The following is a 52,561-nucleotide window of genomic DNA, read 5'->3' as shown; positions in this document are numbered from 1 at the left end:
TTCCGCTGTCGTCCAGAACCCGGGAGACCCCGTCAAGCGTCGGATAGGGTGCGGTTTTCAGGGTCGTCGGGACGGGGAACCACAGGGTGGGCCGCCCCCCCGGTTGGGGGCGCCCCGGGCCGGGTGTCACGGGCCGAAGACCTGCTGGACCATGCTCTCGCCGTCACCGACGATCTTGCGGAACCGGCGGGCCAGCTCGATCGCCTCCTCCTTGGACCGGACCTCGACCAGCGCGAAGCCCGCCACCGACTCCTTGGCCTCGGCGAACGGCCCGTCCGTCACGGTGATCTCGCCGTCCGCGGAGGTCACCCGGACGCCACCGGGCTCGAGGCCGCCGGTGGCCAGCAGGATCCCGGCCGCGGTCAGCTCCTCGACGAACTTGCCCATCTCGGCGTACAGGCTCTCGTCGGGAGCGGCATCGGAGCCGGAAGCCTTGGTCATCATCAGATAGCGCACGGCGCTGTCCCCTTCCTTCGCTGAGCTGCCTTCCGCATCAGCGTCGGACGAGCTTATGCGACGGGGAACGGATGCATTCCCTGTCGCATCGCCGGTTCGACGTGTTGGCGAGAACCCGAGCACCACAACAGGAAGGACGAAGCCATGGCCAAGTTCGCCACCGTGCAGGAGTACACCGCCTCGCTCCCCGAGGCCCAGCGCGCGATCGCCGACGAGCTGCTTCCGCTCATCGACGAGGCGCTGCCCGGCGCGGGAGCGGTCTGGCACGGCCACCCGGTGTGGAGCCTCGGGCCGGCGCCCGGGAAGTCGCCGGTCTGCTTCATCAAGGCCTTCTCCGCCCACGTGTCCTTCGGCTTCTGGCGCGGCCAGGAGATCACCGACGCGTCCGGCCGTCTCGAACCCGGCTCACGCGCGATGGCGAGCGTCAAGCTCCGCACCCCGGCCGACATCGACGCCGGGCTGTTCACCGACTGGCTGCGCGCGACCCGCGACCTGGAGACCGCAACCGCCTGACGCGAACCAGGGTGAGCAGCGCCGACCGCCCGACGCTGCTCACCGGTGTGCCGGAGGAGCCGTTCGGGAACGTGGTCCGTGCGCCGTTTTCGCGCGAAAACGGCGTTCCCCACGCCTGCGGGGTGACGGTTTCGCGCGAAAACGGCGTCCCTGGAGGGTCGCGGCGTCGGTCAGCGCAGGGTGATCTGGGTGATCTTCCACTTCTCGCCCTGCTTCTCGGCGCTCACCGAGATCTGGGCCGGGCCGACGTTGCTCTCGCCGGTGTTGGCGCGCATCGCGTGCTGGTCGACGAACAGCAGGAGCTCGGCGCGGTCGCCCTGCAGCCTCGTCACCGCGCTGTTCTTCACCGTCGTGGTGACGATCAGCTGCTGCTGCGGGGCCTGCTCCCGGACCACCTTGAACAGGTCGTCGTACTTCTGCACCGCCGAGCCGACCAGCAGGTCCCGCGCGGCGGCCTCGGTCTTGCCCGTGTCGTTGAAGTCGTAGGAGAACACCTTCTCCACGGCATCGCTGATCTGGCCGTTGACCTCGCTGGTGGCCCCGGCCGAGACCAGCGCCTGGTTGGCCCCGGCCCCGGAGTACCGCGCGTCGAACGCCTTGATGCCGAGGAACACCGCCGCCCCGATGAACAGGACCGCGAGGATCCAGATCGTCCACGCCAGGCCCGTCAACGACGTCTTGCCGGACGCTGCCGCGCCGGCCGCGACACCGGGCTGCGCCCCGGTCCACGCCTGCTGCGCGTCGTACGGGGCCGCGGCTACGCCGCTGGACCCCTCCCGCTCCGCACCAGCCGCTTCGCTGCGCTCCGCGACCGGCTCCGCCGCAACGGCTTCGCCACGCTCCGCCGAGCCGCGCTCCGCCAAGCCGCGCTCCGCAGAAACGGCCCCGCCGCGCTCCGCCGAGCCGAGCTCCGCCACATCGGCTTCGCCGTCCTCGACGGCCGGCTGCACCGAACCGGCCGCCGGTGCGACGTCGCTGCGCTCCGGCGCGGCTTCGACGGAACCGCTGCGCGGGGTCTCGGCATCCGGCTCCCGCTTCGCGGTCCCGTTGGCAGCCCGCCGCTCCTCCGCGGTGCGCCGGGCTTCCCGGGCCTCCTCCTGGAGGGCGTCGCCGAGCAGGGTTTCGCGGTTGCGCAGGCCCGCCACCTTGGGACGGCGGGTGGGGGTCTTGCGGCGGTTGCTTGGCACTGACTGCACTCCTCGAATTGCTTGCGAGTGTCGCCGTTCAGCCGACCGGCACGGTGCCGAGCCCGCTGAGCTTCCAGGTCTCGCCTTCGCGGGTGAGCTCGGCCTGGTAGCGGTCCTGCTTGTTGGTCGGCTGCTGGCCCTCGATGGTGACCGTCACCTGCACGACGGCGATCATCCGGGCCTTGCCCGCGTTCTCGTCGAGCTCGACGATCCCGGCGTCGAGCACCCGGGCCGTGGTGCTGCTCTTGGCCTGGGTGATCTGGGTCGCGTAGTTCTGCCTGCCTTGCCGGATCTCGTCGCGCAGCGGGCCGGTCGAGTTGTCCTCCCAGCGCTTCAGGCCGCCGTCCACATCCCGGTGGTCGAGGCTGTTGAAGCTGATGATCGCGCTCGTCCCGTCGTGCAGCGCCGCATCCCGCACCTCCGCGCGGGCGACCGAGTCGCTGTTGCCGGCCAGCGCCCAGGTGACGCCGAAGAACAGGCTGGCCACCACGCCGATCGCGAGCAGCGCCAGGCCCGTGATCAGGCCCAGGACCGGGCGCTTCCGCTCAGCGGTTCCGGTGGTCATGTCGGCCTCCTCCCTACTGTCCCGGTGCATTCTGCGCGCCGCGGACCGACGTGTCACTGCCCCGGGGCTCCGCGCAGTGCGCGTTGGGGTTCATCGGCATCTCGCGGAAGTCGTCGCCGGCGCGGCGCTCGGTCGACTCGTAGCCCTTGGTGCAGGGCAGCGGGTCGAACACGTTGAGCACCAGGCCGAAGTGCGCGGTGCCGTCGCCGGGCACCACCGTGTTGCTGGCTGTGACGATCGCCGGGTACAGCGTCATGATCTGCTCGATGCCGTCGACGCGCTCGGCCATGACCCGCGAGGTGGTCGTCAGGTTCGCCAGCAGCGGTCCGAGCTGCTGGTTCTCCTGCAGGAGCGCGCTGACCTGGCGGGCCGCCGGCGGGGCGCGCTCGATCACCGCGCGCAGGTCGCCGTCGGAGTTCTTCACCGACTCCGACAGCAGCCGCAGGTCTTCGCCGAACGACCTGATCGCCGAGCCCTGCTCGTTCTGGGTGGCCAGGACCTCCTTGCCGTCCTGGAGCAGCTGCACCGTCTGCGGCAGGTGCTCCTGCGCGGCGGCGGTGAACTCGCGGCTGGTGTCCAGGATGGTCTGCAGGTGGCCGCCGTTGTCGCGGAACGCCGTGCCGAGCTCGCTGACCACGGTGCGCAGCGACTCCTCCGGCACCGAGTTCGCGAACGCGTCCAGGTTCGTCATCAGGCTTTCCACCGGCAGCGGCGTGGTCGCGGATTCCTGCGCGATCACCGAACCGTCCGCCAGGAACGGGCCGTCGTCGCTCTTGGGCCGCAGGTCGACGTACTGCTCGCCGACCGCGGACCGGTTGGTCACCACCGCCTGCACGTCGCGCGGGATCCGCGGCGCGCTGGACTCGATGTCCAGCGGCACCTCCACGCCGGTGCCGGTCAGCTTCAGGTCGCCGACCCGGCCGACCGGCACCCCGCGGTAGGTGACCTCGGCGTTGTTGAAGACGCCGCCGGTGTCGGCGAGTTGCAGCGTCACCACGTAGCCGCGCGGGCCGAACAGCCGGTCCAGGCCCGCGTAGCGGGCTCCGGCGTAGCTGACGCCGACCAGGGCGATCGCGACGAACGCGATGATCTGCAGGCGCACTCGACGGGTGAGCATCAGCGGCCACCTCCCAGCAACGAGCCCAGCAGGCCACCGGATTCCCGCTCCGGCTCGGCCGGCGGTTGGGCGGATTGCTCCGGCGGCGCCTGCGACGTCAGCGGCAGCGGGATGGACTTCAGGGCGTCCGGCAGCGGGATCAGCGGCTGCCGGCTGCGACCGAGGTTCTCCAGCACGTGGGTGAGGTTCAGGTCCACGTTGGCGTAGAGGTTGGTGAAGTCGCTGTTGCCGATGCCGTCGACCGCGTTGTCCGGGAACGGGAACGAGACGAGCACCTCCAGCGACTTCGGCAGGCTGTCACCCGCCGCGGCCAGCTGGTTCAGGGCCGGCGCGAGCTGGTCGAGGTTGTGCACCAGGTCGTCGCGGGACCTGTTGACCACGTCCGTGCCGACGCCGGAGAGCTCGTCGAGCGACTGCAGCATGGTGACCAGCTGGGTGCGCTGCTCGTTGAGCACCCGCAGCCCCGGTTCCAGGTCGCGCAGCGCGGTGTCGATGCTCCCGCGCTGCTCGTTGAGCCGGGCGCTGAGCCGGTTGATGCTGTCCAGCGCCCGCGTGATGTCGTCGCGCTGCGCGTCCAGCCCGGCGACCAGTTCGTCCAAATTGGACAACAGGCTGCGGACGTCGGACTCGCGGCCCTCCAGCGCGGCGTTGAGCTCCTTGGTGATGTTCTGCAGCTGCGCCACGCCACCGCCGTTGAGCAGCATGGACAGCGCGCCGAGCACCTCTTCCACCTCGGGGTTGCGGCCGGTGCGGTCGAGGCCGATCAGGGCGCCGTCGGCGAGGCGGCCGACGTCGGACTGCCCTTCCGGCGGACCGGCGAGCTCGACGTACTTCTCGCCGAGCAGGCTGGACTGCCGCAGCCGGGCGGTCGCGTTGGCCGGCAGCTTGACGTCGCCGTTGACCTGCACGATCACCTCGGCCTGCCAGGAGTCGGGGGCGAGGCCGATGGTCGACACCCGGCCGACCGGCACGTCGTTGACCCGCACCCCGGCGTTGGGCACCAGGTCCAGCACGTCGGCGAAGCGCACCTTGACCTCGTAGGGGGCGCTGCCGAGGTCGGCGCCGCCGGGCAGCGGCATGTCGTAGACGCCCTGCGAACTGCACCCGCCGAGCACGACCAACGCCGCGGTCACCGCGGCCCCGACCTTCGAACCGGTCCGCAATTTCCATTGAAATCGAAGGTTCGATTTCAATGGAAATTGCGGCAGACGGAGCCCGAGAAGCAGTCCCTTCACCGGTCACCTCCGGGGGACAGTGGAAGCGGAAGCGGCGGGAGCTTGCCGTTCTGGATGGAGTTGAGGGTTTCCGCCGGGGTGGGCAGCTTCACCACGCCGTCGAGGATCGGCTGCAGCGACTTGCACGCGTCGCTGACGTCCTTCGGCAGGTCCGCCGGGCTGTGCTGCTGCAGCATCTTGCACACCGCCACCACCGGCGGCTGGTTCAGCTCGTTGAAGTTCGCGCGGACGTCCAGCGTTCCCGCCGCGCCGTTGTAGGCGTTGTTGAGGTTGCTCAGCGCCAGCGGCGCGTTGTTCAGCGACTCGCTGAGCGCTTCCTTCTGCTCCACCAGCACGTTCGCCACCGCGTTCAGCTGGTCCACGTTGGACTTCACCAGGCCCCGGTTGTCCCGCACGAAGGACTCGACCTTGCCCAGCGCCACGGCCAGCTCCGCCAGCGCCGCGCTCATGTCCTCGCGCTCGCCCGCCAGCAGCGAGCTGACCTGCTGCATCTGCGTGTTGAACCGGCGCACCTGGTCGTCGTTCTCGGCCAGCATCGTGGTGAACCGCTGCACGTTGTCGACGGTGGCGAACAGCTGATCGCTGTTGCCGGACAACGTGGTGCCGACCTCGCCGAGGTTGCGGATGGTCTCCGACAGCGCCTTCCCGTTGCCGTCGAGGTTCGCCGCGCTGGTGTTGAGCAGGTCGGTCAGCGCACCGTCGGCGTTGGCGCCGTCGGGCCCCAGCGCGGTCGTGATGTCGTCGAGGCTGCGGTAGATCTGGTCCAGCTCCACCGGGGTCGCGGTGCGCTCCTTCGGGATCACCGCGCCGTCGGCCAGCTCCGGCCCGCCCCGGTAGACGGGGGCGAGCTGCACGTACCGGTCGCTGACCACGCTCGGCGCGACCGCCACCGCGCCCGCGTCGGCGGGCACCTTCACGTCGCGGTCCACGCTCATCACGACGCGCACCACCTGGCCCTGCGGCACGACCTCGTCGACGGTGCCCACCGGCACCCCGAGGATCCGCACGTCACCGCCCGGGTAGATGCCCACAGCCGCGTGGAAGTACGCGGTGACCTTCCGCTCCGCGGCGCCGAAGAACAGCCACCACCCCCCGACGGTCGCGGCGAGCACGACCACCACGGCGATCGACAGCGTCCTGGTCAGCGACGGGCGTGCGCTGGTCATGGCTGGCAGCCCTTCTGGTTGATCGGACCGATGGCGGGCGGCAGCAGGCCGCAGATGTAGGTGTCGAACCAGCGGCCGTTGCCCAGCACGTTGGAGAAGTACCTGGTGAACGGGGCGAACATCTCGAGGCTGCGGTTCAGGTTGTCCTGATTGCGCTGCAGCATCTTGGTGACCCGGTCCAGCTGCTGCAGCGCCGGGCCGATCTGCGCGTTGTTGTCGTCGACCAGCCCGCTGAGCTGCTGGGACAACGTGCGGGTGCCGTCCAGCAGGCCGCTGATCGAATCCCGCCGCGCCCGGATCTCCTGCAGCAGCAGGTTGCCGTCGGCCAGCAGCTTCTCGAAGTCGGCGTTGCGGTCGGCGATCGTCTTCGACACCTGCGAGGTGTTGTTCAGCAGGTGCTCCAGCTGCTCGTCGCGCGAGGAGATGGTCCGCGACAGCTGCGACAACCCGTCCAGCGCCCCGCCGACCTCCTCCGGCGTGCCCTTGAAGGTGTCGGAGAGCGTGCGGAAGCTCTCCGCGAGCTGCCCGGTGTCGATCTTGTCCACAGTGGACGAGAGGTCGCTGAAGGCCTCGATGACGTCGTAGGGCGACACGGTGCGCTGCAGCGGGATCGGCTCGGACGGCGACAGTTCCTGCCCGCCCTGCGGGTCCAGCGCCAAGTACTTCTGGCCGAGCAGCGTCTTGATCCGGATCGCGGCGGTGGTGTGGTCGCCCAGCCACGCGTCGCCGACCCGGAAGCTGACCAGCACGTGGTCGTCCTCGATCTCGACGTCCGAGACGGTGCCGACCTTCACCCCGGCGATGCGCACCTCGCTGTCCGGCCGCAGCCCCGCTGCCTCGGTGAACTGCGCGGTGTAGGTGGTGCCGCCGATGAACGGCAGGCGCTCGAAGTTCAGCGCGAGCAGGAACATCAGCACCAGCGCCAGGAGGCCGGCGATGCCGATCTTGAGCGGGTCGCGCTGGGAGAATGCGGTCATCGCTGGCACCTCGGCTGCGTCACCGGCATCAGCGGCAGCGGCAGGTTCAGGTCGCCGACGCCCACCGTGCCGCTCATCTTGCACGAGTAGAAGTTGAACCAGGAGCCGTGGCTGGCGGTCCGGCCGATCGTTTCGAGCTTGCCGGGCATGTTCTGCAGCACCCGCTCGGTCAGCTGCTCGTGGTCGTTGAGGTTCTTCGACAGCTCGCCGAGACCCGCGATGTCCTGCTGCAGCCCCGGTCGCGCCTCGGTCAGCAGGCCCGCGGTGCTGTTCGTCAGGCCGTCCATCGCGGTGATCGCGGAGCCGATCGAATCCCGGTCGGAGGACAGCCCGGACACCACCTGCTGCAGCTGGCCGATGAGCTCGGACAGCTGCTGGTCGCGGGCGTTGACGGTGTCCAGCACGCCGTTGAGGTTGTCGATGACCTGCCCGATCACCTGGTCGCGGGAGGCGATCGTGGAGGTCAGCGAGGCGGTGTGGGCCAGCAGGCTCTCCACCGTGCCGCCCTCGCCCTGCAGCACCTGGATGATCTCGTAGGACAGCTTGTTCACGTCCTCCGGAGAGAGCGCCTGGAACAGCGGCTTGAACCCGCCCAGCAGCACGGTCAGGTCCAGCGCCGGCTTGGTGCGCTCCAGCGGGATCTCGCCGCCCGGGGGCAGGACGCCGCTGGAATCGCCCGAGCCCTGCTCCAGCGCGATGTACCGCTGGCCCACCAGGTTCCGGTACTTGATGGTGGCGGTCACCGAGCTCGGCAGCCGCCGGTCCGACACGTTGAACCGCACCTCGGCGAGCCGCCGGTCGACCACCTCGATGCTCTCCACCTGGCCGACCTTCACCCCGGAGATGCGCACCTCGTCGCCCTCGTTGAGGTTGGTGACATCGGTGAACCGCGCCGTGTAGGACTCCGACGCGCGCAGGTCCCGGTTGGCGATGGTCAGCACCAGCAATCCGGTGGCCAGCACGGTGACCAGCACGAAGATCAGGAACTTCACCAGTGGCGCGACGATGCTGCGGCCGTTCACCGGTAGCTCACCTCCGCTCCGCGAAGCACGGGCCCGACCAGCAGCGAGCCCCAGTCCGGCACCTCACTCGCCGGGCGGCCCACCGCGGGCGCCAGCAGCACCGCCACCATGTCCCGCTCGGCCGGGGAGTTCACCCAGGTCGCGGACTGCGGCGAGGTGCTGGCGGGCAGGTAGCCCTGGCCCATCGACGGCGGGTTCAGGCCGCCGTCGGCCGGCCGGGAAGCTGGCGGCGGAACCGAGCCGTCCTTGAACGGCCCGTCCGGCGGGTACTCCGGCACCGGATCCGGCAGCGGCATGAAGTTGTAGCAGCGCGGACCGCGCTTGTCGGCGAACTCCGGCTCGTCCTGGTTCGGCCGGTACTTGCCGCGGGTCGCGACGACCTCCAGGGTGATGTGCAGGCCCGGCTCGGCGGACCCCTCGCCCAGCACCTGCCGCATCCGCGGCACGAACTCCGCCATCTCCTGCAGGAAGCACGGGTACTCGGGCGCGTACTTGGCCAGCACGTCCAGCGTCGGCCGCTGCGCCTCGCCGAGCTGGATGATGTTCTGCCGGTTGTCCCGCAGGAAGCCGGTCAGGTCACCGGAGCTGGTGGTCAGCTGCGAGGTGAGCGCGGTCAGGTTCTCCCGCTGCGCCACCAGGGTCCGGGCGGTGGTGCTGAAGTTGTCCAGCGCCTCCAGCACGTCCGGCGCGGCCTGCTCGTAGGTCTGCGCGACGCCGACCAGCTCCTGCAGGTTCTCCTTGAGGTCCGGCACCGACGGGTTGAGCCCGTCCAGGTAGGTGTTCAGCTGCGACAGCGTCTCGCCCAGCGGCTTGCCGCGCCCGGCCAACGCCTGGTCCAGCGCGTTCAGCGTCACGGCCAGGTCGTCCGGGTGGACCGCCTGCAGCACCGGCATCGTGTCGGAGAGCACCTGCTCCAGCTCGATGCCCGCGCTGGTGCGGTCCTGCTCGATCACGTCACCGGAGGCCAGCGTCGTGGTCGACGCCTGCTCCGGCAGCTCCAGCGACACGTACCGCTCGCCGAAGAGCGTCCGCGGCAGCAGCCGCGCCGACACGTTCGACGGCAGCTGCTCGGCCCGCTCGGGGTCCAGCGCCAGCCGCAGCTCCGCACCGTCCCCTGTGGACGTCACGCTCACCACCCGGCCGACGACCATGCCGCGCACCTTCACGTCCGACTCGGGCAGCAGCTGGTTCCCGGTCGACGGCGCCTTCAGCAGAACGTCCACGCTGGACGCGAAGGCCTTCTGGTAGATCGCCACGGTCAGCCCGATGAACAGCACCATGCTCATCAGCAACGCCAGGCCGAGGGTGCGGCGTCGCAGTGTTCTGCGGGCCACCCGCACCCGGTCGGCTTTCATGAGCGGGCGGCGAAGATTGTCGCTCATGACGCCTCCGGTGTCGTCAACGCGCTTCGCGTGCTCATCCCGTGATCCGAACCGTCGTCGTGGTGCCCCAGATCGCGAGGCTGAGGAAGAAGTCGAGCAGCGCGGTGGTCACGATCGCGGTCCGCACCGCGCGCCCCACCGCGATGCCGACACCGGCGGGGCCGCCGCTGGCGCGGTAGCCGTAGTAGCAGTGCGTCATGATCACCACCACGCTGAAGACGAGCACCTTCCCGAAGGACCACAACACGTCCTCGGGCGGCAGGAACAGGTTGAAGTAGTGGTCGTAGGTGCCCGCGGACTGGCCGTAGATGTAGATCGTGACCGCGCGGGCGGCGATGTACGACGTCAGCAGGCCCAGCACGTACAGCGGGATCACCGCGATGAACCCGGCGATCACGCGGGTCGTCACCAGGTACGGCAGGCTCGGCACGCCCATGACTTCCAGCGCGTCGATCTCGTCGGAGATCCGCATCGCGCCCAGCTGCGCGGTGAAGCCGGAGCCGACCGTCGCCGACAGCGCGAGCCCCGCGACCAGCGGCGCGATCTCGCGGGTGTTGAAGTACGCGGAGACGAAGCCGGCGAACGCCGAGGTGCCGAGCTGGTCCAGCGCCGCGAAGCCCTGCAGGCCGACCACGGTGCCGGTGAACAGCGTCAGGCCGATCATCACGCCGACCGTGCCGCCGATCACCGCCAACGCGCCGCTGCCGAAGCTCACCTCGGCCAGCAGCCGCAGCGTTTCCTTCGCGTAGCGGGCGATCGCCCGCGGAATCCACGCCAGCGAGCGCAGGTAGAACGACATCTGGTCGCCCAGATCGTCCAGCATCACCAGCGGCCGCCGGGCCGCGCGCTTCGCGCGCTGCGAGATGGTCACCATGTCCCCGTCACATTCCCTTTGGCGGGACCAGTTGCAGGTAGAGCGTCGTCAGGACGAAGTTCACGGCGAACAGGAGCAGGAAGGTGATCACCACCGACTGGTTCACCGCGTCCCCGACGCCCTTCGGTCCCGGCGGCGGGTGCAGGCCGCGGTAGGCGGCCACCACGCCGGCCAGGAACCCGAAGATCACCGCCTTCAGCTCGCCGATCCACAGGTCGGACAGCTGCGCCAGCGCGTTGAAGCTCGCCATGTACGCGCCGGGCGTGCCGCCCTGCATGATCACGTTGAACGTGTAGCCGCCGAGCACGCCGACCACGCTGACCATGCCGTTGAGCAGCAGCGCCACCAGCATCGCGGCCAGCACCCGCGGTACCACCAGCCGCTGGATCGGCGAGATCCCCAGGACCTCCATCGCGTCGATCTCGTCGCGGATCTTCCGGGAACCGATGTCCGCGCAGATCGCCGAACCGCCGGCCCCGGCGATCAGCAGCGCGGTCACGATCGGGCTGGCCTGCTGGATGATCGCCAGCACGCTCGCCGCGCCGGTGAACGACTGGGCACCGATCTGCCTGGTCAGCGAGCCGAGCTGGAGCGCGATCACCGCGCCGAACGGGATGGACACCAGCGCGGTCGGCAGGATCGTCACGCTGGCGATGAACCAGCACTGCTGGATGAACTCGCGGATCTGGAACGGTCGGCTGGGCATCGCCCGCACCACGTCGAGCGCCAACGCGAACATGCGGCCGGTCTCCCGAAGCCCGCCCGCACCCGGGAACCGCGCCTGGGACGGCGAACTCACGACTCACCCCGCTTGCGGCCGAACCAGCGGCGCCGCGACGACTCGGCAGGCTCTTCCGCATCCCACGACGTCGCCTCCGGCTGCCGGGGGTGGGGCGTCGGGCGCACCTGCTGCGGCGGCACGTCGGCGACCGCCGCCGGCGGCAGCCGGTCCGGGGCCGGCGCCTGCACCGGCTCGGTCTGCTGCGGCCACGCGCCGGTCGCGGGCGTGGAGAATCCGTAGAGCGCCAGCTCCTCCGAGGTCAGCGTCTTGAGGATCTCCTGCTGCGCCGACGGGTTCAGCGTCCGCAGCTGGCGCAGCACCCGGTCCTTGCGGCGGCGCACCGCGGTCCGCTCCGGCATCCCCGGCGAGACTTCCAGCTGCGCCATCATCGGCGGCACGGCGAGCTCGCTCAGCCGCGCCAGCTCGGACGGCCCGATGTCCTTCTCCTCGCTCATGCCGATCGGCCCGTCGGCGCGCCCGTTGAGGAACTGCACCACCACCGGCTCGGCCGAGGTCAAAAGCACCTCGCGCGGCCCGAACATCACCAGGTTCCGGCGGTAGAGCATGCCGATGTTGTCCGGCACGGTCCGGGCGGTGTTGATGTCGTGCGTGACGATCAGGATCGTGGCGTCGATCTGCGCGTTCAGGTCGACGATCAGCTGGTTCAGCAGCACGGTGCGGACGGGGTCCAGCCCGGAGTCGGGCTCGTCGACCAGGATGATCTCGGGGTCCAGCACCAGCGCGCGGGCCAGCCCGGCGCGCTTGCGCATTCCGCCGGAGATCTCGCCGGGCAGCTTCTCCTCGGCGCCGAGGAGACCGACCATCTCCATCTTCTCGAGCACCAGGTCGCGGATCTCGGTCTCGCCCTTGCGGGTGTGCTCGCGGAGCGGGAACGCGATGTTGTCGTAGAGGTTCATCGACCCGAACAGCGCGCCGTCCTGGAACAGCACGCCGAACATCTTCCGGATCTCGTAGAGATCGCGCTCCGAGCAGGTGCAGATGTCCGTGCCGTTGATGACCACCTTGCCCTGCTCCGGCTTCAACAAGCCGACCAGGGACTTCAGGAACACCGACTTTCCGGTCCCGGAAGGCCCGAGCAGCACGCTGATCTCGCCGGGAGGAAGCGTCAGACTGACGTCCCGCCAGATGGTCTGCGCGCCGAAGGACTTCGACAGTCCGTCGACAACCACCTCGACGCCCATCCGCACCTCCGCGTTCCTCGAATTAACCGCATCGGGGGTAACCCCGGTGAGGCAGCCTGGCACATGTGACGCGCCTAACGAAGGTCATCGGCGTCACACCTATGCAACGAGCCCGAAGCGAACGGGTTACTCGCCAGTTCACTTCGATTCGGGAAACCACAGGATTTGTCCGGTAAAAGCGATTCTTCTTTCCCGGACAGCAAAAAAGGCGAGCACTCGCAACCGCGAGTGCTCGCCTTTTTACCGTCAGTCAGATGCTCACTTGACGGAGACCGAAGCGCCGGCCTCTTCCAGCTTGGCCTTGACCTCTTCGGCCTTCTCCTTCTCGACCTTCTCCAGGATCGGCTTCGGAGCGCCCTCGACCAGCTCCTTGGCCTCCTTCAGGCCCAGGCCGGAGACGATCTCACGGACGACCTTGATGACCTGGATCTTCTTGTCGCCAGCACCCTCGAGGATGACGTCGAACTCGTCCTGCTCCTCGGCGGCCGGGGCAGCGGCGCCGGCCGGGCCCGCCACGACGGCGGCCGGGGCGGCGGCGGTGACGTCGAAGGTCTCCTCGAACTGCTTCACGAACCCAGACAGCTCCAGGAGGGTCATCTCCTTGAAGACGTCCAACAGCTCTTCGTTGCTCAGCTTCGCCACGGCGACGTTCCTTTCAGTTCAGTGCCCGGGAACGGGAAGTTCCCGGGTGGGGAGTTCTTGCAACCGACAACTGCGCCCGAAGGGACTCAGGCGTCGGCTTCGCCGCTCTTCTTCTCCTGCAGAGCGGCGGCCAACCGAGCCACCTGGGACGCCGGCGCGGCGAACAGCGCGGCGGCCTGGCCCATCTTGGCCTTCATGGCACCGGCCAGCTTGGCCAGGGTGACCTCGCGGGAGTCGAGGTCGGCAATGTCCTCGACCTCGGACACGGACAGCGCGCGGCCGTCCATGTAACCGCCCTTGATCACCAGGGCCTTGTTGTCCTTGGCGAATTCACGCAGAGCCTTGGCCGCGTCGACCGCCTCGCCCTCGACGAAGGCGATCGCGGTCGGGCCGACGAACAGGTCGTCGAGGCCCTCGACGCCGGACTGCTCGGCGGCACGCTTGACCAGCGTGTTCTTCGCGACACGGTACGAGGTGCCCGCACCGAGGGCACGACGCAGCTCTGACAGCTGCGCCATGGACAGCCCGCGGTACTCGGTCACGACCGCAGCGGTCGAGTTGCTGAACTTGTCCGCGATCTCGGTGACCGCATCAACCTTGTCGGGCTTCGCCATGTCGCCTCCTCTCTATCTCCGACTGTGATCCGCATCCAGTCGGTCCTGAGACGACAAAACGCCCCGGCGCAGAAAGCACGGGGCGTCAAGATCATGGGCGCGCAGTGGCGCGCACGGATAGCCTCGTCCCTCCTGCGCGGGCCGCCCGCATCTCACGGGACCTTCGTTCTCCCCACCCCTGGCGGGGCACGGAGAAGACCAGCGGTCTTGGGTGGAACCTCGACCAGCTTACGCGACCCGCCCCGGGGCCCACCAACCACCCCCTGTCCCGCTTTCCGGCGGTCACCGGTCGTGACCTGGACGCGACGGCCGGGCATCATGTTGTGCGTGGCTGATCAGCACGAGTCGCCCCGCCCCGAGCCCGGCCCGAACCTGCCGGAGAAACCGCGCACCGCGGAGGTCGTCGACGCCGAGGTGGTGGACAGCGAGGTCGTCGAGGCCGACGCACCGGCCCGCCCGCAGCAGTCGGCGGACGACGCGGAGTTCCGCCAGTACCAGCAGTTCCTGGAGTTCCAGAAGTTCCGCGAATGGCAGCGATCCCAGGACGGGGAAGTAGCGGTCCCACCGCCCGCCGCACCTCCGGCGGCGACTCCCGCAACACCGAAGAAGGCCTGGTGGAAAAGGGCGCTGGGCCTCCTGCGCTACAAGACGGTCCGCCGCCTGATCTACCTGCTGCTGGCGCTCCTGCTGCTCAACTACCTGTACAACAGCGTGATGACTTCCTGGTTCGGCAGCACCGGAGGCGGCAGTGGCACCGGCACCAGCGGCATACCGGCCGATTCGGTGCCGGTGAAGTCGACGAACCCCCAACAAGCGGTGCGCAGCGTCTACAACTACCTGCGCGGGGCGGGCCCGGAACGGACCTGCGAGCTGTTCGACGCGGATGGCAAGTCCGGCTTCGCCGGCGCCTACCAAGCCCCGGACTGCGCCACCGCGGCGCGCCAGGTGCACGAGCAGATCACCGACCCGAACGCCTACGCGAACCCCAAGTTCGACCACAACGCGGTGACCGAGATCGGCCAGGAGGCCCAGGTCCTCGGCTGCCGCGTGCAGGTCAACGGCGGTCCCCGCCTCGGCACCTTCAAGCTCACCAAGCAATCGGACGGCGGCTGGACGATCAGCGCCTACGCCCTCAAGGCCGACAGCTGCGGCGGCTAGCGGGGTTCCAATTTTGCCTAAAAATGGAGTCTCCCCAGCGCCGCGCGCCTGAGGTGGTCTCCCGATTTTGCCTAAAATCGTGTCTCCGCATGCGAAAGGGCGGGCCGCCCCTGGTGGGGTGGCCCGCCCTTTCAGCGGAACTCCGGGATCAGGCCGAGGCCGAGATCCGGGTCGCGTTCGGGTCGACCGGGATGCCCGGGCCCATCGTGGTGGTGAAGGTGACCTTCTTCAGGTACCGGCCCTTCGACGCCGACGGCTTCGCGCGCAGGATCTCGTCCAGCGCCGCCGCGTAGTTCTCCACCAGCTTCTCGGTGTCGAACGACGCCTTGCCGATGATGAAGTGCAGGTTGGCCTGCTTGTCGACGCGGAAGTTGATCTTACCGCCCTTGATCTCCGTGATCGCCTTGGTGACGTTCGGAGTGACGGTGCCGGTCTTCGGGTTCGGCATCAGGCCGCGCGGGCCGAGCACCCGAGCGATCTTGCCGACCTTGGCCATCTGGTCCGGGGTGGCGATCGCCGCGTCGAAATCGAGCCAGCCGCCCTGAATGCGCTCGATCAGGTCCTCGGAACCAACCGCGTCCGCACCGGCGGCCTCGGCCTCGGCGGCCTTGTCCCCGACGGCGAACACGATGACGCGGGCAGTCTTACCAGTGCCGTGCGGCAGGTTCACGGTGCCGCGGACCATCTGGTCTGCCTTGCGGGGGTCGACGCCCAGCCGCAGCGCCACCTCGACGGTGGCGTCGTACTTGACCTTGGCGGTCTTCTTGGCCAGCTCGGCGGCCTCCGTCGGCGCGTACAGCCGCGCGCGATCGATCAGCTCGGCCGCCTGCTGATATGCCTTGCTGCGCTTTGCCATTTCTGTCCCTATCGCAGGTGGATCAGTTGTGGTTGGTCGGGCTGCGCTGGAGCCCTCCCACACTGCCAGCCGTCCGGCTGGGTCAGCCCTCGACCGTCAGGCCCATCGACCGGGCGGTGCCGGCGATGATCTTGGCGGCCTGGTCGATGTCGTTGGCGTTGAGGTCGGCCATCTTGGTCTGCGCGATCTCGCGGACCTGGTCCATGGAGACCTTGCCGACCTTGGTCTTGTGCGGCTCGCCGCTGCCCTTGGCCACGCCCGCCGCCTTGAGCAGCAGCTTGGCCGCCGGCGGGGTCTTCAGCGCGAAGCTGAAGGAGCGGTCTTCGAACACGGAGATCTCGACCGGCACGACGTTGCCACGCTGGTTCTCCGTGGCGGCGTTGTAGGCCTTGCAGAACTCCATGATGTTGACGCCGTGCTGACCCAGCGCCGGGCCGACCGGCGGGGCCGGGTTGGCCTGGCCGGCCTGGATCTGCAGCTTGATGATCGCTGCGAGCTTCTTCTTCTTGGGCGGCATGTTTGCTTCCTGTGTCTTCGCTATCCGGTTGCCCGGCCCCGCCTAGTGGCGGAGCCGAATCGGCGAGACCACGAAACGGTGGCTTCGCCCGGTTCTGCGCACGGGTCCTGCCAGATCCGCGCGCAGCCGCCGCTCTCCCGCACCGCGGGAGAGCGGTCAGATCTTGGAAACCTGGCTGAACGAAAGCTCAACCGGCGTTTCGCGGCCGAAGATCGACACCAGCACCTTGAGCTTCTGGGCGTCCGGGTTGACCTCGTTGATCGTCGCGGGCAGGGTCGCGAACGGCCCGTCCATGACGGTGACGGACTCGCCGACCTCGAAGTCGACCTCGACCGAGGGCTTGGAGGCGGCCGACGCGGCGGCCTTCTTGCCCGGCTCGGCCTTCTTCTCCTCGACCTGCGGTGCCAGGAACTTCAGCACGTCGTCGATGGTCAGCGGCGACGGCTTGGAGGTGGCGCCGACGAAGCCGGTGACGCCCGGCGTGTTGCGCACCGCGCTCCAGGACGCGTCGTTGAGCTCCATCCGGACCAGGATGTAGCCGGGCAGCACCTTGCGCTGCACCAGCTTGCGCTGGCCGTTCTTGATCTCGGTGACCTCTTCGGTCGGCACCTCGACCTGGAAGATGAAGTCCTCGACGTCGAGCGTCTGGGCCCGCGTTTCGAGGTTGGTCTTGACCTTGTTCTCGTAGCCCGCGTAGGAGTGCACGACGTACCAGTCGCCGGGGGCGCGCCGCAGCGCCGCGCGCAGCTCCTCGACCGGGTCCGCTTCGGCGGCCACTTCTTCGCCGGCCGATTCCTCGCCGGTTTCGCCTTCCTCGCCGGTTTCGTCTTCCTCACCGGTTTCGTCGGCGGCCTCGGCCGACTCCTCGGCCTGGTCGGCCGAGTCGGTGTCCTCGCCGGAGTCGGCGCTGTCCGCGGATTCGACTGCGTCGACCGAGTCAGCGGTCGCCTCGGCCTCCGCGGCCTCGGGCTGCACCTGCTCGTCGGTGAGGCCGGTGGATTCCTGGCCCTCGTGGGAGGTCACAGTCGGTCTCGCTTCCTCTCGTGCGTTGCGTGCCGGGTCGTCGTTCCGCCGCCGGCACCACCTAGGGCGGGCCCGCAGCCGTTCAGCCGGAGCCGAACAGCCAGCCCACTCCCTTGGCGAAGAGCACGTCCACGCCGGCGACGAACGCCACCATGATGCTGACGAAGACCAGCACCACGAGGGTGTAGGTCGCCAGCGCCTTGCGCGTCGGCCAGATGACCTTGCGCAGTTCGGCGACGACCTCGCGCAGGAAGCGTCCGATCTTCCGGAACAGCGAAACCCGACCCTGCCGGCCATCCCGCGACGGGGTCGGCCGACCCTTCGACTCAGTTGTGCGCGCCGAGTTCGCTCCGGCCGAACCCGACTCACCGGACCGGCCCTTGCGACCGGCCGGACGGGCGGAGGCACGGCGCTCGCGCCGCGCCGCGGCGCTGGACGGACGGGCTGCGTCTTCGCGCGCTCCGTCCTGCTCCTGCTCGCGGTCCTCGCTCACGCCCATCCTCCGCTCACCGTCGCATCGACGCAGGGGTGACAGGACTTGAACCTGCAACCTGCGGTTTTGGAGACCGCTGCTCTGCCAATTGAGCTACACCCCTTTGCGGCCCTGGAGCTCGACCGCACTTCGGGACACCCGACACCGGCCATGGAACCGGAGTTCATGGTGTTCAGGCATCCCAGGTTCGAAAGTGTACGGCACGCCGACGACCTTGCTCCAACGGCACCCCCTGAGCCGGGCCATGAACAACTCCGCCGCAGGTGGGGAGCGTGTTCGACGACACGCCGCGTCTGTCAGGATGCAAGCATGGCCGCACCTCAGACAGACCAAGAGACCAGGGCGCGGGTGTCCGCGCGGATCGGCGGGATCAGCGAGTCCGCCACGCTGGCCGTGGACGCCAAGGCGAAGGCGCTCAAGGCGGCCGGCCGGCCGGTGATCGGGTTCGGCGCCGGCGAGCCGGACTTCCCGACGCCGCAGCCGATCGTGGATGCCGCCATCGCAGCCTGCTCCGACCCGAAGAACCACCGCTACAGCCCGGCGGCCGGCCTGCCGGAGCTGCGCGACGCCATCGCCGCGAAGACGCTGCGGGACTCCGCCTACACCGTGCAGGCCAGTCAGGTGCTGGTGACCAACGGCGGCAAGCAGGCCGTCTACCAGGCGTTCCAGACGCTGCTCGACCCGGGCGACGAGGTCCTGCTGCCCGCCCCGTACTGGACCACCTACCCGGAGGCGATCACCCTGCCGGGTGGAGTTCCGGTGGTGGTGCCCGCCGACGAGTCGACCGGCTACCTGGTTTCCGTCGAGCAGCTGGAGGCCGCGCGGACGCCGCGCACCAAGGTGCTGCTGTTCAACTCGCCGTCCAACCCGACCGGTGCGATCTACCCGCCGGAGCAGGTCGAGGCGATCGGCCGCTGGGCGGTCGAGCACGGCATCTGGGTGGTCACCGACGAGATCTACGAGCACCTGGTCTACGGCGACGCCCGGCACGTGTCGATGCCCGCCGTGGTCCCGGAGCTCGCGGACACCTGCGTGGTGCTCAACGGGGTCGCCAAGACCTACGCCATGACCGGCTGGCGGGTGGGCTGGATGATCGGCCCGCAGGACGTCATCAAGGCGGCCGGGAACCTGCAGTCGCACCTGTCGTCCAACGTCGCCAACGTCTCGCAGCGGGCCGCGCTGGAGGCCGTCAGCGGCTCCCTCGACGCCGTCGCGGAGATGCGCTCGGCGTTCGACCGCCGCCGCCGCAAGATCGTCGAGCTGCTCTCGGCGATCCCCGGCGTCAGCTGCCCGGAGCCGCAGGGCGCGTTCTACGCGTACCCGTCGGTCAAGGGCCTGCTGGGCAAGGAGATCCGCGGCGTCCGCCCGGAGACCAGCGTGGAGCTGGCGAGCCTGGTCCTGGAGCAGGCGGAGGTCGCGGTGGTCCCGGGCGAGGCCTTCGGCACCCCTGGCTACTTCCGCCTGTCCTACGCCCTCGGCGACGAGGACCTCATCACCGGCGTGACCCGGATGGCGGAACTCCTCGGCGAAGCCAAGTAGTCCCGCAACACGCGAAAGGCGCCCCCGGCGGCTCGGCCGGGGGCGCCTTTCGCGTTCTCGCTACTCCGGGAGGCGGACGGTGGCGCTGGCGCCACCGAGAACGCCCTGGTCCGCGCTTCGGGCCGTGATGCTGACCTTCACCGTGCCGTCGTCGTTCTTCTTCGCGACCTTGCCGGACAGCTCGACCAGCGCCCCGGTTCCGTCGTCGGGGACCACCACCGGTCGGGTGAACCGCACGCCGTAGTGCACGATCGCGCCCGGGTCGCCCGTCCACTCGCTGACCAGGCGGCCGGCGACGGCCATCGTGAGCATGCCGTGGGCGATCACGTCGGGCAGGCCGACCTCGGTCGCGAACCGCTCGTTCCAGTGAATCGGGTTGAAGTCACCGGACGCCCCGGCGTAGCGGACCAGATCGGCACGGGTGAGCGGCACGCTCAGCACCGGCAGCTGGTCGCCGACGGCGACCTCGGACATCCGCACGCTCATGCCAGTTCCGCCTCTCCGCGTTTCACAGTTGTGGTCGCGTCCGGCTCGATCCCGCGTTTCGCAGTTTCTCGTGGCCGGTTTGCGTCACGTTCCCCTGAGGTGCGGTTGAGGAGGGCTCGGGTTGAGACAGAGCCACTCATGCCCCCTCCCCCTCGTCGGCCGCGCCGCGGGCCACCAGCATCGACTTCGCGGTGCACACCGGCTCGCCGTCGACGGTGCCGATCTCGGCGCGCACCGTCAGGAAGTCGTTGCCCGCGCGGGCCTTGATGTCGTCCACGTGCACCACGGTGACGAGGCGGTCGCCCGCCCGGATCGGCCGGTGGTGGGTGAACTCCTGCTGGCCGTGCACCACGCGGTTGTAGTCCAGGCCGAGCTGCGGGTCCTCGACGATCGCGTCGTGGGCGGCCATGGAGAGGATCACCGCGAACGTCGGCGGCGCGATCACGTCCGGGTATCCGGCTGCCTTGGCGGCGTCGACGTCCCGGTACAGCGGCGAGTCGTCCTTGATGGCCGCGGCGAACTCGCGGATCTTCTCCCGGCCCACCTCGTAGGCGGCCGCGGGCGGGTACTCACGCCCGATGAATGACTGGTCAAGCGGCACGCCCGCAGGCTACCCGACGAGGTCGGCCCCACCTGCGCCCCGAACGACCGCCGCCGGCCTGCCCCTTTTGCACGAATGCAAAGAGCCCGCCCCCGATGTCGGGGACGGGCTGAAAGCCTCGGAGAAGGCTGGTCGGTGAGCAGGCCGGGAACGGCACCCTTCGCCAGGAGCCGGCGGAAGGTAACCACCGCACCGCAGGGGAGTTCGGAGGGCTCGGCCCCCAGCTGACACACGTAACGCGAAAACGGCGAAGCGCCCTGCGCGAGCAGGGCGCTTCGGCGGCGTGAAGCTGGGATCGGAACCGCTGGATCAGCGGGTTTCCTTGTGCAGCTTGTGCGTACCGCAGTTCGGGCAGAACTTCTTCATCTCCAAGCGGTCCGGGTCGTTGCGCCGGTTCTTGTTGGTGATGTAGTTGCGGTGCTTGCACTCCTCGCACGCCAGCGTGATCTTCGGTCGGACGTCGGTGGCGGCCACGGGGGTGCCTTTCTCTCTCGGTCGTAAATCCGGAACGGTTCGCCGTAGATCCGCGCGAACCCGTGACTGGTAGCGGTGGCCGGACTTGAACCGGCGACACAGCGATTATGAGCCGCTTGCTCTACCGACTGAGCTACACCGCCATGCTGGGACCTTCGGTGCACGCACCTCGCGCCTCAGCCGACGCAGGATATCCCATGCAAAACAGCCACAGCACCCAGTTTACCGAGTACCGCAGCTGTCTTTCGAGCCCCAATACGGAATCGAACCGTAGACCTTCTCCTTACCATGGAGACGCTCTGCCGACTGAGCTATTGGGGCGTTTCCTTGCGGAACGTCTAGAACTTTACACACCACCCGGACCCCCTCGAAACAGGGGGGTACCTTTTGGCGAAAACGCAGGTCATGACGGGGTTTTCGACCAACAGGCGGCGCATGGGGGCGAAAACCGGGCTCAGTGCAGGAGTGTGAGGACGGTCTCGGACCGGGCGCCCCGGCCGCGCTTGGTCCGGGCCTGCAGCCACGCCTCGAACCGCTCTTCGGAGAGCGGGCGCGAGATCAGGTAGCCCTGGGCGACGTCGCAGCCCATCTCCACCAGCTGATCGCGGGCGGCGTCGTCCTCCACGCCCTCGGCGACCACCGCGAGGTCCAGCGAGTGCCCGAGCTCGACGATGGAGCGCACCACCGCCATGTCGCCGAGATCGGTGCCCATGCCGAGCACGAAGCTCTTGTCGATCTTCACCTCGTCCACCGGCAGCTGCCGCAGGTAGGCCAGCGACGAGTAGCCGGTGCCGAAGTCGTCCACCGCCAGCACCACGCCCATCGCGTGCAGCCTCCGCAGCAGCGGCAGGGAACGCTCGGGGTCGGCCATCACGCTGGACTCGGTCAGCTCGAAGGTGAGCAGCTCCGGCGGGATGTCGTGGCGCAGCAGCGCCTCGCCGACCCGGTCCGGGAAGGTCTCGTCGGCGAGGTTGCGCACCGACAGGTTCACCGCCACCGACATCCGCAGGCCGCGATCCATCCACTTCCGGATCTTGACCAGCGCGCACTCCATGACGAACGCGGTGAGCGCGTCGACCAGCCCGGTCGCCTCCACCAGTGGCACGAACTCGTCCGGATCCAGCCGCCCGTACTCGGGGTGCGACCAGCGCACGAGGGCTTCGGCGCCCACCACCTGGCGTTCGGGCAGCGCGACCTTCGGCTGGTAGTGCACCTCGACCTGGCCGGTGTCCAGCGCCTGCCGGAACTGGGTGACCAGCTGGAAGCGGCGCAGGAAGACCTGGCCCATCGCGGGGGCGTAGCCCCGCACCCCGTCCTCGCCGTTGCGGGCCGCCCGGACCGCGACGTCGGAGCGCTGCAGGAGGGTGTCGATGTCGGTCTCGCACTCGCCGTCGGCCGGCGCGGACGAGGCGTACCCGGCGACGCCCGCGGCCTCCACGACGATCCGGTCCAGCGGGTACGGCTTGCCGATCACCTCGCGCAGGTGCTGGGCGAACTCGTGCGCCTGGGCCTCGCTGCGGTCCAGCAGCAGCACCGCGAAGGAGTTCGCTTCGAGCCTGGCCAGCGGCGCCTCGCCGAGTTCGTCGCGCATCCGGCGCCCGGCGGCGACGATCATCCGGTCGCCCCAGGTGTAGCCGAGGGCCTCGCTGACGGTGGTGAGCACGTCGAGGTCCATCCGCAGCACGACCGCGGTGCGCCCGTTGCGCAGCTCCTCGGCGGCCATCTCGCGGAAGCCGGTCCGGTTGAGCAGGCCGGTCAGCGGATCGTGGTAGGCGTCGTGCCGCAGCCGCGCGAGCAGCCGGCGGTTGTCCATCGCGGTCGCGAGGTGGCTGGCCAGGGTGTGCAGCAGTCGCACGTCGGCCCGGCCGAAGCCGCGCCACCGGCTGACCCGGTCGTGCACCTCGACCGCCCCGAGCAGCTGGCTCGCGCCGCGCAGCGGCACCACGAGCGCCTCGTAAGCGCCGCGCTGGCGCAGCGCGCGCCGCACCTCTTCGGGCGCTTCGAGCGTCCGGAAGGAGCGCACGTGGCTGCCCGGCAGCTGGAGCAGCGGATCATCGCGCAGCGCCGAGGGCGCGGCTTGCTGCGCCATCTCCGGCAGCGACTCCCCCGCGACCAGCGTGCTGACCTCGCCACTCGGATCCAGCCGCAGCCGCAGCACCACGCGAGTCGCGTTCAGCTGCTCCCGGATCCGCTCCGCGACCGGCTCCCACTCGCTGACCGACACCTCCGGCTCGCCGGCCACGGCGTCCGAAGGGCCGTGCGCGGCGGTCTGCCCGGAGCGGGCCACGCTCAGGCTGACGTCGCTGAGCGCCTCCAGGTCGCGCTGCTCGCGCAGCAGGCCGGAGTAGGCGCGGTACAGGCCGATCACGGCCACCGCGACCAGCGCCACCAGCAGCCAGCCCCACGGCGTGCTGATCGAGACCTCGTAGCCGACCAGGCCGACCGAGGTGTTGAGCAGGCCCACGGCCAGCGTGTTCACCGCGAGCCGCACGCCGGCGGACACCCGCATCGCGCCGCCCAGCACGTGCAGCGCGGCGAGTGCGAAGGCACAGCTGATCAGCGGCGACGTCAGGGTGCCGATGACCGGGCCGAACCAGGCCGGGGCCACGTCGACCAGCGCCAGGTTGACCGCGTTGGCCACCGCGAACGGCACCGCGATCTCCAGGCACAGCACGCCCGCGTTGTAGACGACGTGGGTGGCCGCGCGGCGGCCGACCTGCGCGCCGAGCCCGGCCAGCAGGTTGGCCGCGAGCACCACCTCGAACGGCACCGTCAGCAGCCCGAGGATCAGCGGGATCTCGGTGAACGAGATGGTCCAGCCGACCCGCTTCACGTCGACGTCGATGGTCAGCTGCTCGGCCAGCAGGAAGCCCATGGCCAGCAGCGGCCCGATGAACAACAGGTCCGAGCGGTAGTGGAAGGGCAGCCAGGCCGAGGTCGCGGCGGACGCGAGGATGCCGGCGGCGAGGACCACGAACGAGAACCCGGTGAACATCCGGCGCCGGACCGGATCCACCTCGGCGCGCACCGGCGGGCGGGCGGATTCCAGGCTGGATTGCGGACCGAGGGAGCGGTGACGCTCGATCATCCACGCTCCTCCCAAGCCGGCGGCGCGTGCGCACCACACGAATGCCGTGGCAAATCGTGACGCACGACCGCGCGGAAGGCCAGGGGCCAATGGTCCCCGTCGCATCTGCCGGACGCACGCATCTGCGTTGATGCGGGTGGTTCGCGGCGACATCCTTGCACAGCATCGGGAGTTGACCAGCAAAGATTTCACAACGACCGCCGGGCGGCGCAGTCCGCCGGGTGCGACGAGGCGCACCCCGAAGATTTGTGATGATCGCCGCAGCAACCGATCCGGCCGGATACCGTACGCGACCGGCGAAAACGGACGGTTACTACTGCAACCCGAACTCGTCGAGGAAATCCCGGACCGCGCGGTCGAGATCCGCCAGCCCCGACTCCTCCACCGGGAGGTGACCGGCACCGCTGAGCGTCGCGAAGCGGGTGGGCCCGGCGATCCGGTCGAAGAACTGACGGGACAGCAGCAGCGGCGTCCACCGGTCGTCGTCGGGGTGCGCCAGCAGCAGCGGCGGCCCAGCGTAGTCCTCGGGCGCCACCGCGGGCGGAGTGGCCAGGCAGCTGCGGGCGAAGCCCAGCGCGAGCCAGCTGCCGCCGCCGATCTCGTCGGCCCACACCAGGTTGGCGAACTGGCCGTGGTTGGACGCCGCGGCGATGTTCGTCAGCCAGTGCACCGGCACCCGCGCCGCCGCGAGCGGCTTCGGGACCAGCGTCAGCAGCCCGGCCCACTGGGCCATCTCCGGCCGGGCCGCGAGCCGCCGCCGGACGTCGTCGCGCTGCGGGTCGGCCAGGCAGGTCGCGATCACGCCGGCCACCGCGCCGCCGGCCTGCGCGGCGACGTCGTAGGCGAGCCGGCCGCCGGTGCTGACGCCGAGCAGCACGATCGGCCGCTCGTCGCGCGACCGCTCGGCCTCGACCAGGTCGAGCACGCAGGAAACCCAGTCCCGGTAGGTGATCGCGCGCCGGGAGGTGCCGGTCAGGCCGAAGCCGGGCAGGTCGGGGGCGATGAATTCGAAGTCCGCCAGCGACGGCAGCCGCCCGTACGGGGCGAGCATGCGGCCGTAGGTGCCGACTCCGTGCAACGCGATCAGCTTGGTCGGGGCGCTAGGGCGCGCGACGCGGTCGAGGTGGACCGCCGTGCCGCGCCACGGCCACCACTGCTCGGCCGGGGCGTTCTCGGCGGTGACGCGGAGCGCACCGGGGAAGAAGTCCTGGTAGCGGAGCCAGTACTGCTGGTCGCGGTAGCCGGGGCCGACGACGGTGGCGGACCCTGGGGTGGATGGAGCCGAAGGCACACTCCGAACATACGGACCGGACCGGACGATGCGCATCAGCCAACAGCAGGCACGGAGCTGGTTCGCGCGGGCACGGGCGGCACGCCTGGCCAGCGCCGATGAGCTGGGACGACCGCACCTGGTGCCGATCACCTTCGCGATCCGCGGGGATGTGATCGTCACCGCAGTGGACCACAAGCCGAAGCGGACCACGAACCTCAGGCGGCTGCGCAACATCGCCGCGAACCCGCAGGTGGCGCTGCTCGCCGACCACTACGACGACGACTGGTCCCGCCTGTGGTGGGCGCGCGCCGACGGCGAGGCGGAGCCGACCGCCAGCGCGGCGCGGCCGGACCTCGTCGCGGCGCTCGCGGAGAAGTACCCGCAGTACCGGGAGCACCCGCCGACGGGCACGTTGATCGTGATCCGGGTGACGCGGTGGAGCGCCTGGTCGGCCGAACCACCGTGACCGCCCGCCATTCCCGCTGGTCACGGGCAGGGTTCTTACCCGCTCTTCCGCTCCAGGTGGACGACGTCCGAGTCGAGATCGAGCGGGCCGCCCGCCTCCCGGTCGTCCTCCTTGACGACCTCCACCCAGGCGAGCTGTTCCAGCTGGTGCCTGGCTCCCGCGCTGAACAGGCCCTCGACGCCCAACGCCGCCGAGGCGGTCCGGCGCTGCTCCTCGGGCCGCGCCGGGGTGGGCGGTGCCGCGGCGCGCTGCTCCTGCCGCCGCTTCGCCCGACCTGCTCGATCTATGGCCATCTGCCCAGGTTAGCCCGGTCGCGGCGGCGTCGGCCGGTGCTGCCGAGAAGACGCCAAGCCGCGCCCGGCGGCCGGCGGACGCGGGTCAACTAGGCTGCGGATTCGTGCCCGATCCGTACTTTGTCCTGGTCAGCACGGCGGAACTCGCGGATCTGACGAGCGCGCTGGACGTCGTCGACGACCAGGCCGAGCTCAACCACCGCTACCGCAAGCTGATCGCCGACTCCCGCCAGGTGCTGGCGGCCGAGGAGATCCGCCTCACCCAGGCCCGCGGGCTCGCGAAGCGGCTGATGGTGCTCGTCAAGGCGGCGGGCCCGGACTTCCGCGACGGCCTGCCGGAGACGGCCCGCGCCGCGCTCGACGCGGGCCTGGCCCAGGCCGATGCGCTGGTCTTCCACCCCGAGCCGGACTGAGCGGGCCCCCTGGAATACCGGTGGCGGCCGGTATGTATTATTTCCTCGCAAGCCAGCGCTGCTGGTGCGCACGCCAGGTTGCCCGAGCGGCCAAAGGGAGCTGACTGTAAATCAGCCGGCAATGCCTTCGGAGGTTCGAATCCTCCACCTGGCACTCAGCGAAGATGCCCCTGTGACCGGTCCGGTCGCGGGGGCATCTTCGTTTGCGCCGTTCGTGGCGGACGCCGGGCGAGCGCGAATCGACCGCGGCTCGACCGGTCTCCGGTCTGCTGCGTTGGCCGGTAGCGTGTGGCGGCAGAACTTCGCAGCTCGCGCTGCTTCGGCTCAACAGGAGGTAGTCACGTGGCAAACCCGTCCTTCGACGTGGTGAGCAAGGTGGACCACCAAGAGGTGGACAACGCGCTGAACCAGGCGGCAAAAGAGCTCGCCAACCGGTTCGACTTCCGCGGCACCGGCTCGAAGATCCAGTGGTCGGGCGAGAACGGCGTGGTGCTGGAGTCGGAGACGGAAGAGCGCTGCAAGGCCGCCATCGAGGTCTTCAAGGAGAAGCTGATCAAGCGCGGCATCTCGCTGAAGGCGCTGGACATGGGTGAGCCGGCCAGCTCCGGCCAGATCTTCCGGGCCACCGGCAAGGTCGTGCAGGGCATCTCGCAGGAGGTCGCGAAGAAGATCTCCAAGAAGATCCGCGACGAGGGCCCCAAGGGCGTCCAGGCCCAGATCCAGGGCGAGCAGCTGCGGGTGTCCGGCAAGAAGAAGGACGACCTGCAGGCCGTGATCCAGCTGCTGAAGTCCGGCGACTTCGACGCCCCGCTCCAGTTCGAGAATTTCCGGTAAACCACCGCTGGAGGACCCAGGTGAAGGGGATCGTGCTGGCGGGCGGCAACGGGACGCGCCTGCATCCGCTGACGCAGGTCGTGTCCAAGCAGCTGCTCCCGGTCTACGACAAACCGATGATCTACTACCCGCTGTCGGTGCTGATGCTGGCCGGCATCCGGGAAGTGCTGCTCATCTCGACCCCGGCCGACATGCCGCTGTTCCGGCGGCTGCTCGGGGACGGCTCCCAGTTCGGCATCCGCATCGAGTACGCCGAGCAGGCGCAGCCCAACGGCCTCGCCGAGGCGTTCGTGATCGGGGCGGACTTCATCGGCGATGACCCGGTGGCGCTGGTGCTCGGCGACAACATCTTCTACGGGCAGGGCTTCTCCCGGGTTCTCCAGCAGTGCGTTCGCGATCTCGACGGCTGCACCCTGTTCGGCTATCCGGTCCGCGACCCGCAGCGCTACGGCGTCGGCGAGGTGGGCGAGGACGGCCGGCTGGTGTCGATCGTGGAGAAGCCGACTGAGCCGACGTCCAACATGGCCATCACCGGCCTGTACTTCTACGACAACGACGTGGTGGGCATCGCCAAGGGGCTGACGCCGTCGGCCCGCGGCGAGCTGGAGATCACCGACGTCAACCTCGCCTACCTGCGGGAGGGCCGGGCGCGGCTGACGCAGCTCGGCCGCGGCTTCGCCTGGCTGGACACCGGCACCCACGACTCGCTGGTGGAGGCCGCGCAGTTCGTGCAGGTGCTGGAGCACCGCCAGGGCGTGCGGATCGCCTGCCTGGAGGAGATCGCCCTGCGCATGGGCTACATCTCGGCGGACGAGTGCTTCGAGCTCGGCGCCAAGCTGGCCAAATCGGGCTACGGCGAGTACGTCATGGACGTCGCCCGCCGCTCCGGCGCCACGGGCTGACCCACCCCGCTCCTCCCACCTACCGCAATTTCAATGGAAATCGAAGGTCCGATTTCCATTGAAATTGCGGAAGGTGTCCACACGAACCCGAAGTTGCCCACAGGTTGCGGCGTGTCGGGGGACAACACGCCGTTGTTGTTCCGCAATGTCAAACATCAGGGTGGGCACCCACAGACCGGGGAGCCTCTGAGGTTCCGGCATCCGCGCCGCCCCGCGGAACGAGGCCGGAAAGACCTCAATGGAAATCGAGTCACCAGGCCGGGGGCAGCTGGTGCCCGGCCATGCCTTCCAGGCGGCGGATGCGGTCGGCCATCGGCGGGTGCGTGGAGAACAGCCGCGCCAGCCGCTCGCCGGGGCGGAACGGGTTCGCGATCATCAGGTGCGACTGGGACACCAGCTGGGGTTCCGGTGACAGCGGCGCCAGCTGGGTACCGCGCTCCAGCTTGCGCAGCGCCGACGCCAGCGCCAGCGGATCCCCGGTCAGCTGCGCCCCGGACGCGTCGGCCTGGTACTCGCGGGAGCGGCTGACGGCCATCTGCACCACGGCGGCCGCGATCGGGCCCAGCAGCGCCACCAGCAGCATCGCGAACGGGTTGGGCCGGTTCTCGTCGTTGCCGCCGCCGAACATGCCGAAGAACATCCCGAAGTTGGCCAGGAACGTCACCACGCTGGCGAGCGCTCCGGCGACGCTGGAGATCAGGATGTCGCGGTTGTAGACGTGCGAGAGCTCGTGGCCGAGCACGGCGCGCAGCTCGCGCTCGTTGAGCAGTTCGAGGATTCCCGACGTGCAGCACACCGCGGCGTTGCGCGGGTTGCGGCCGGTGGCGAAGGCGTTGGGCGCTCGCGTCGGGCTGATGTACAGCGCGGGCATCGGCTGCCGCGCCGAGGTCGCCAGCTCGCGCACGATCCGGTACATGGCCGGCTGCTCGGCCTCCGACACCGGCCGGGCGCGCATCGCGCGCAGGGCCAGGTTGGCCGAGTTGAAGTACGCGTAGCCGTTCATGCCCAGCGCCACGAAGAACGCGATGACCAGGCCGGTCCGGCCGAAGATCGACCCGACCAGCAGGACCAGCGCGCTCATGCCGCCGAGCAGCAGAGCGGTCTTCAAACCGTTGACGTGACTGTGCACCGTGCCTGCCTCCGCCCGAGGGCCAGCCCCGGTTCGCCGACCGGGATGGATGGCCTCCCAGAACACCTTTCCACGTATTCCGAAGGTCACCCAGAAAACGACTCGGCGCGAGTCGTAGTTCCGCTGGGCGGATGTGCTGAAGCCAACGCCGGCGGAGGGCCGGACCACCGGGCTCGCGGCCGTACCATGGTCAGTTAGTTGAAATCGCAACCTTAATCCGGTTCGGGGACCGGAGGACCAGAAGAGGGCACCGAATGATCTTCGCCAGGCTGCGTCGCCGGCACTCGACCAGCAAGGGCACGCCGGCGCGATCCGGCATCTCCGGCGGCTTCCTCCCCCCGACGCCGCTCGACAGCGGCCTGCTGACCTGCCAGGTGCACGACGAGAAAGGCTCGCTGCTGCCCGGCGCGACCGTGACGCTGCTGGACCGGCTGAACCAGCGATCCGCGCACGGCACCACCGACAGCTACGGCTGCTTCGTCACGTCGATCGCGCCCGGCACCCACAAGATGTCGATCAGCGCGGGCGGCTACCGCCGGTACACCACCCGCGTGGAAGTGCGGGTCAACCAGCACTGCTCGCTCGGCGGCATCCGCATGGAGCCGGACGCCTCGCTGGAACTGCCGCGCCCGGGCCGCTACCGGTTCGACCCGTACCACACCGAGATCCGGTTCATCGCCCAGCACATCGGCATGTCCAAGATCCACGGGATGTTCAAGAACTACGACGGCGTGGTGGAGGTGGCGCCGCGGTTCGAGGACTCGCGGATCCAGGTGGCCATCGACGCGGCCAGCATCGAGACCGGTGTGAAGATGCGCGACGACCACCTGCGGTCGGCGGACTTCTTCGACGTGGCCGACCACCCGCGGATCACCTTTACCAGCGACCGGTTCACGCACCTGCGCGCCGACCGCTGGATGATCAGCGGCCGCCTGGCGCTGCGCGGCACCAGCAGCCCGGTGCAGCTGGAGACCAACTACCTGGGCCAGCGGAAGTGGCAGGGGCCGGGCTTCGACGGCGACCTGCGGGTCGCCTGCCACGCGACCGCGACGCTGCGCCGCGAGGACTACTCGGTGAACTGGCAGGCCACCCTGGCGAAGGGCATCGCCGTGGTCGGCCCCACGATCAGCATCGAGCTCGGCGTGCAGGCCGTCCTGGAGCAGTGACGGAGAAGGGCGTCGTTGCAGGTCGACGACGCCCGTCGCAGCCCGCCCCTCAGGCGTGGAGTTCCATCGTGCAGCACTTCGGGCCGCCGCCGGACTTCCGGAGCTCGGAGATGTCCAGCAGGACCGGCTCGTAGCCGCGGGCGGCCAGCTGCGCGGCGAGCCCGGTCGCCTCCGCGGGCAGCACCACGTGCCGCCCGTCGGAAACCCCGTTCAGGCCGAGGCAGGCGGCGTCGGTGGCGTCGGCGATCACGGCGTCCGGGAACATCCGCTCCAGCACGCGGCGCGACCCGGGCGAGAACGCATCCGGGAAGTAGGCGATCTGCGCCCGCTCGCCGCGCTCCAGCACGAACAGCGCGGTGTCCAGGTGGTAGTAGCGCGGGTCGACCAGCCGCAGCGAGACCACGGGCACCCCGAGCACCTCCTGGGCCTCCGCGTGCGCTTCCGGATCGGTGCGGAATCCGCTGCCCGCCAGCAGCACCTGGCCGGTCCAGGCGAAGTCGCCCTCCGCCTCGTTGATCCGGGACGGCATCACCAGGTTCCGGTAGCCGCGGGTGACGAACCAGCGCCGGAAGTGCTCGGCCTCGGCGGCCCGCTGCGGCGCGCGGAACCGGGCGCCCAGCACCCGGTCGTCGATCACGGTCGCCGAGTTGGCCGCGAACACCATGTCGGGCAGGCCCGGCTGCGGCTCGACCAGCTCGACGACGTGCCCGAGCCGCTCGTAGGCGCGCTTCAGCTCCGTCCACTGGACCATCGCCAGGTCGGCGTCCACCGGCTTGCCCGGGTCCATCCACGGGTTGATCGAGTACTCGACGGTGAAGTACTCGGGCGCGCACATCACGTAGTGGCGCGTGGTGGCCTGGGGCGGCGCGAGGGCCTCGAGAGCCGAACCGGCGGTAACCGTCATGAATCGAAATCTAAGTGTTCTCCTGACCACCCATCAATAACGCTACGTTCGTTTTTTACGGCAGAATGTTGCGTATGGACGCCTTGGACCAACGAATCATTTCGCGCCTGGTGGCCGACGCGCGGGCGAGCTACGCGGAGATCGGCGCGGAGGTGGGCCTGTCGGCGCCCGCGGTGAAGCGCCGGGTGGACAAGCTGCTGGACCAGGGCGTGCTGCAAGGGTTCACCGCCGTCGTGGACCCGGAGGCACTGGGCTGGGGCACGGAGGCGTTCGTGGAGGTGCACTGCGACGGCAACGTCCCGGCGCACCGGATCCGCAACGGCCTGGAACCGCTGCCGGAAGTGGTCGCGGCCTACACGGTGTCGGGGCAGGCGGACGCGATCGTGCACCTGCGAGCGGCGAACATCCACCACCTCGAAGAGGCGATGGAGCGCCTGCGGTCGGTCGAGTTCGTGAGCCGGACGGTGTCGACCGTGGTGCTCTCCCGGCTCCTGGAACGCCAGCCCCAACCGGAGTGAGGAAGGCGCTCAGGTGGCGCGCTGGCCGTTCCAGGGCACGAAACCGGCGATCTCCGCGTCGGCCGGGGTGCGGAACCACACATCGGCGACGATCTTGTCGTAGGCCGGTGATTCGGGGCTGTGGTACTGCCTCGACGCGGAGTGCCCCTTGATCATCGGCCCCGAGCCGCCCTCCCGCCCGGGCCGCGGCCCGGCGCCGGGCGTCCGCCGCGGCAGCGGCGGCGGCTCCGCCGCCCCCTCCGCGCTGTCCGCGCTGTCCGCGCTGTCCGGCCCTCGGTCTGCGACCTTCGGGATCACCTGCGTCGCATCCGCTCCGACCGGTGGCACGTACGGCGTCTCGGCCGCTGCGCCGCTGCGCGGCTCCACGTTCTCGAACAGCGACCGCAGCTGCCCGGACAACCGCGACTCCGTCGCGTCGTCCGCGTCTTCGAGCCGCCCGGTGATCCGCGACTCCGTCGGCTCCGCCTCCGGCCACGCCGAGATGTCCGTCGCGGGCTCCTCCGGCGTCGCCTTCCGCTCTGCGGCTGCCGGCTCCGCCGGCGCTTCCGCGGGCGGTTCCACCGGCTTCACCGACGCCGTCGGTTCGTCCGCCTCCGACACCTCCGGCTTCGAGGCCTCGGGTTTCGGGAACTCAGGCTTCGGAACCTCCGACTTCGGCGCTTCAGGCTTCAGGACCCCGGGCTTCAGGAACTCAGGCTCCGGGAACTCAGGCTTTGGGAACTCAGGCCTCGGCTCCTCAGCCGGTGGCACTCGCGGCTGAACCGCGGTCACGGCGGCGTCGGCCTGGTCGACCCCGTTCACGCGTTCGTCCCACTGGCGGAACCACTCGCTGTCCGAGTCCCGCTCGGGACCGGCCTTCTCCGGCGCCACCCAGGCGCGCGGGGTCCGGCCCCAGTCGCCGACCTCGGGGTCGTCCGGCCGTTCCCAGCGCTGCGGCGCGGGTTGCAGCAGGTCCAGCGGGGCTTCGGCGACGACCGGCTCGTCGTACGCGTACTCGTCCTCCGGGTAACCGGCGGTGAGTTCGGCCAGTTGCCTGCGCAGCGGGCGGACGAAGAGCAGCCAGGTGATCAGCGCACCCAGTGCGAACGCGGCGAGGCTCCACAGCCACACCTGGGTGAACAGCCAGGTGATCACGAGAGATGTCCCTCCTCAGGGCTCCAGCAGCGCCGCCAGTTCTCCGGGGATACCTATCACGCGGCACCCCGGCCGCGGACCAGCTTGACCGGCTCGTGACACACGCGGGTGGTGCTTGCACAACTTTCCGGGCACGTGTGCTTTCTCTTCGAAGCGGCGCAGCCGCTCGGCCCACCCGAGCAACCCGGCGAGGACGGCCCCGGCGTGACGAATCGGCCGGGGATCCCACCGCGAGAAGGCCGCAGCGACTCCACCACCCGCACCGCCACGCAGAACAAGCCTGGAAGCAGGTTCAGCCGGCGATCAGCGGGTGCGCGCCACCACGTAGTCGACCAGCATCGACAGCGCTTCGCGGGCCGGGACGTCGGGCAGCGAGGCGAGTTCCTTGCGGGCGTCGTCGGCGTACTCGTCCAGGGTGGCGCGGGTCCGCGCGAGCCCGCTGGACCCGCGCAGCAGCTCCAGCGCCTCGTCGACCTCGGCGTCCTCGGTCAGCGGCCGGGACAGCAGGTCGCGCAGCCGCGGGGAGGTCTCCGGGTCCGCCAGCGCGTACAGCATCGGCAGCGTCCGGACGCCCTCGCGGAGGTCGGTGCCCGGGGTCTTGCCCGATTCCTTGGCAGGCGAGGCGATGTCGATGATGTCGTCGGAGATCTGGAAACCGGTGCCGATGATCCGGCCGATCCGCTCCAGGGCGTCGATCGTCGCCTCGCCCGCGCCGGAGAACCAGGCGCCGAACCGCCCGGCGGTGGCGATCAGCGAACCGGTCTTCTCGAAGATCACCTTCAGGTAGAACTCGACGGCGTCCTCGCCCTCGCCGACCCCGACGGTCTCCCGCATCTGACCGGTGACCAGCGCCTCGAAGGTGCCCGCCATCTCCCGGACCGCGGCACCGCCGAGATCGGCGATCAGCCGGGACGCCTGGGCGAACAGGAAGTCACCGGTCAGGATCGCCACCGAGTTGTCCCAGCGGGCGTTGGCGCTGGTCGCGCCACGCCGCATGGTCGCCTCGTCCATCACGTCGTCGTGGTAGAGCGTGGCGAGGTGGATCATCTCGATCACCGCGGCGGACTTGATCACCTCGTCCGCGGCGGGGTTGCCGAACTGCGCGGCCAGCAGCGTGAACAGCGGCCGGAACCGCTTGCCGCCCGCGTCCACCAGGTGCAGCGAGGTGCGGGTGGCGAACTCGAGGTCGCTGCGCACGGATTCGCGCAGGAGCCGCTCCACCCGGTCCATGCCCTGCCGCACCGAGTCGGCCAACGCCTCGTCGGCGATGTCGACGAACCCGCCCAATCCACCCGCGGTCAGGTCGTTGATCGGGTCACCCGCTGGCTTGCTCACGTCACCGTCGCCTTCGCTCCCCCGGTTCGCCCTACGGGCGAGCACTCTACGACACGAAGCCGCCGACGTTCGCCCAGTCCAGCGCCAAAGTCGGCAGCACGCCCAGCAACAGCGTGACGACCACACCGAGCGTGATCGCCGCTGTCGTGAACGCACCCGGCACGCTGACGGTGGGGCCGTCCTCGGCGGGTTCGCTGAAGTACATCAGCACGATGACACGAAGGTAGAAGAAGGCGGCAACCGCACTGGCCACCAGGGCCACCACCACCAGCGGCGCCATGCCGTCGGCCAGCGCCGCCTCGAACACCACGAACTTCCCGACGAAACCGCTAGTCAGCGGGATGCCGGCGAGGGCGAACAACAGGAAGGTGAACACGCCTGCGACCAGCGGAGAACGCTTCGCCAGCCCCGCCCAGTCCGAAAGGTGAGTTGCCTCACCATCGGCGCGTCGCACCAGGCTGATCACCCCGAACACGGCGATCGTCGTGAACCCGTAGGCCAGCAGGTAGAACAGCGTGGCGGACAGGCCGCGACCGGTCAGCGCCAGCGAGCCGATCAGCATGAACCCGGCGTGCGCGACGGACGAGTAGGCGATCATCCGCTTGATGTCGCGCTGCGTCAGGCCGAGCACCACGCCGATGACCATCGAGGCGATCGCGACGGCCCACAGCACGCCGCGCCACTCCCAGCTGGAGGCCTGGAACGCGACCTGCAGCACCCGCAGGATCCCGCCGAACGCGGCGACCTTGGTGCAGGCGGCCATGAAGCCGGTGACCGCGGTCGGGGCGCCCTGGTAGACGTCCGGGGTCCAGGTGTGGAACGGGCCGACCGAGGCCTTGAACAGCAGGCCCACCAGCAGCAGGCCGAGCCCGGCGAACAGCAGCGTGTCCGAGCGGTCCGAACCGGCGGTGGCGTCCGCGATCGCCTGCAGCTTCACCGAACCCGCGTAGCCGTAGAGCAGCGCCAGGCCGTACAGGAAGAACGCCGAAGCGAACGCGCCGAGCAGGAAGTACTTGACCGCCGACTCCTGCGACAGCAGCCGCCGGCGCTTGGCCAGCCCGCACATCAGGTACAGCGGCAGGCTCAGCACCTCGAGCGCGATGAACATCGTCAGCAGGTCGTTCGCCGCGCAGAACACCATCATCCCGCCGAGCGAGAACAGGGCGAGCGGGAAGACCTCGGTGCGCATCCCCTCGACCCCGGCGGCCGCGCGGGTCATCGCGCCCGGCCCGTCGGTCGCCCGCGACTCGGCGACGAACGCGCCGCCCGGCTCCACCGAGCGGTCCGCGATCAGCAGGATCGCGCCCAGGCCGAGCGCGAGGAGCGTGCCCCAGAGGAACAGCGTGGGCGGGTCGATCGCGAGGGTGTCGGACAGCGTGGTCACGCCGGTGCTGCCGGAACGGGCGTACACCGCCAGCGCCACCCCGGCGACGACGATCGCCACCAGGCTCAGCCCGACCTGGACCGACCAGCGCTGGTGCCGCGGCAGGAACGCCTCGACGAGGATCGCCAGGCAGGCCGCGCCGAGGATCACCAGGATCGGCGCGATGGCCGCGTAGTCGATCGGCGGGATCTCCACGGGCGGGAGCTGCGCGAAGGCAGCCGGGCCCTGCGTCAAAGCACCCACTGTCAGTTACCTCCCTGCGAGGTCACGGGGTCGGTGACGCCGACCTCGCTCATGGTTGCCGCGACCGACGGGTTGATCACGTCCAACACCGGCTTCGGGTAGAAGCCCAACGCGAGCACCAGCACGATCAGCGGGGTCAGCACCGCGATCTCGCGGGCGTCGAGATCGGCCACCCGCAGCCGGTGCGCGCCCGGCTTGTTCGGGTCGGTCACCGCACCCGGGCCGCCGGCGGTGCCCAGCAGCGCGTCGCCGCGCACCGGGCCCTGCATCGTCCGCTGGTACAGCCAGAGCACGTAGACGGCGGCCAGCACCATGCCGATGGTGGCGAGCACCGTGTAGACCGGCTGCGTCTGGAACGCGCCGACCAGCACCAGGAATTCGCTGATGAACGAGTTCGTGCCCGGCAGCGACAGGGTGCTCAGCCCGGCGATCAGCAGCGTGCCGGCCAGCAGCGGCGCCACCTTCGCCATGCCGCCGTAGTCCGCGATCCGGGTGGAGCCGCCGCGCGCGATCACCATGCCGATCACCAGGATCAGCATGCCGGTCGCGATGCTGTGGTTGATCATGTATGACACCGCGCCCACCTGCGCCTGCGAGGTGAACGCGAAGATGCCCAGCGCGATGAAGCCGAAGTGCGCGATCGACACGTAGGCGATGAAGCGCTTGAGGTCGGTCTGACCGAAGGCCTGCAGCGAGCCGTAGAGCACGCCGATCACCGCGAGCACCAGCACCAGCGGGGCGAGCAGCTTCGACGCCTCCGGCGTGAGCGGCAGGCTGTAGCGCAGGAAGCCGAAGGTGCCGACCTTGTCGAGCACGCCGACGACGATCACCGCCACGCCGATCGGCGCCTGCTGCGCCGCGTCCGGCAGCCAGGTGTGGAACGGGATCAGCGGGGCCTTGATGGCGAACGCGGTGAAGAACCCGAGGAACAGCCACACCTGCACGCTGGTCGGCGCTTCGGAGAGCACCGGCACCAGCGTCGCCCAGTCGAAGGTGCCGGTGCCGGTGACCTCTGCGCTATAGACGTACGCGCCGATCGCCGAGGCCAGCATGATCAGGCCGCCGAGGAAGGAGTACAGGAAGAACTTCACCGCGGCGTAGGTGCGCTTCTCGCCGCCGTAGCCGCCGATGAGGAAGTACATCGGGATCAGCATGATCTCGAAGAGCACGTAGAACAGGAACAGGTCGGTCGCGGCGAACACCGCCACCGTCAGGGCCTGCTCCAGCAGCAGCAGCGAGAAGAACCCGCCGTGGGTGCGCCCGGCGGGCAGCCGCTCGCCCCAGCTGTAGCCGAGCACCAGCGGGGTGAGCAGCGCGATCACCGCGACCATCACCAGCGCGATGCCGTCCACACCGAACGAGAGCCGGATGTCGAACGCCGGGATCCACTCCACCGAGCTGGTGAGCTGCAGCCGCGGACCCGCCGGGTCGTAGGCGGCCCATGCGGCGAGCGCGATCACCAGCTCCACCAGGGAGAACCCGAGCGCGGTCCACTTGGCCACCGGCGCGTTGCCGCGCAGCAGCGCCACCACCACCGACCCGACGATCGGCAGCAGGATCAGTGCGAGGAGCAGGGTCATCGGATCTCCTCCGTGCAACGTCGCGCACCCGAAGCCGCGTTCCGATTTTGCCTAAAATTGGGGGATTCGAGCCCGACCGGAACCGGGACTGGACGCGTCGTCATGTCGGGATCCCCACTGCCATCAGGGCGGCGATCACCAGGATTCCGCCGAAGAGCATGGACAGGGCGTAGGACCGGACGAAACCGGTCTGCAGCCGGCGCAGACGGCCGGAGCTGAAGCCGAGGAATCCGGCGATGCCGTTGACCGCGCCGTCGACGCCCTTGCGGTCCACGGTGACCAGTCCGCGCGACAGGCCGAACGTCGGCCGCACCGCCAGGGCGTTGTTCAGCGCGTTGCCACCCAGGTCCGCGCGGGCCGCTCGGACGATCGGCGAAACCCGCTCCGGGCGCTCCACCGGCACCGGCTTGCGCCCGACCACCAGCCAGGCGATCAGCGCGCCCAGCGCGGACAGCGCGACGGTCAGCACCGGGATCAGCGCGTGCGGGATCGCGGTGTGCTCGGCCTCGTGCAGCTCGCCCAGCGACGGCGCCAGGAACCCGACCAGCCGGTCGCCGCCGGCGAGGAACATGCCCGCCGTGACCGAACCGATGGCCAGCACGATCATCGGCGCGGTCATCACCGCGGGCGACTCGTGCGGGTGGAAGGCTCTGTTCGCGCCCCCGGGCGCGTTCTCCGCCTTCAAGTTCTCCCAGCGCTTCTCGCCGAAGAACGTCATCAGCACCAGGCGGGTCATGTAGAACGCGGTGATCGCCGCGCCCAGCATCGCCGCGCCGCCGAACACCCAGCCGCGCCAGCCCTCCTGGCCGAACGCCGCCTCGATGATCGCGTCCTTCGAGTAGTACCCGGACAGGAACGGGAAGCCGATCAGCGCCAGGTAGCCGAGCCCGAAGGTGACGAAGGTGATCGGCATGAACCGGTAGAGGCCGCCGTACTTGCGCATGTCGACCTCGTCGTTCATGCCGTGCATCACCGAACCGGCGCCGAGGAACAGCCCGGCCTTGAAGAAGCCGTGGGTGAGCAGGTGCATGATGCCCAGCGCGTACCCGGCCGGTCCGAGCCCGACGGCCAGCATCATGTAGCCGATCTGGCTGACCGTGGAGTACGCCAGGACCTTCTTGATGTCGTCGTAGGCGCAGCCGATGATGCAGCCGACCAGCAGCGTCACCGCACCGACGATGGTGACGGCGAGCTGCCCGCCGGGCGAGAGCGTGAACAGCGGGTTGGACCGCGCGATCAGGTACACGCCCGCGGTGACCATCGTCGCCGCGTGGATGAGCGCGGACACCGGGGTCGGGCCCTCCATGGCGTCCGGCAACCACGCCTGCAGCGGCACCTGGCCGGACTTGCCGCAGGCGCCCAGCAGCAGCAACAGCGTGATGGCCAGCAGCACGCCCGGCGTGAGCTCACCGGCGCGGGCGAAGACCTCGGTGTACTGCGTGGTGCCGAGGTTGGCGAACAGCAGGAAGATCGCCAGCGCCAGCCCGACGTCGCCGACGCGGTTCATCACGAACGCCTTGGTCGCCGCCGCGGCCGCCGACGGCCGGCCCTGCCAGAAGCCGATCAGCAGGTACGACGCCAGACCGACGCCCTCCCAGCCGAGGTACAGGGTCACGAAGCCGTTGCCCAGCACCAGGATCAGCATCGCCGCGACGAACAGGTTGAGGTAGGCGAAGAACCGGCGGCGTTCAGTGTTGTCCCGCCCGGTGCGGCCTTCCTGGTCGTGCGACATGTAGCCGATCGAGTAGATGTGGATCAGCGAGCCGACGCCGGTGATCAGCAGCACGAACACCATCGACAGCGGGTCGATCCGGAGCCCGAAGTCGACCTGCAGGGCATTGACCGGGATCCACGAGAACATGTGCAGTTCCCGCACCCGCCCGGTTTCCGGGAACCCGAGGATCGAGCTGAACAGCAGCAACCCGTAGACGAAGGACGCGATCACGGTGGCGCAACCGAGGATGTGCCCCCAGCCGTTGGCCCGGCGCCCGGCGACGAGCAGGATCAGCGCGCCCAGCGCCGGGAACGCGACCAGCAACCAGGCGTTCTCCTGGAACCCGCCGGCCGCGCTGATCACGTCCGGGTTCTCCCCGGCGAGGAAGGCCCCGGAATTCATCGCGGCGGTAATCGTATTTGCCGTCACCACGCGCCCTCTCAGTACTTCAGCAGGTTGGCGTCATCGACCGAGGCCGAGCGACGCGTCCGGAAGATCGACATGATGATGGCCAGGCCGACCACCACCTCGGCCGCGGCGACGACCATCACGAAGAAGGCCATGACCTGCCCGTGCACCGAACCCTCGATGCGCGCGAAGGTCACCAGCGTCAGGTTGACCGCGTTGAGCATCAGCTCGATGCACATGAACACCACGATCGCGTTGCGCCGCACCAGCACCCCGACGGCGCCGATGGTGAACAGCAACGCCGACAGCAGCAGGTAGTAGGTGGGGGTCACTGCCGGACCTCCTCGGAGGAGACGTGCTCGGACTCGTGGCCGTTGTTCTGGTGGGCCCCGTTCCCGTTGGTGTGCGGCGACTTCGGCTCGGGCACCGGGGGCGTCTCCTCGTGGTGCCCGCCGGTCAACGCGTGCGGGTCGGGCGCCGGCTCCTGGCCTGCGACCGCGCGCCGCTCGTCGCCGAGCCGGTCCGCGGGCAGGTTCTCCAGCAGCTCGGACAGCGACTCCGGCGCCACCGAGCCGTCGGGCAACAGCGCCGGGACGGCGACCGAGTTGGCCGTCGCGTACACGCCGGGCCCGGGCAGCGGCGACGGGCGGGAGCCGCGGAACCGGGCTTCGGCCCGCTCCTTCTGGCTCAGCCGCGGGCCGCGGCCTTTGCCGCCGTAGGCCAGCACCATCGCGCCCACCGCGGCGGTGATCAGCAGCGCCGAGGTCAGCTCGAACGGGAACAGGTAGTCGGTGAAGATCAACCGGCCGAGGCCGCCGGCGCCGCCGCCGGTCGGCGTCCAGGGGTTCAGCGGCGCGGCGGGCGTCACCTCGGCCAGCGCCCGCGCCAGGCCGGACACCAGCAGGGCCGCCAGGCCGATGCCGCCGATCCCGGCCCACAACCGCTGCCCGCGCAGGACCTCGACCACCGAGTCGGACGAGTCGCGGCCGACCATCATCAGCACGAACAGGAACAGCATCATGATCGCGCCGGTGTAGACGATGATCTGCGTGAACCCGAGGAACGGTGCGCTCTGCGCCATGTAGAGCACGCCGAGGCACAGCATCGTCAGCACCAGCCACAGCGCGGAGTGCACCGCGTTGCGGGCGAAGACCATGCCCAGCGCGCCGACCAGCGCCAGCGGTCCGAGCACCCAGAAGGCCACCGTCTCGCCGGTGCCCACAGTGCCCGCTACGACGCTACTCTGCGCCTGCGCGAGGAACTGCACCGCTTCGATGGTCATCTCCCGGCCTCCTCGTGCCCGGACTCGACCGTCTGCTCCGCCGGAACTCCGCGCTCCTTGGCCAACTCCGGCCCGCGCACGTAGTAGTCCTGCTCGTCGTTGCCGAGCCGCATCGGGTGCGGTGGCTGCTCCATGCCGGCCAGCAGCGGCGCCAGCATGTCCGCCTTGGTGTAGATCAGGTCCTGGCGGTTGTCGTCGGCGGTCTCGTACTCGTTGGTCATCGTCAGCGCGCGCGTCGGGCAGGCCTCGATGCACAACCCGCAGCCGATGCAGCGCAGGTAGTTGATCTGGTAGTCCTTGCCGTAGCGCTCACCGGGCGAGTACCGGGCCTCTTCGGTGTTGTCCCCGCCCTCCACGAAGATCGCGTCGGCCGGGCACGCCCACGCGCACAGCTCGCAGCCGACGCACTTCTCCAGCCCGTCCGGGTGCCGGTTGAGCTGGTGGCGGCCGTGGAACCGGGGCGCCGGGATCTTCTTGACCTCGGGGTACTCCTCGGTGACGACCTTCTTGAACATGGTCGAGAAGGTGACGCCGAAGCCCTTGATCGGATCAAACATTCCCATGAGGCGCCTCCTCGCCTTCCGGACCCGCGACCTCGCCCGCAGTGCGGTCGGCACCGCTGTGCACCGGGGTGCGGCGCGGCGGGGTCTCGGGGACTTGCAGGTCCAGCGGCGGAACGGGGTATCCGCTGCCGGCCAGCGGGATCTCGTCGGCGTCCTTGGCCGGTTTGCGGTCCGGGATCAGGAACGTCGCCGCCAGCAGGATCGCGATCACGATGCCGCCGCCGATGAGGAACTGCTGCGAGCTGACCGCTTCCTCGTTGCGCAGCGCCCGGATCACGGTGACCGCGATGATCCACAGCAGGCTGAGCGGGACCAGGAACTTCCAGCCCAGGTTCATGAACTGGTCGTAGCGCAGGCGGGGCAGCGTGCCGCGCAGCCAGATGAAGAAGAACAGGAACGCCACCGTCTTGCCGAGGAACCACAGCGCCGGCCACCAACCGGTGTTGAGCACCCCGTCGCCGATCAGCGACAGCGGCCACGGCGCGTGCCAGCCGCCGAGGAACAGCGTGGTCGCCAGCGCCGAGACGGTGACCATGTTGATGTACTCGGCGAGGAAGAACAGCGCGAACTTCAGCGACGAGTACTCGGTGTGGAACCCGCCGACCAGCTCCGACTCCGCCTCCGGGAGGTCGAACGGGGCGCGGTTGGTCTCGCCGACCATGGACACCACGTAGACGGCGAAGCTGAACGGCAGCAGCAGGAAGAACCAGCCGTCCTGCTGCGCCTCGACGATGCCCGAGGTGGACAGCGTGCCCGCGTACATGATCACCGCGACGAACGACAGGCCCATCGCGATCTCGTAGGAGATCACCTGCGCCGCCGACCGCAGCGAGCCCAGCAGCGGGTACGGCGAGCCGGAGGCCCAGCCGGCCAGCACGATGCCGTAGACGCCGATGGAGGCGCAGGCCAGCACGACCAGCAGGCCGACCGGCAGGTCCACCAGCTGCAACGCGGTGGGCTCGCCGAAGATGGTGACCTCGGGGCCGATCGGGATCACCGAGAACGACACCAGCGCGGGCGTCGCGGAGATCACCGGGGCCAGGAAGTACACCCACTTGTCGGCCAGCACCGGCCGGATGTCTTCCTTGAGGGCCAGCTTCAGGCCGTCCGCCAGCGATTGCAGCATCCCGAACGGGCCCGCCCGGTTGGGGCCGGGCCGGTGCTGCATCCGCCCGATCACCCGGCGCTCCGCCCAGATCGTCAACAGCGTCATGACGACCAGGAAGACGAAGATCACGAGGACCTTCAGCAGGATCAGCCAGAGCGGATCGTCGGCGAGCAGTTCCGCGGTTCTGGTCATGCTCTCCCCCCGTCGAGGTGGGTCGTGCCGCCGTGGCCGTTTCCGGCGGCGGGAGACATCGCCGTGGTGGCGGCGATGTCGACGACCGCGCCGTGGCCGACGCCCAGCGTCCGGTGCACCTTCGAGGCACCGGAGTCGGCGGGCAGCCACACCACGTCGTCGGGCATTTCGGCGAGCTCCGCCGCGAGCACGATCGCGCCCTTGGCGGTGCTGATCTCGATGCGCTGCCCGGCGCCGAGCCCGATCCGCTGCGCGGTGCGCGGCGAGAGCACCGCGACGGTGCGCCGCGCGGTGCCGGCCAGGTTCGGCTCGTCGGACTGCATCGATCCGTTGTCCAGCAGCTGCCGCCAGGTCGCCAGCACCGCCTGCCCCGCTCCGGGGCTCGGCGCCGCCGCCGGCGGCTCGTCCGGTGCGGGCAGCCCCGCGCCGAGGTGCGGTCCGACGCGTTCGAGCTCGGCGAGCGCGGCGGCCGGGGTCTGCGTGAACAGGTCCACGTCCATCTCCACCGCGAGGGTGTCCAGCACCCGGCAGTCCGGCAGCGCGCCGGTGCCCTCGATGGTGGTGCGGAACTCGCGGTGGCGGCCTTCCCAGTTCAGGTAGCTGCCGGCCTTCTCGGCGCTCGGCGCGATGGGCAGCACCACGTCGGCGTGCTCGGTGACCGCGCTCGGCCGCAGTTCCAGGCTGACCACGAAGTCCGCGCGGCGCAGCGCCTTCTCGGCGAGCGCCGGGTCGGGCAGGTCGTTGGGGTCGACGCCGCCGACGACCAGCCCGGAGAGGTCTCCGGCGGCCGCCGCGGCGAGGATTCCGGTGACGTCGCGGCCGGCGCGGGCGGGCAGGGCGGCCGGGGCGAGACCCCAGTGCCGCTCCAGCTCGGCGCGGGCTTCGGCGTCGGCCACCGGGCGCCCGCCCGGCAGCAGCGTCGGCAGGACGCCGACCTCGATCGCGCCGCGCTCGCCTACGCGGCGGGGGATCCAGGCGACGCTCGCACCGGTCCGCTGCGCGGTGCGCAGGATCTCCGAGTACAGCCCGGGGACCTCCGCGGCGCGCTCGCCGACGAGGAGTACCGCTCCCGGCTGCCGCAGCGCCTCGTCCGCATCGGACGGGAGCTCGCGCAGCGCCGCGGCTTCGCCACCGGGCACGCACGGCACCAGCGCCCCGGTGCGCACCGGCCCGCCGTCGTGCACGATGACCGTCGTCTTCTCCACGCCCGGCGAGACCCACGGCGCCACGTGGAACACCTTGGCGCCGCGCGTGCGGGCCGCCTTGCGCAGCCGCAGGAAGACGATCGGCGATTCCTCTTCCGGCTCGAAGGCCACGCACAGCACCGCGGGCGCGGACTCCAGGTCCCGGTAGGTGACGCCGTTGCCCGGACTGGTGCCGACCACAGTGGACTCCAGGAACCGCAGCTCCTCATCGGAGTGCGGCCGGGCACGGTAGTCGATGTCGTTGGTGCGCAACGCGATCCGGGCGAACTTCGCGTAGGCGTAGGCGTCCTCGACGGTCAGCCGACCGCCGGGCAGCACCCCGACGCCGCCGGCGTCACGCGCCTCGGCGAGCCCCTTCGCGGCCGCCTGCAGCGCCTCGGTCCAGGACGCGGGCCGCAGCTCGCCGTTCTCCCGGATCAGCGGCCGGGTGATCCGGTCGTTGGCGGTGGCGTAGCGGAAGGCGAAGCGGCCCTTGTCGCAGATCCACTCCTCGTTGACCTCCGGGTCGTCGCCCGCCAGCCGCCGCATCACCTTGCCGCGCCGCCAGTCGTTGCGGATCTCGCAGCCGGACGCGCAGTGCTCGCACTGGCCGGGCGTCGACACCAGGTCGAACGGCCGGGACCGGAACCGGTAGGCCGCGCTGGTCAGCGCCCCGACCGGGCAGATCTGGATGGTGTTGCCGGAGAAGTAGCTCTGGAACGGCTGCTGCTCGCCGATGCCGATCTGCTGCAGCGCCCCGCGCTCCAGCAGCTCGATGAACGGATCGCCCGCCACCTGCTTCGAGAACCGGGTGCAGCGCTGGCAGAGCACGCAGCGCTCCCGGTCCAGCAGCACCTGCGAGGAGATCGGCACCGGCTTGGCGAAGGTCCGCTTGGTGTCGTGGAAGCGGGACTCCGCCCGGCCGTGCTTCAACGCCTGGTTCTGCAGCGGGCACTCGCCGCCCTTGTCGCAGACCGGGCAGTCCAGCGGGTGGTTGATCAGCAGCAGCTCCATCACGCCCTGCTGCGCCTTGTCCGCCACCGGCGAGGTCTGCTGCGTCTTGACCACCATGCCGTCGGCGACGGTCATCGTGCAGGACGCCTGCGGCTTCGGCATCGGCCGCCCGCCCATCTCGACCTCGACCAGGCACTGGCGGCAGGCCCCGGCCGGGTCGAGCAGCGGGTGGTCGCAGAACCGCGGGATGGTGATGCCCATCCGCTCCGCGGTCCGGATCAGCAGCTCGCCCTTGGGCGCCACGACCTCGATGCCATCGATGGTCAGGCGGACGTAACCCGGAGGCAGCGGGCGGGTTTCTGCTTCTGGTGCCACTGTCATCGGGCCGCTCCTACCAGTGCGGGCTCGCCGGTCTTGTTCTTCTCACACAACGCGAGGAACTCCTCGCGGAAGTACTTGATGCCGCTGACGATCGGGCTGACCGCGCCGTCGCCGAGGGCGCAGAACGAGCGGCCGAAGATGTTGTCGCAGACGTCCAGGAGGGTTTCGATGTCCTCCTCGGTGCCGTGCCCGTCGACCATCCGCTCCAGCACCTGCGCCAGCCAGTAGGTGCCCTCCCGGCACGGCGTGCACTTGCCGCAGGACTCGTGCTCGTAGAACTGGGTCCACTTCATCACGGCCCACGGCACCGAAACCGTCTCGTTGAACACCATCACCGCGGTGGTGCCCAGCATCGACCCGGCCTCGGCCGCGCCCTCGAAGTCCAGCGGCACGTCCAGGTGCTCGGCGGTGAACATCGGGGTCGACGAGCCGCCCGGCGTCCAGAACTTCAGCGGGATGCCGTCCTTCATCCCGCCCGCCAGCTCCAGCAGCTCGCGGAGCGTGGTGCCCAGCGGCGCCTCGTACTGGCCGGGCCGCTCGACGTGCCCGGAGATCGAGTAGATCTTCGGGCCGGGCGACTTCTCGGTGCCCATCTTGCGGAACCACTCGGCGCCGCCGTTGACGATGAAGGGCACCGAGGCGATCGTCTCGACGTTGTTGACCGTGGTCGGGCAGGCGTAGAGCCCGGCGGCGGCCGGGAACGGCGGCTTCAGCCGAGGCTGCCCGCGCTTGCCCTCCAGCGAGTCGAGCAGCGCGGTCTCCTCGCCGCAGATGTAGGCGCCCGCGCCGGCGTGCACCACGATGTCCAGGTCGAAGCCCGAGTCCAGGATGTTCTTGCCGAGGTACCCGGCCTGGTAGGCCTCGCGGACCGCGTTGTTCAGCCGCCGGATCGGGTGCAGCGCCTCGCCGCGCACGTAGATCATGCAGTGGTTGGCGCGCATCGCGTAGCTGGCGATGATGCAGCCCTCGATCAGCGAGTGCGGGTCGGCCATCATCAGCGGGATGTCCTTGCAGGTGCCCGGCTCGCCCTCGTCGGCGTTGATGACGAGGTAGTGCGGCTTGACCGGGTCCTTGGGCATGAAGCTCCACTTGACCCCGGCCGGGAACCCGGCGCCGCCGCGGCCGCGCAGCCCGGCGCCCTTGACCAGCTCGATCAGCTGGTCGGGGTGCGCCTTCAGGGCCTTGCGCAGCGCGGTGTAGCCCTCCAGCTGCTCGTAGGTGCGCAGCGTCCAGGAGGTCGGCGACAGCCACCGCTTCGTCAGTACCGGGGTCACCGGGCTGGTGCTGGGTTCGGTCATGGCCACCCTCACTTCTTCTCCGGCAGCGGCGGGAGTTCCGCGTCGTCGGGCATGCTCGGCGCGGTCCAGCCGCGCTCGTTGGCCAGCTGCGCGCCGCGCATCGTCTCGACCGCCGCCGACGGCCCGGCCACAGTGGACTCGAGGTCGTCGAAGAAGCCCGCCAGCTGGCGCTCCGCGCCGCGGAAGTCGGAGAGCGCGGGACCGCGCGTCGGCGCCGGCTTCTCCCCGCGCTGCAAGGCCTTCACGAGCTCCAGCGCCTGCTCCGGCGTCTGGTTGTCGAAGTACTCGTAGTTGACCTGCAGCACCGGGGCCAGGTCGCACGCGGCGAGGCACTCGGCGTGCTCCAGGGTGATCGAGCCCTCTTCGCCCGGCGTGCCGGCGGTTTCGTTGTGCCCGACGCCGAGGTGCTCGCCGACCTTCCGGTAGATCGCGTCGCCGCCGAGCGCCGCGCACAGGGTGTTGGTGCAGATGCTCACCAGGTGCTGGCCGCAGGGCTTGCGCTTGTACATGGTGTAGAACGTCGCGACGGCGCTGACCTCCGCAGTGGCCAGTGCCAGCTGCTCCGCGCAGAACTGGATTCCCGCGGCGCTGACGTGCCCCTGCACCGACTGCACCAGGTGCAGCATCGGCAGCAGCGCCGACCGGGACTCCGGGTAGCGCGCGATGATCTGCTTCGCGTCGGCACGCACGTCCTCGCCGAACACCGACGTGTCAGCGGTTTCGTGAACCGCCTCTTCCGTCGTGGTGAACTCGAACTGCTCGGTCATCGATCCACCCCGCCCATCACCGGGTCGATGGAGGCCACCGACGCGATCGCGTCCGCCACCAGTCCGCCTTCGACCATGGCAGGCATCGCCTGCAGGTTCACGAAACTCGGTTCCCGCACGTGCACCCGCATCGGCCGGGTGCCGCCGTCGGAGACCACGTGGTAGCCGAGCTCGCCGCGCGGCGACTCGATCGGCACGTACACCTGGCCCGGCGGCACGTCGAAGCCTTCGGTCACCAGCTTGAAGTGGTGGATCAGCGACTCCATCGACTGACCCATGATCTTGCGGACGTGCTCCAGCGAGTTGCCCATGCCGTCCGGGCCGATGCTCAGCTTCGCCGGCCAGGCGATCTTCGCGTCCTCCACCATGTGCGGGCCGGGCTCGAACTTGTCCACGCACTGCCGGATGATCTTCAGCGACTGGTGGATCTCCTCCAGCCGCAGCAGGTACCGGGCGTAGCAGTCGGCGTCGGTGCTGGTGGGCACCTCGAAGTCGTACTCCTCGTAGCCGCAGTACGGCTGGATCTTGCGCAGGTCCCAGGCGAGCCCGGCGGAGCGCAGCAGCGGGCCGGTGACGCCGAGCTGCATGCAGCCGTCCAGCGGCAGGTAGCCGACGTCCTTCAGGCGCTGCTTCCAGATCGGCTGGCCGGTGAACAGCTTGTCGTAGTCCGGCAGCCGCTTGTCCATCACCTGGACGAAGTTCAGGATCTTCTCCCGGTAGTCCGCCGGGAGGTCCTGGGCGACGCCGCCGGGCCGGATGAACGCGTGGTTCATCCGCAGGCCGGTCAGGTACTCCAGCAGGTGCAGGACCTCTTCGCGCTCGCGGAAGCCGAAGGTCATGCCGGTGGTAGCGCCCAGCTCCATCGCGCCGGTCGCGAGGAACACCAGGTGCGAGGAGATCCGGTTCAGCTCCATCAGCATCACCCGGAACACCTGGGCGCGCCGCGGCGCCTCGATGCCCAGCAGCTTCTCCACCGCCATGCAGTAGGCGGCCTCGTTGTGCAGCGGCGCCAGGTAGTCCATCCGCGTCACGAACGTGACGCCCTGCGTCCAGGTGCGGTACTCGGTGTTCTTCTCGATGCCGGTGTGCAGGTAGCCGATCACCGAACGGGCCTTGGTGACCGTCTCGCCCTCGAGCTCCAGCACCAGCCGCAGCACGCCGTGGGTCGACGGGTGCTGCGGGCCGAGGTTGATGACGACCCGCTCCTCGCCGGCCGTCTCGTCGATGAACTCGTCCCAGTCGCCGCCGGTGACGGTGTAGACCCGGCCCTCGGTGGTCTCCCGCGACTCCGCCTCGCCCGGGTGGGCGTGCGGGTCGCCGAGGCCGGTGTCGGCCAGTGGTTCGGTAGTCATCTCCAGCACCTCTCCGCGGTGTGCTGCGGTCCTCGGACCGCAATTTCAATGGAAATCGGACCTTCGATTTCCATTGAAATTGCGGAAAACCCCCGCCGCCCGGCCATCACGAGTACGCCCTGCGCTGGTCCGGAGGCGGAATCTCGGCGCCCTTGTACTCCACCGGGATCCCGCCGAGCGGGTAGTCCTTGCGCTGCGGGTGGCCGTCCCAGTCGTCCGGCATCAGGATCCGGGTCAGCGCCGGGTGTCCGTCGTAGACGATGCCGAACATGTCCCAGGTCTCGCGTTCCTGGAAGTCGGCGGTCGGGTAGACCGCGACAACCGACGGCACGTGCGGGTCGTCGATCTCCAGCGCGACGTCCAGCCTGATCCGGCGCCGGTAGGTCATCGACGTCAGGTGGTACACCGAGTGCAGCCGCTGCGGCACGTCCGGCCCGTAGTCCACACCGGACACCGAACTGCACAGCTCGAAGCGCAGCGCCGGGTCGTCCCGCAGCGTCCGGCAGACCTCCAGCAGGTGGTCCCGCTTCACGTAGAAGGTGATCTCGCCGCGATCGACGGTCACCTGCTGCACGGTGTCCGAGGGCAGGCCCTGCTCGCCCAGCGCGGCGAAGAAGTTGTCGGCGAACTCGTCGAACCAGCCGCCGTACGGGCGCTCCGCGGCGGGCGGCACGTAGGCCGGCAGCCGCAGGCCGCCGTAGCCGGAGGTGTCGCCGGTGCCGCGAACCCCGAACATGCCCTGCCGGGCGCGACCGGAGACCGGCGCGAACTCCCGGGACGGCTCCATCGCCCAGGACTGGGATTCATTGTCTGCCAACCGAACTCACCTGCCCGCTTTGAGCTCGCGGGGGCGCTTCGGCGCTGGGTCCAGCGCCCCCAACGACGGATCGGAACCCAACTCCTGGCGCTGCTTGGCCTGCTGCCGCTCGGCCCGGCGCCGCTGCGCCCAGTTCTTCGGCGCGTACCGCTCGGAGGACGGGATCATCGGGGTGCGCTCGCCGCTCTCCAGCTTCAGCTGCGCCCGCTTCGCGTTGATCGGCTCGTCCATGATCTTGGCGTGCAGCTTGAGGATCGCGTCCAGCAGCATCTCCGGCCGCGGCGGGCATCCCGGCAGGTACATGTCCACCGGCACCACGTGGTCCACGCCCTGCACGACCGCGTAGTTGTTGAACATGCCGCCGCTGGAGGCGCACACACCCATCGCCAGCACCCAGCGCGGCTCCGGCATCTGGTCGTAGATCTGCCGCAGCACCGGCGCCATCTTGTTGGTCACCCGGCCCGCGACGATCATCAGGTCGGCCTGCCGGGGGGTCGCGGAGAACCGCTCCATGCCGAAGCGCGCGATGTCGTAGCGGGAACCGCCGACGGTCATCATCTCGATCGCGCAGCAGGCCAGCCCGAACGTCGCCGGCCACATCGACGTCTTCCGCGTCCAGTTGACGAGCTTTTCCACGTTGGCCAACAGGATGCCGTTGGGCAGCTGCTCTTCGAGCCCCATCTCCGGCACTCCTTCCCGCGTCGCTGCGGCTAGTCCTTTGAGAGTCGTGCGGTCGTCTTGCTTGGCGGTGCTAGTTCCAGTCGAGGCCGCCGCGGCGCCACACGTAGACGTAGGCGAAACCGACGGTGGCGATGAAGAGCACGATCTCGACCACGCCGAACAGGCCCAGGGCGTCGGCGGAGACCGCGAACGGGTAGAGGAAGACCATCTCGATGTCGAACAGGATGAACAACATCGCGGTCAGGTAGTAGGCGACCGGCATCCGGCCGCCGCCGATGACCGGCTGCGGCGACGGTTCGATGCCGCACTCGTAGGCGTCGAGCTTCGCCTTGTTGTAACGGCGGGGACCGACCAGCGGCGCGATCGCGACGGAAAACACCGCGAACGCGAGCGCCAGTGCGAACAACAACACCAGCGGGACGTAGGGATCGAGCACTCCGCTGCCCTCCTTCGGCGGCCCCCGCCGAGACGCAGAACACATCTACGGCTTTGGTGCGCACTCTATGCGGTCGACCGTATCGACTCCGTAGTGAGGCGAACCTAACTTTGAGACGTCCGGCACACTGCTCGGGACATCTGATCAGACTCCTGCGGTCAGGCGCTAGGGGTCAGCCGAGTAGTGGTGCTGATCACACGATCCATGGCGTCGCCGCCCTTCTCGTCGTACAGATTTGCCAACAGTTTCAACACGAAACGCATCAGCGTCGCCCTCGGTAGACCATGCTTGGTGGCCACCTTCATGACGGTGGGATTGCCAATCAACTTGCTGAAGATGTTGCCCATCCGGAAGTAGCCGCCGAGCGCCTGCTGCACCACCGTCGGGTACCGCCGCAGCGCCTGCTCCCGCGAGAAACCGGCCGGCCGGGCGAGGGCGTGCACCACGCATTCCGCTGCCAGCGCGGCAGATTCCATCGCATAGGCGATGCCTTCGCCGTTGAACGGGTTGACCATCCCGCCGGCGTCACCGACCAGCAGCAGCCCGTTCCGGTAGTGCGGCGTCCGGTTGAAGCCCATCGGAAGCGCCGCGCCACCGATCCGGCCGGTGGCGTTCTCCTCCCGGAAACCCCACTCCTCCGGGGTTCCGTCCAACCAGGAACGCATCAGCTGGCGGTAGTCCGTCTTGCCGTAGGCCTTGGAGGTCGACAGGATCCCGAGTCCGACGTTGACGGTGCCGTCGCCCATCCCGAAGATCCAGCCGTAGCCCGGCAGCAGCTTCGGCTCGTCGGGGTTCGAGCGGTCCCACAGCTCCAGGTGCGACTCCAGGTAGTCGTCCTTGCTGCGTGGGCTCGTGTAGTACCGGCGCACCGCGACGCCCATCGGCCGGTCGTCGCGCTTCTCGATGCCCGCCGACAGCGCCAACCGGGCCGAAACCCCGTCGCAGGCCAGCACCAACGGCGCGCGGTAGGTGACCGGGGTCCGGTCCGGGCCGGCCTTCGCCTCGACGCCGACGACCCGGCCCGTCCGCTCGTCGGTGATCGCGCCCGTCACCGTCGTCTGCTGCAGCAGCCGGGCCCCGGCGCGCTGGGCGTTGCGGGCGAGCAGGTCGTCGAAGTCGTTGCGTGGGCGGACCACGCCGTAGGGCGGGAAGGCGGCCAGGCTCGGCCAGTCCAGTTCCATCCGCACGCCGCCGCCGACGACCCGCAGACCCCGGTTGTGCAGCCAGCCCGCTTCCTCGCGGGTGTCGATGCCCAGGTCGATGAGCTGCTTGACGCCCCTCGGGGTGATGCCGTCGCCGCAGACCTTCTCCCGCGGGAACACGCTCTTCTCGAGAAGCAGGACGTCCAGGCCGGCGCGGGCCAGGTACGTCGCAGCCGTCGATCCGGCCGGTCCTGCTCCGACGACGATCACCTCGGCGTCCTCGTCCGGTCGGCGGCGGCTGGTGGCGCTGGTCATGACACTCCTTGATCCGGTGCAATGCGCGGCGCGGCCCGCTCGTCCCGGTGGACCGCCCCGGGAACCCGCTTGTGAACGAGTTCACTAACTCCCGAGTCTAAGCCGGACGAACCTCGCGATCGAGCCCTCGAACTACGCCACCTGAGTGAGCATCACCCCAGTTAGAGCGCCCGAAGTAAGCCGACCAGGTGACCTCCGCGCGCCTGCGGAGTGCGCGACCGGCGCCCCGAGGAGCCCGCCGCGGCACCCGCGTTGCCACCAAGGGCGCAGACGAGTGATTTTTCCCGGAGTAGGCACTTTTTGCCGGTTCGCGTGAACCGTGCGGGAACAAAAAAGGGTCCCTTCTCTTCCGTTCTACCGGAAGAGAAGGGACCCTTCTCAAATAATGTGTCGGCGGTGTCTTACTCTCCCACACCCTGTCGAGT

General features: G+C 69.7%; 52 protein-coding genes and 4 tRNA genes. 10 read left to right on the top strand and 46 right to left on the bottom strand.

All coding sequences use genetic code 11. The annotated features are described in order from the left end of the window. Positions 1 to 126: 126 nt before the first annotated feature. Positions 127 to 456, bottom strand: a complete 330-nt coding sequence (locus AC07EQ_RS40255; protein ID WP_478393050.1) for a YciI family protein — start codon at positions 454 to 456, stop codon at positions 127 to 129. Positions 457 to 600: 144 nt separating this feature from the next. On the opposite strand from AC07EQ_RS40255, the gene AC07EQ_RS40250 reads away from it, so the two are divergent. Then, complete coding sequence (locus AC07EQ_RS40250) at positions 601 to 969, top strand: DUF1801 domain-containing protein (protein WP_478393049.1); 369 nt, start codon at positions 601 to 603, stop codon at positions 967 to 969. A 170-nt stretch (positions 970 to 1,139) separates the two neighbouring features. On the opposite strand, the gene AC07EQ_RS40245 is transcribed toward AC07EQ_RS40250, so the two are convergent. The 13 genes from AC07EQ_RS40245 to rplJ form a co-directional block, all read right to left on the bottom strand. Then, positions 1,140 to 2,156: a hypothetical protein gene (locus tag AC07EQ_RS40245; RefSeq protein WP_478393048.1), complete on the bottom strand. Its 1,017-nt coding sequence runs from the start codon at positions 2,154 to 2,156 to the stop codon at positions 1,140 to 1,142. A gap of 37 nt (positions 2,157 to 2,193) precedes the next feature. Further along, on the bottom strand, positions 2,194 to 2,721 hold the full coding sequence (locus AC07EQ_RS40240) for a hypothetical protein (RefSeq protein ID WP_478393047.1): 528 nt from the start codon (positions 2,719 to 2,721) through the stop codon (positions 2,194 to 2,196). A 13-nt stretch (positions 2,722 to 2,734) separates the two neighbouring features. Next, positions 2,735 to 3,838 (bottom strand): MlaD family protein, encoded by a 1,104-nt coding sequence (locus AC07EQ_RS40235; RefSeq protein ID WP_478393046.1) that lies wholly within the window; start codon positions 3,836 to 3,838, stop codon positions 2,735 to 2,737. Then, positions 3,838 to 5,001 (bottom strand): MCE family protein, encoded by a 1,164-nt coding sequence (locus AC07EQ_RS40230; protein WP_478393045.1) that lies wholly within the window; start codon positions 4,999 to 5,001, stop codon positions 3,838 to 3,840. Before AC07EQ_RS40230 ends, AC07EQ_RS40235 begins: the two co-directional genes overlap by 1 nt. A 68-nt stretch (positions 5,002 to 5,069) precedes the next feature. Continuing rightward, positions 5,070 to 6,239, bottom strand: a complete 1,170-nt coding sequence (locus AC07EQ_RS40225; protein WP_478393044.1) for an MCE family protein — start codon at positions 6,237 to 6,239, stop codon at positions 5,070 to 5,072. Then, a complete protein-coding gene (locus AC07EQ_RS40220) occupies positions 6,236 to 7,216 on the bottom strand; it encodes an MCE family protein (RefSeq protein ID WP_478393043.1) in 981 nt (326 codons plus the stop codon). Before AC07EQ_RS40220 ends, AC07EQ_RS40225 begins: the two co-directional genes overlap by 4 nt. Next, the gene (locus tag AC07EQ_RS40215; protein WP_478393042.1) at positions 7,213 to 8,238 is read right to left on the bottom strand and encodes an MCE family protein; all 1,026 of its coding nucleotides are present in this window, start codon (positions 8,236 to 8,238) and stop codon (positions 7,213 to 7,215) included. The genes AC07EQ_RS40220 and AC07EQ_RS40215 overlap by 4 nt, the downstream gene beginning before the upstream one ends. Continuing rightward, positions 8,235 to 9,620: an MCE family protein gene (locus AC07EQ_RS40210; RefSeq protein ID WP_478393041.1), complete on the bottom strand. Its 1,386-nt coding sequence runs from the start codon at positions 9,618 to 9,620 to the stop codon at positions 8,235 to 8,237. The genes AC07EQ_RS40215 and AC07EQ_RS40210 overlap by 4 nt, the downstream gene beginning before the upstream one ends. Before the next feature lie 34 nt (positions 9,621 to 9,654). Continuing rightward, positions 9,655 to 10,494 (bottom strand): MlaE family ABC transporter permease, encoded by an 840-nt coding sequence (locus tag AC07EQ_RS40205; protein ID WP_132490288.1) that lies wholly within the window; start codon positions 10,492 to 10,494, stop codon positions 9,655 to 9,657. A 7-nt stretch (positions 10,495 to 10,501) separates the two neighbouring features. Continuing rightward, on the bottom strand, positions 10,502 to 11,233 hold the full coding sequence (locus tag AC07EQ_RS40200; RefSeq protein ID WP_478393054.1) for an MlaE family ABC transporter permease: 732 nt from the start codon (positions 11,231 to 11,233) through the stop codon (positions 10,502 to 10,504). Between the two features lie 56 nt (positions 11,234 to 11,289). Next, on the bottom strand, positions 11,290 to 12,477 hold the full coding sequence (locus AC07EQ_RS40195; RefSeq protein ID WP_478393040.1) for an ABC transporter ATP-binding protein: 1,188 nt from the start codon (positions 12,475 to 12,477) through the stop codon (positions 11,290 to 11,292). 258 nt (positions 12,478 to 12,735) lie between these two features. Beyond that, the gene (gene rplL, locus AC07EQ_RS40190; protein ID WP_358574919.1) at positions 12,736 to 13,119 is read right to left on the bottom strand and encodes a 50S ribosomal protein L7/L12; all 384 of its coding nucleotides are present in this window, start codon (positions 13,117 to 13,119) and stop codon (positions 12,736 to 12,738) included. 86 nt (positions 13,120 to 13,205) lie between these two features. After that, positions 13,206 to 13,733: a 50S ribosomal protein L10 gene (gene rplJ / locus AC07EQ_RS40185; RefSeq protein ID WP_478393039.1), complete on the bottom strand. Its 528-nt coding sequence runs from the start codon at positions 13,731 to 13,733 to the stop codon at positions 13,206 to 13,208. A 327-nt stretch (positions 13,734 to 14,060) separates the two neighbouring features. On the opposite strand from rplJ, the gene AC07EQ_RS40180 reads away from it, so the two are divergent. Beyond that, positions 14,061 to 14,891 (top strand): hypothetical protein, encoded by an 831-nt coding sequence (locus tag AC07EQ_RS40180; RefSeq protein ID WP_478393038.1) that lies wholly within the window; start codon positions 14,061 to 14,063, stop codon positions 14,889 to 14,891. 148 nt (positions 14,892 to 15,039) lie between these two features. Here the strand turns inward: AC07EQ_RS40180 and rplA are convergent, their stop codons facing one another. The 5 genes from rplA to AC07EQ_RS40155 all read right to left on the bottom strand — a co-directional run bounded on the left by rplA (position 15,040) and on the right by AC07EQ_RS40155 (position 17,883). After that, positions 15,040 to 15,747, bottom strand: coding sequence for a 50S ribosomal protein L1 (gene rplA / locus AC07EQ_RS40175; protein ID WP_478393037.1), 708 nt, complete (start codon positions 15,745 to 15,747; stop codon positions 15,040 to 15,042). 82 nt (positions 15,748 to 15,829) lie between these two features. Then, on the bottom strand, positions 15,830 to 16,264 hold the full coding sequence (gene rplK / locus AC07EQ_RS40170) for a 50S ribosomal protein L11 (RefSeq protein ID WP_010315507.1): 435 nt from the start codon (positions 16,262 to 16,264) through the stop codon (positions 15,830 to 15,832). A 156-nt stretch (positions 16,265 to 16,420) separates the two neighbouring features. Beyond that, positions 16,421 to 17,287 carry a transcription termination/antitermination protein NusG gene (gene nusG, locus AC07EQ_RS40165; RefSeq protein WP_478393036.1) on the bottom strand — a complete coding sequence of 289 codons (867 nt, stop codon included), beginning with the start codon at positions 17,285 to 17,287 and terminating at the stop codon, positions 16,421 to 16,423. Positions 17,288 to 17,369: 82 nt separating this feature from the next. Continuing rightward, positions 17,370 to 17,780 (bottom strand): preprotein translocase subunit SecE, encoded by a 411-nt coding sequence (gene secE, locus AC07EQ_RS40160; protein WP_452616312.1) that lies wholly within the window; start codon positions 17,778 to 17,780, stop codon positions 17,370 to 17,372. Between the two features lie 30 nt (positions 17,781 to 17,810). Beyond that, positions 17,811 to 17,883, bottom strand: a tRNA-Trp gene (locus AC07EQ_RS40155). A gap of 206 nt (positions 17,884 to 18,089) precedes the next feature. Between AC07EQ_RS40155 and AC07EQ_RS40150 the strand changes: the two genes are divergently transcribed. Further along, a complete protein-coding gene (locus AC07EQ_RS40150) occupies positions 18,090 to 19,319 on the top strand; it encodes a pyridoxal phosphate-dependent aminotransferase (RefSeq protein WP_478393035.1) in 1,230 nt (409 codons plus the stop codon). Positions 19,320 to 19,379: 60 nt separating this feature from the next. Here the strand turns inward: AC07EQ_RS40150 and AC07EQ_RS40145 are convergent, their stop codons facing one another. From AC07EQ_RS40145 to AC07EQ_RS40115, 7 genes are all read right to left on the bottom strand, one after another. Further along, entirely contained in the window at positions 19,380 to 19,805 is a 426-nt protein-coding gene (locus AC07EQ_RS40145; protein ID WP_358574915.1) for a MaoC family dehydratase, read from the bottom strand. Between the two features lie 136 nt (positions 19,806 to 19,941). Next, a complete protein-coding gene (locus tag AC07EQ_RS40140; RefSeq protein WP_478393034.1) occupies positions 19,942 to 20,406 on the bottom strand; it encodes an FAS1-like dehydratase domain-containing protein in 465 nt (154 codons plus the stop codon). A gap of 309 nt (positions 20,407 to 20,715) precedes the next feature. Further along, positions 20,716 to 20,880, bottom strand: a complete 165-nt coding sequence (rpmG, locus tag AC07EQ_RS40135) for a 50S ribosomal protein L33 (RefSeq protein WP_010315521.1) — start codon at positions 20,878 to 20,880, stop codon at positions 20,716 to 20,718. 67 nt (positions 20,881 to 20,947) lie between these two features. Continuing rightward, a tRNA-Met gene (locus AC07EQ_RS40130) sits at positions 20,948 to 21,023 on the bottom strand. A 105-nt stretch (positions 21,024 to 21,128) separates the two neighbouring features. Continuing rightward, positions 21,129 to 21,201, bottom strand: a tRNA-Thr gene (locus AC07EQ_RS40125). 133 nt (positions 21,202 to 21,334) lie between these two features. Then, positions 21,335 to 23,968, bottom strand: a complete 2,634-nt coding sequence (locus tag AC07EQ_RS40120; RefSeq protein ID WP_478393033.1) for a putative bifunctional diguanylate cyclase/phosphodiesterase — start codon at positions 23,966 to 23,968, stop codon at positions 21,335 to 21,337. 313 nt (positions 23,969 to 24,281) lie between these two features. Then, the gene (locus AC07EQ_RS40115) at positions 24,282 to 25,259 is read right to left on the bottom strand and encodes an alpha/beta fold hydrolase (protein WP_478393032.1); all 978 of its coding nucleotides are present in this window, start codon (positions 25,257 to 25,259) and stop codon (positions 24,282 to 24,284) included. Positions 25,260 to 25,287: 28 nt separating this feature from the next. Between AC07EQ_RS40115 and AC07EQ_RS40110 the strand changes: the two genes are divergently transcribed. Continuing rightward, the gene (locus AC07EQ_RS40110) at positions 25,288 to 25,707 is read left to right on the top strand and encodes a TIGR03668 family PPOX class F420-dependent oxidoreductase (protein WP_478393031.1); all 420 of its coding nucleotides are present in this window, start codon (positions 25,288 to 25,290) and stop codon (positions 25,705 to 25,707) included. A 35-nt stretch (positions 25,708 to 25,742) separates the two neighbouring features. Here the strand turns inward: AC07EQ_RS40110 and AC07EQ_RS40105 are convergent, their stop codons facing one another. Then, positions 25,743 to 26,000: a hypothetical protein gene (locus AC07EQ_RS40105; RefSeq protein WP_478393030.1), complete on the bottom strand. Its 258-nt coding sequence runs from the start codon at positions 25,998 to 26,000 to the stop codon at positions 25,743 to 25,745. Between the two features lie 104 nt (positions 26,001 to 26,104). Here AC07EQ_RS40105 and AC07EQ_RS40100 point away from each other — a divergent pair, with 104 nt between their 5' ends. From AC07EQ_RS40100 to rfbA, 4 genes are all read left to right on the top strand, one after another. Continuing rightward, a complete protein-coding gene (locus AC07EQ_RS40100; RefSeq protein WP_478393029.1) occupies positions 26,105 to 26,413 on the top strand; it encodes a hypothetical protein in 309 nt (102 codons plus the stop codon). Between the two features lie 72 nt (positions 26,414 to 26,485). Then, positions 26,486 to 26,567, top strand: a tRNA-Tyr gene (locus AC07EQ_RS40095). Positions 26,568 to 26,755: 188 nt separating this feature from the next. After that, positions 26,756 to 27,247 carry a YajQ family cyclic di-GMP-binding protein gene (locus AC07EQ_RS40090; protein WP_132490318.1) on the top strand — a complete coding sequence of 164 codons (492 nt, stop codon included), beginning with the start codon at positions 26,756 to 26,758 and terminating at the stop codon, positions 27,245 to 27,247. 20 nt (positions 27,248 to 27,267) lie between these two features. Further along, the gene (rfbA, locus tag AC07EQ_RS40085) at positions 27,268 to 28,149 is read left to right on the top strand and encodes a glucose-1-phosphate thymidylyltransferase RfbA (RefSeq protein WP_478393028.1); all 882 of its coding nucleotides are present in this window, start codon (positions 27,268 to 27,270) and stop codon (positions 28,147 to 28,149) included. 250 nt (positions 28,150 to 28,399) lie between these two features. Here rfbA and htpX read toward each other — a convergent pair whose 3' ends face one another. Continuing rightward, on the bottom strand, positions 28,400 to 29,278 hold the full coding sequence (htpX, locus tag AC07EQ_RS40080; RefSeq protein ID WP_478393027.1) for a zinc metalloprotease HtpX: 879 nt from the start codon (positions 29,276 to 29,278) through the stop codon (positions 28,400 to 28,402). 254 nt (positions 29,279 to 29,532) lie between these two features. Here htpX and AC07EQ_RS40075 point away from each other — a divergent pair, with 254 nt between their 5' ends. After that, positions 29,533 to 30,444 carry a YceI family protein gene (locus AC07EQ_RS40075; protein ID WP_478393026.1) on the top strand — a complete coding sequence of 304 codons (912 nt, stop codon included), beginning with the start codon at positions 29,533 to 29,535 and terminating at the stop codon, positions 30,442 to 30,444. Between the two features lie 49 nt (positions 30,445 to 30,493). Here the strand turns inward: AC07EQ_RS40075 and ddaH are convergent, their stop codons facing one another. Further along, positions 30,494 to 31,348, bottom strand: a complete 855-nt coding sequence (gene ddaH / locus AC07EQ_RS40070) for a dimethylargininase (RefSeq protein WP_478393025.1) — start codon at positions 31,346 to 31,348, stop codon at positions 30,494 to 30,496. 74 nt (positions 31,349 to 31,422) lie between these two features. On the opposite strand from ddaH, the gene AC07EQ_RS40065 reads away from it, so the two are divergent. Further along, a complete protein-coding gene (locus AC07EQ_RS40065; RefSeq protein WP_093265728.1) occupies positions 31,423 to 31,866 on the top strand; it encodes an Lrp/AsnC family transcriptional regulator in 444 nt (147 codons plus the stop codon). Positions 31,867 to 31,875: 9 nt separating this feature from the next. On the opposite strand, the gene AC07EQ_RS40060 is transcribed toward AC07EQ_RS40065, so the two are convergent. The 17 genes from AC07EQ_RS40060 to AC07EQ_RS39980 all read right to left on the bottom strand — a co-directional run bounded on the left by AC07EQ_RS40060 (position 31,876) and on the right by AC07EQ_RS39980 (position 52,136). After that, positions 31,876 to 33,000, bottom strand: coding sequence for a LapA family protein (locus AC07EQ_RS40060; protein WP_478393024.1), 1,125 nt, complete (start codon positions 32,998 to 33,000; stop codon positions 31,876 to 31,878). A 303-nt stretch (positions 33,001 to 33,303) separates the two neighbouring features. Then, a complete protein-coding gene (locus tag AC07EQ_RS40055) occupies positions 33,304 to 34,335 on the bottom strand; it encodes a polyprenyl synthetase family protein (protein ID WP_478393023.1) in 1,032 nt (343 codons plus the stop codon). A gap of 46 nt (positions 34,336 to 34,381) precedes the next feature. Further along, the gene (nuoN, locus tag AC07EQ_RS40050; RefSeq protein ID WP_478393053.1) at positions 34,382 to 35,914 is read right to left on the bottom strand and encodes an NADH-quinone oxidoreductase subunit NuoN; all 1,533 of its coding nucleotides are present in this window, start codon (positions 35,912 to 35,914) and stop codon (positions 34,382 to 34,384) included. A gap of 50 nt (positions 35,915 to 35,964) precedes the next feature. Further along, on the bottom strand, positions 35,965 to 37,542 hold the full coding sequence (locus AC07EQ_RS40045; protein WP_478393022.1) for an NADH-quinone oxidoreductase subunit M: 1,578 nt from the start codon (positions 37,540 to 37,542) through the stop codon (positions 35,965 to 35,967). A gap of 100 nt (positions 37,543 to 37,642) precedes the next feature. Continuing rightward, entirely contained in the window at positions 37,643 to 39,658 is a 2,016-nt protein-coding gene (gene nuoL / locus AC07EQ_RS40040) for an NADH-quinone oxidoreductase subunit L (RefSeq protein ID WP_478393021.1), read from the bottom strand. A gap of 38 nt (positions 39,659 to 39,696) precedes the next feature. After that, positions 39,697 to 39,996 (bottom strand): NADH-quinone oxidoreductase subunit NuoK, encoded by a 300-nt coding sequence (nuoK, locus tag AC07EQ_RS40035; RefSeq protein ID WP_093155324.1) that lies wholly within the window; start codon positions 39,994 to 39,996, stop codon positions 39,697 to 39,699. Next, positions 39,993 to 40,946, bottom strand: a complete 954-nt coding sequence (locus AC07EQ_RS40030) for an NADH-quinone oxidoreductase subunit J (RefSeq protein ID WP_478393020.1) — start codon at positions 40,944 to 40,946, stop codon at positions 39,993 to 39,995. The genes nuoK and AC07EQ_RS40030 overlap by 4 nt, the downstream gene beginning before the upstream one ends. Further along, complete coding sequence (gene nuoI, locus AC07EQ_RS40025) at positions 40,943 to 41,509, bottom strand: NADH-quinone oxidoreductase subunit NuoI (RefSeq protein ID WP_478393019.1); 567 nt, start codon at positions 41,507 to 41,509, stop codon at positions 40,943 to 40,945. The genes AC07EQ_RS40030 and nuoI overlap by 4 nt, the downstream gene beginning before the upstream one ends. Further along, positions 41,496 to 42,809, bottom strand: a complete 1,314-nt coding sequence (nuoH, locus tag AC07EQ_RS40020) for an NADH-quinone oxidoreductase subunit NuoH (protein WP_478393018.1) — start codon at positions 42,807 to 42,809, stop codon at positions 41,496 to 41,498. Before nuoH ends, nuoI begins: the two co-directional genes overlap by 14 nt. Beyond that, positions 42,806 to 45,328: an NADH-quinone oxidoreductase subunit G gene (locus tag AC07EQ_RS40015; protein ID WP_478393017.1), complete on the bottom strand. Its 2,523-nt coding sequence runs from the start codon at positions 45,326 to 45,328 to the stop codon at positions 42,806 to 42,808. The genes nuoH and AC07EQ_RS40015 overlap by 4 nt, the downstream gene beginning before the upstream one ends. Beyond that, complete coding sequence (nuoF, locus tag AC07EQ_RS40010; protein ID WP_132490342.1) at positions 45,325 to 46,626, bottom strand: NADH-quinone oxidoreductase subunit NuoF; 1,302 nt, start codon at positions 46,624 to 46,626, stop codon at positions 45,325 to 45,327. The genes AC07EQ_RS40015 and nuoF overlap by 4 nt, the downstream gene beginning before the upstream one ends. 8 nt (positions 46,627 to 46,634) lie before the next feature. Next, positions 46,635 to 47,393: an NADH-quinone oxidoreductase subunit NuoE gene (gene nuoE, locus AC07EQ_RS40005; RefSeq protein WP_478393016.1), complete on the bottom strand. Its 759-nt coding sequence runs from the start codon at positions 47,391 to 47,393 to the stop codon at positions 46,635 to 46,637. Then, positions 47,390 to 48,745, bottom strand: coding sequence for an NADH-quinone oxidoreductase subunit D (locus tag AC07EQ_RS40000; RefSeq protein ID WP_478393015.1), 1,356 nt, complete (start codon positions 48,743 to 48,745; stop codon positions 47,390 to 47,392). The genes nuoE and AC07EQ_RS40000 overlap by 4 nt, the downstream gene beginning before the upstream one ends. A 106-nt stretch (positions 48,746 to 48,851) precedes the next feature. Further along, a complete protein-coding gene (locus tag AC07EQ_RS39995; RefSeq protein WP_478393052.1) occupies positions 48,852 to 49,532 on the bottom strand; it encodes an NADH-quinone oxidoreductase subunit C in 681 nt (226 codons plus the stop codon). A gap of 36 nt (positions 49,533 to 49,568) precedes the next feature. Continuing rightward, positions 49,569 to 50,243 carry a NuoB/complex I 20 kDa subunit family protein gene (locus tag AC07EQ_RS39990; protein WP_132490348.1) on the bottom strand — a complete coding sequence of 225 codons (675 nt, stop codon included), beginning with the start codon at positions 50,241 to 50,243 and terminating at the stop codon, positions 49,569 to 49,571. Between the two features lie 70 nt (positions 50,244 to 50,313). Next, positions 50,314 to 50,724 carry an NADH-quinone oxidoreductase subunit A gene (locus tag AC07EQ_RS39985; RefSeq protein ID WP_044577159.1) on the bottom strand — a complete coding sequence of 137 codons (411 nt, stop codon included), beginning with the start codon at positions 50,722 to 50,724 and terminating at the stop codon, positions 50,314 to 50,316. A 113-nt stretch (positions 50,725 to 50,837) separates the two neighbouring features. Then, positions 50,838 to 52,136 (bottom strand): geranylgeranyl reductase family protein, encoded by a 1,299-nt coding sequence (locus tag AC07EQ_RS39980; protein WP_452616286.1) that lies wholly within the window; start codon positions 52,134 to 52,136, stop codon positions 50,838 to 50,840. Between the last annotated feature and the right edge of the window lie 425 nt (positions 52,137 to 52,561).

This window comes from Saccharopolyspora sp. NPDC045839 (assembly GCF_056431645.1).
The sequence above is the reverse complement of the archived record's forward strand: the minus strand, read 5'-3'. Positions and strand labels throughout refer to the sequence as shown.

What these genes read in the sequence shown, in the direction of transcription:
- AC07EQ_RS40250 (WP_478393049.1), top strand. Translation starts at nt 601, where the DNA reads ATGGCCAAGTTCGCCACCGTGCAGGAGTACACCGCCTCGCTCCCCGAG.
- AC07EQ_RS40240 (WP_478393047.1), bottom strand. Translation starts at nt 2,721, where the DNA reads ATGACCACCGGAACCGCTGAGCGGAAGCGCCCGGTCCTGGGCCTGATC.
- AC07EQ_RS40235 (WP_478393046.1), bottom strand. Translation starts at nt 3,838, where the DNA reads ATGCTCACCCGTCGAGTGCGCCTGCAGATCATCGCGTTCGTCGCGATC.
- AC07EQ_RS40225 (WP_478393044.1), bottom strand. Translation starts at nt 6,239, where the DNA reads ATGACCAGCGCACGCCCGTCGCTGACCAGGACGCTGTCGATCGCCGTG.
- AC07EQ_RS40220 (WP_478393043.1), bottom strand. Translation starts at nt 7,216, where the DNA reads ATGACCGCATTCTCCCAGCGCGACCCGCTCAAGATCGGCATCGCCGGC.
- AC07EQ_RS40210 (WP_478393041.1), bottom strand. Translation starts at nt 9,620, where the DNA reads ATGAGCGACAATCTTCGCCGCCCGCTCATGAAAGCCGACCGGGTGCGG.
- AC07EQ_RS40205 (WP_132490288.1), bottom strand. Translation starts at nt 10,494, where the DNA reads ATGGTGACCATCTCGCAGCGCGCGAAGCGCGCGGCCCGGCGGCCGCTG.
- AC07EQ_RS40200 (WP_478393054.1), bottom strand. Translation starts at nt 11,233, where the DNA reads ATGTTCGCGTTGGCGCTCGACGTGGTGCGGGCGATGCCCAGCCGACCG.
- AC07EQ_RS40195 (WP_478393040.1), bottom strand. Translation starts at nt 12,477, where the DNA reads ATGGGCGTCGAGGTGGTTGTCGACGGACTGTCGAAGTCCTTCGGCGCG.
- rplJ (WP_478393039.1), bottom strand. Translation starts at nt 13,733, where the DNA reads ATGGCGAAGCCCGACAAGGTTGATGCGGTCACCGAGATCGCGGACAAG.
- rplA (WP_478393037.1), bottom strand. Translation starts at nt 15,747, where the DNA reads ATGGCAAAGCGCAGCAAGGCATATCAGCAGGCGGCCGAGCTGATCGAT.
- rplK (WP_010315507.1), bottom strand. Translation starts at nt 16,264, where the DNA reads ATGCCGCCCAAGAAGAAGAAGCTCGCAGCGATCATCAAGCTGCAGATC.
- AC07EQ_RS40150 (WP_478393035.1), top strand. Translation starts at nt 18,090, where the DNA reads ATGGCCGCACCTCAGACAGACCAAGAGACCAGGGCGCGGGTGTCCGCG.
- AC07EQ_RS40145 (WP_358574915.1), bottom strand. Translation starts at nt 19,805, where the DNA reads ATGAGCGTGCGGATGTCCGAGGTCGCCGTCGGCGACCAGCTGCCGGTG.
- AC07EQ_RS40120 (WP_478393033.1), bottom strand. Translation starts at nt 23,968, where the DNA reads ATGATCGAGCGTCACCGCTCCCTCGGTCCGCAATCCAGCCTGGAATCC.
- AC07EQ_RS40110 (WP_478393031.1), top strand. Translation starts at nt 25,288, where the DNA reads ATGCGCATCAGCCAACAGCAGGCACGGAGCTGGTTCGCGCGGGCACGG.
- AC07EQ_RS40105 (WP_478393030.1), bottom strand. Translation starts at nt 26,000, where the DNA reads ATGGCCATAGATCGAGCAGGTCGGGCGAAGCGGCGGCAGGAGCAGCGC.
- AC07EQ_RS40075 (WP_478393026.1), top strand. Translation starts at nt 29,533, where the DNA reads ATGATCTTCGCCAGGCTGCGTCGCCGGCACTCGACCAGCAAGGGCACG.
- ddaH (WP_478393025.1), bottom strand. Translation starts at nt 31,348, where the DNA reads ATGACGGTTACCGCCGGTTCGGCTCTCGAGGCCCTCGCGCCGCCCCAG.
- AC07EQ_RS40065 (WP_093265728.1), top strand. Translation starts at nt 31,423, where the DNA reads ATGGACGCCTTGGACCAACGAATCATTTCGCGCCTGGTGGCCGACGCG.
- AC07EQ_RS40045 (WP_478393022.1), bottom strand. Translation starts at nt 37,542, where the DNA reads ATGACCCTGCTCCTCGCACTGATCCTGCTGCCGATCGTCGGGTCGGTG.
- nuoL (WP_478393021.1), bottom strand. Translation starts at nt 39,658, where the DNA reads ATGAATTCCGGGGCCTTCCTCGCCGGGGAGAACCCGGACGTGATCAGC.
- AC07EQ_RS40030 (WP_478393020.1), bottom strand. Translation starts at nt 40,946, where the DNA reads ATGACCATCGAAGCGGTGCAGTTCCTCGCGCAGGCGCAGAGTAGCGTC.
- nuoI (WP_478393019.1), bottom strand. Translation starts at nt 41,509, where the DNA reads ATGGGAATGTTTGATCCGATCAAGGGCTTCGGCGTCACCTTCTCGACC.
- nuoH (WP_478393018.1), bottom strand. Translation starts at nt 42,809, where the DNA reads ATGACCAGAACCGCGGAACTGCTCGCCGACGATCCGCTCTGGCTGATC.
- AC07EQ_RS40015 (WP_478393017.1), bottom strand. Translation starts at nt 45,328, where the DNA reads ATGACAGTGGCACCAGAAGCAGAAACCCGCCCGCTGCCTCCGGGTTAC.
- nuoF (WP_132490342.1), bottom strand. Translation starts at nt 46,626, where the DNA reads ATGACCGAACCCAGCACCAGCCCGGTGACCCCGGTACTGACGAAGCGG.
- nuoE (WP_478393016.1), bottom strand. Translation starts at nt 47,393, where the DNA reads ATGACCGAGCAGTTCGAGTTCACCACGACGGAAGAGGCGGTTCACGAA.
- AC07EQ_RS40000 (WP_478393015.1), bottom strand. Translation starts at nt 48,745, where the DNA reads ATGACTACCGAACCACTGGCCGACACCGGCCTCGGCGACCCGCACGCC.
- AC07EQ_RS39995 (WP_478393052.1), bottom strand. Translation starts at nt 49,532, where the DNA reads ATGGAGCCGTCCCGGGAGTTCGCGCCGGTCTCCGGTCGCGCCCGGCAG.
- AC07EQ_RS39990 (WP_132490348.1), bottom strand. Translation starts at nt 50,243, where the DNA reads ATGGGGCTCGAAGAGCAGCTGCCCAACGGCATCCTGTTGGCCAACGTG.
- AC07EQ_RS39985 (WP_044577159.1), bottom strand. Translation starts at nt 50,724, where the DNA reads ATGTGTTCTGCGTCTCGGCGGGGGCCGCCGAAGGAGGGCAGCGGAGTG.
- AC07EQ_RS39980 (WP_452616286.1), bottom strand. Translation starts at nt 52,136, where the DNA reads ATGACCAGCGCCACCAGCCGCCGCCGACCGGACGAGGACGCCGAGGTG.